The organism is Amycolatopsis sp. NPDC102389 (assembly GCF_044765885.1).
Taxonomy (GTDB): domain Bacteria; phylum Actinomycetota; class Actinomycetes; order Mycobacteriales; family Pseudonocardiaceae; genus Amycolatopsis.
The window spans coordinates 111,507-169,177 of sequence record NZ_JBIWKX010000008.1; the positions used below are offsets into that span (position 1 = coordinate 111,507).

A 57,671-nucleotide genomic window follows, 5' to 3' on the forward strand; every position below is an offset into this window, starting at 1 on the left:
CAGCGCGGACATCTCCGACGCCGTCGTGCGTTATCTCAACGCCACCGGCGACGACGAGTTCATGCGGACCTGCGGCGCGGAGCTGCTCCTCGAAACGGCGCGGTTGTGGTTGTCGCTCGGGCATTTCGACCGGCGGGGCCGGTTCCGGATCGACGGTGTCACCGGCCCGGACGAGTACTCCGCGGTGGCGGACAACAACGTCTACACGAACCTGATGGCCCGCCGGAACCTGTTCTACGCCGCCGAGATCGTCGGCCAGCACGACGACATCGCCCGGCGGTTCGAGGTCGGCGAGGACGAGGTCGCGTTGTGGCGCAAGGCGGCCGACTCGATGCTGGTGCCCTACGACGAGGATCTCGGCGTCCACCCGCAGTCCGAAGGGTTCCTGGAGCACGACGAGTGGGATTTCGAGACCACGGACCAGGATTTCTACCCGCTGCTGCTGAACTTCCCGTACTTCGACCTGTACCGCAAACAGGTGGTCAAACAGGCCGATCTGGTGCTCGCGCTGCACCTGTGCGGAGATTCCTTCACACCTGAGGAGAAGGCACGCGACTTCGCCTACTACGAGGCGATCACCGTGCGGGATTCCTCGCTGTCCGCGGGAACGCAGGCCGTGGTGGCGGCCGAGGTCGGGCATCTCGACCTGGCTTACGACTATCTCGCCGAGGCGGCGCTCACCGACCTGCACGACGTGCACAACAACGTCCGCAACGGACTGCACCTGGCCTCGCTGGCGGGTGCGTGGCAAGGCACCGTCGCCGGGTTCGGCGGGCTGCGGGATTACGGCGGGCGGCTGACCTTCGCGCCCAGGCTGCCGCCGCAACTGCGGAGGATCGCGTTCCGGCTGACCTTCCGCGGCACCCGGTTCCAGGTCGAGATCGACGGCGAGGGCGCGACCTACCACGTGATCACCGGGGAACCGCTGGAGCTGGCTCATCACGGCGAGACGTTCACGGTGACCACCGAGCCGGTGCGGCTGCCGATCCCGGCGCTCGATCCGGGCCCGGCGCCGACGCAGCCCGCGGGACGCGCTCCCGTGCGGAGGCAGCCGAAGGACGATTGATCGCTCAGTCCGGGGGCTCGACGGGTACCTCGCCGCCGCCCGGCACACCGTCGACCTCCTTGGTCCCGTGCGGCCCGACGTCACGGTTGGGCGCGCTCGGCACGTCGGTCTTCGGCTGGATCCCGCGGAGGTCGTCGAGGTCTTCTTCGTCGTCCTGCCCGAAGCTCTTCTTGCTTTCCCTCATGTGTCCGGGGTACCCGCTCGCGGCCGGATGCGCCAGTCCTCAGGCGGCTTTCGCCGGTTTGCCGTCCAGCGTGACCAGCCCGTCGAGCATGCCGAGCAGCAAACCGTCCCTGGTGGACCACGGGCAGATGGCGACCTGGCCACCCGCGAGCGTCAGCAACGCCTCGGCGACGATCGCGCCCGCGAGCGCCTGATGCGAGCGCTGCCGCGAGATGCCCGGCAGCTCGGCACGGCGTTTCGCGGGCAGTTTCGCCAGCCGCGGGATCCACGCGCGGAGGTCGTCGAGGTGCAGTTCCCTGGCACGGGACGGCCGGTCGCCGGCGAGCCGGGCGAGTTGCCGCAGCACCTTGGAGCAGCCGACGGCGTGATGGTCGCGGATCCGCGGCAGGACGTCCTGCATCGCGTCGCGGACCTCGTCGAGCACGTGATCCCGCATCGCCCGCACGACCTTGGGTGACGGGCACTCGGTGGCGAACCAGTCCCGGGTCAGCGAGCGCGCGCCGAGTGGCAGAGAGTGCGCGAACCCGGCCTCCTCGGCGTCCCCGGCGGCGAGCTCGACGGTCCCGCCGCCGATGTCGAGCACGAGCAGCCGTCCGGCGGAAGCGCCGTACCACCGGCGCGCGCCGACGTAGGCCAGTTCAGCCTCGCGGCGGCCGGTGAGGAACCGCAGCTCGACCCCGGTGGCCTTCGCGACGTCGCGGACGACCTGCTTCACGTTGGCCGCGTCACGGATCGAAGAGGTGGCGAGCGGGAAGACGTCCTCGACGCCGTGCTTGGCGGCCATGGTCATCCCCGCCTCGACCGCCGACGAGACCGCGTCGATGCCACGCCGGGTCAGGTTCCCGTCATCGTCGAGTTCCCTGTCCAGCCGCAGCCGCGTCTGGTGGCTCAGCACGGGGTCGAGTGGCGAACCACCCTTGGCCAGGACCACCAGCCGTGCACTGAACGACCCGACGTCCAGGACCGCGGCGGACGGCTCGCCGATCTGCTTGCGCACGCGAGGCACCTCACCTTCGTCGCGAACGGATTCCCCCGAGATCTCGCTTTCACTCCTGATAATGGCGGATTTCCCCGCCGTTCAGGCGTAATTCACGTTCTCTTTCCACCGGGAGGCCGTTTTTTGACCACGAAAGGGATATACCGGCGCTGGTCAAGTATACCGTATCGATACAGGTGAGAGGTTCGTCGCCCCTCTGCGTGCCTAGACGTGCTAGTCGATGAGTTCGCGCAGCTTCGAAACCTGCGCCACGCGGGCCTCACGACCAGGCAAAAGCGGGTTGACCACCAACGTGGTCGCACCGGCCTCGCGGAAGGCGGCCAGCCGCTCCTTGACGTAGCCCTCCGGCCCGATCAGCGAGATCGCCCTGATCAGCTCCTTCGGCACCGCCGCGGCGGCCTCTTCCTTCTTGCCGTCCAGGTAGAGGTCCTGGATGAGCTTCGCTTCGGCCTCGTAGCCGTACCGCTGGGCGAGACTGTTGTAGAAGTTCTTACCGCGCGCGCCCATGCCGCCGATGTAGAGCGCCAGCATGCCGCGAAGGTGGTCCAGCATCCCTTCGACGTCGTCGCCGATCGCCAGCGCGGTGCCGACGAAGGTGTCCAGTTCGCCCAGCGACGGGTCGCGCTTCGCCTTGCCCTCGGCCAGCGACGCGCCCCAGACGTCGGCCGCCTTCTCGGGGTGGAAGAAGATCGGCTCCCAGCCCTCGGCGAGTTCGGCGGTGAGCGCGACGTTCTTCGGGCCGATCGACGCCAGCAGGATCGGGATCCGTTCGCGCACCGGGTGGTTGATCAGCTTCAGCGGCTTGCCCAGGCCCGTGCCCTGCTCGGGTGGCAGCGGGATCGAGTAGTGCGTACCGGAGTGCACCACCTTCTCCCGCCGCCACACCTGACGGCAGATGTCGATGATCTCGCGGGTGCGCCCGAGCGGCGCGTCGTACTTGACGCCGTGGAAACCCTCGATGACCTGCGGACCGGAGGCGCCGATGCCGAGCGTGAAGCGGCCGTCGGAGACGAAGTCGAGCCCGGCGGCGGTCATCGCGGTCAGCGTCGGCGTCCGCGTGTAGATCTGGAAGATGCCCGAGGCGATCTGGACGCGTTCGGTCTTCGCCGCGACGTAGCCGAGCTGGCTGACCGCGTCGAACGAATAGGCCTCGGGGACGAAGACGATGTCCAGTCCGGCCTTCTCCAGCTCGACGATGTCGGCCACGCTCTCGGCGAACCCGCCGGCGTAGCTGATCGCGGTCCCGATCCTCATCGACATCTCCTCACAAGTTACTGAGCGTTCGCTTAGCTTAGACGGCGAGGTCCTGGGCGGCCACCCAGTCCTTCACCACGGCGTCCAGCACCCGCAAGGGCAGGATCCCGTTGCTCAGCACGACCTCGTGGAAACCCTTGATGTCGAACCGGTCGCCGAGCGCGGCCTCGGCCTCGGCACGGATCCGCTCGATCTCCAGCCGTCCCACCATGTACGACAGCGCCTGCCCGGGAACGGCGGCGTAGCGGTCGATCTCGGCCTCGATCTCGACCCTGGCCATCGGCGTGTTCTCGGCCAGGTAGTCGACGGCCTGCTGACGGCTCCAGCCGAGCGCGTGCATCCCGGTGTCGACGACCAGCCGTCCGGCACGCATCGAATCCTGGGTGAGCATGCCGAACCTGGTCAGATCGCTCGAGTACAGGCCCATCTCGTCGGCGAGGCGCTCCGAGTAGAGCCCCCAGCCTTCGACGTAGGCGTTGACGTCGGCGTGCCCGCGCAACATCGGCAGGCCCTTGAGCTTGTGCGCGATGCAGATCTGGAAGTGGTGCCCCGGAACGGCTTCGTGGAAGGCGATCGCCTCGCTCGTGTGCTTCGGGCGCTGCTCGGCCTCGTGGGTGTTCGCGTAGTAGGTGCCCGGCCGCGAACCGTCGAGCGCCGCCTCGATGTAGTACGCCAGCGTGCCGCCGGGTGCCTCCGCGGGCGGCACCGGCTCGACCTGGCATCGCTCCTCGGGCACGGTCGAGAACCACTGCGGGGCGACGGCCTCGGCGCGGGTGATGGCGTCACGCGCGGCGTCGAGCAGTTCGTCGCCGTCCCGCCAGCGCAGGGCCGGGTCGGTGCGCAGCCGCTCGAAGATCTCCTCGAGATCCTTGGTGCCGAAGATCTTCCCGCCCAGCTCGCGGTACTGGTCGGCCAGTTTCGCGATCATGTCGAGTCCGGTGTCATGCAGCTCCCGCGCGGTGCGCTCGGTGGAGGTGTGCGCCCGGATCAGCGCGGCGTACTTCTCCTGCCCGCCGGGGAGCGCGCAGAGACCAGGCTCGGTTTCGGGCTTCGCCACGGGACGCAGCTCGTCGGCGAGGAAGTCGCGGTACCGCGTGTACGCGGGCCGGACGACCTCGGCCAGCAGCCGGTCGCGTTCGGTTTCGTAGCCCTCCACCGAAACGGACGCGGTGAGCGCCAGCGGGTCCCCCGCCTCGTCGCCGAGATAGCGCTCCACATAAGCGATCCCGCCTTCGACGAGGAAGCCGGGCGGGACCAGCCCGTCGGCCGCCGCCGCGCGCTGGCGCACGATCAGCGCGTCCAGGTAACCGCCGAGTCCTTCGAGCCGCTTCAGGTAACCGCGGACCTTTTCCTCGTCGTTCAGCGACAGCACCGAAAGCTCGTTGAGCATGAAGAGCGCGGGCGAAGCCAGCCCGTCACTGACCGAGAACTCCGCGGCCCGCGAATCGATGACGTCGACGATCGCCTTCGCCTGCTGGATCACGACCTCGCGGGTGACCGCTTCGGCCGGGGAAAGTCCTTCGGTGGCAAGGGCTTCGGCCCGCTCGGCGATGGCGACCGCGGCCGCGCGCTGTGCGGCCGAGGCTTCCGCGCTCGGGTCGGGCAGCGCGCCGTGGTCCCCGGGGAGCCCGAGCAGGGAGCGCCACAGCGGGAGCTCTTCGAACTTGAGCTCCATCAGCTCTTCGGCGAGGCCGTTCGGGGTGTCGCCGTGCGCGGCGACCCAGTCGCGGACCACGCCGTCGAGTACCGAAAGCGGCAGCGAACCGCCGCCGAGCACGACGTCGTGGAAGGCCTTGATGTCGAACCGGCTGCCCAGCGTCAGCTCGGCCTCGGCGCGGATGCGCTGGATCTCCAGCCGTCCCACCATGTACGACAGTGCCTGACCGGGGAAGGCGATGTACCGGTCCACTTCGGACTCGATCTCCACCGGCGCCATCGGCGTGTTCTCGGTGAGGAAGTCGATGGCCTGGCGGCGGCTCCAGCCCAGCGCGTGCAGCCCGGTGTCGACGACCAGCCGTCCGGCGCGCATCGAATCCATGGTCAGCATGCCGAGCTTCGCGACGTCGTCGGAGTACAGGCCCATCTCGTCGGCGAGGCGCTCGGTGTACAGGCCCCAGCCCTCGGCGTACGCGGTGAAGTCGCCGATGCGGCGCAGCACCGGGAGCTCGGTGAGCCCCTGCGCGAGGCTCAGCTGGAAGTGGTGGCCGGGGATGGCCTCGTGGAACGCCGTCGCCTCGGCCGCGTGCCGGAACCGCTCCTCCGCCTTGTGGGTGTTGGCGAAGTAGATGCCGGGGCGAGAGCCGTCGACCGCGGCCCACATGTAGTACGCGGCGGGCGCGCCGGGCGCGGATTCGGCGGGGACCGCCTCGACCGTCCACGGCTGCGGCGGGATCCGGCCGAACCAGGTCGGCGCCTCGGCCTCGGCCCTGGTGATGGCCGCGCGGGCGGAGTCGAGCATCTCTTCGGCGCCGGACCAGCGCAGGGCCGGGTCGGTGCGGAGCTTGGTGAAGATCTCCTGGAGGTCGCTGGTGCCGAAGACCCGGGAGCCGTACTCGCGGTATTCGTCGGCGAGGCCGGCGATCACGTCGAGACCGGTCTGGTGCAGCTCACGCGGGGTGCGGACGGTCGTGGTGTGCATCTCGGCGAGCAGGGCGTAGAGGCGCTCACCGTCGGGCAGCCAGCAGACGCCGGGCTTGTCCTCGGGACGGCCGTGCGGCGCGATCTCCTTCGCGAGCACCTCGCGGTATTCGGCGATCGCGGGCCGGACGGTGTCGCGCAGCAGGTCGGCGCGGCGGGTCTCGAAATCCTCGTCGGGCGCGGGCTGGCGCAGCAGCGGATCGGCCGAGGGCTCGGCGAGGTGGCGGTCGAGGTACGCGACGGCGGCGTCGACCAGGTAGGCGACCGGGACCAGGCCGCGGGCGACGCCGTCCCGGTGCCGCTGCGCGGCCTGCCGCAGGTACTCCGGGATCGCGGCGATCCGCCCGAGGTGCGCCTCCGCCTGCGCACCCGTCCCGATCGACATCATCGGCAGGACGGTGAGCACCTCGGCGGCGGGCGAGATGAACAGGTCACTGATGGTGAACTCGACGAACCGCGAGTCCAGCAGGGCGATCCTCGCCCGCGCCATCGCGATCAGGACGTCACGGGTGGTCTTCTCCTCCGCGCTCAAACCGTCGGTGGCGAGTGCCTCGGCCCGCTCGGCGAGCCCGGCCAGCCGCGCGCGGAAAGCGTCTCCCGCGGCCTCGCTGAGATCGGTGAGCCCGGTCGATTCCGGACGGAAGCCCTGCAAAGCGGGCATGACCGGCTCGGCGTCGAAGAGGGCTTCGACGAACTCGTCGGCGAGGGCGGAGACTTCGCTCATGTTTTCTTTCCCCAGGGGTCGGCGGAAGCGGTATCCCCGACCCTAATGGAGAGCGCGTACTACCGAAGCCGGGTTTTGCCGCGCTCGGGCGGCCTCTCCCCGCGGCGCCGGAGGCGAGACGGTAGCGTTCCCGGACGTGGCCGTGACCGATCCCGTGGACATCCGCCTGCTCGCCGCCCTCGCGGACCTGGGCAAGGCGGCCGTACACGAACTCGCGGCGAAGGTCGGGATGGATCCGCGCGAGGTCGCGTACCGCCTGGTCGCCCTCTCGGGAAGCGGGTTGCCCCTGCTCGTGGGCGTGGAGAGCGACCCGAACGGGCTACGATCCGCCATCGCCGGCTCGCCGCCTTCGTGGGCTCAACAGCCTCAGCAGCCCCAACAACCTCCGCAGCCCCAACAGCCCCAGCGTCCGCCGGGGCATTCCGGGCCGCACAACGTCCAGGGCACCCCCTCGGGTCCGTACAACGTCCAGGGGACACCTTCGGGCGCGTACAACGTGCACGGCACGCCTTCGGGCCGCTACCCCGGCCCGCCGTCGGCTCCGGTGCGCCAGCCGATGGCCCCGCCCCAGCCGCCGCCGCGTCCGCCCGGCCCGCCGCAGCAGCAGTTCGCCCCGCCGCCGATGGCGCCCGCCGACCCGGTGATGAGCACCTGGGGCGTCCCTCAGACCGCGTCCTGGGCGCGCGGCGACGAACAGCAGGTCACGCCGCAGGCGGTCCCGGAGGGCAAGAAGGGCCGGACGGGGGACGTGATGGAGACCCAGGGCCTGGAGGGCGAGCAGCTCACCGTCCAGTTGCTCGAGGTCCAGGACCCGGCGGACTACCTGTTCAGCGCGGCGGGCTACTCGCTGGAGGCCGGGGAACGGTCGGTCGTGGTGCACACCGAGATCACGAACCGCGGGAACATCCCGTTCGTGTCGCTCCCGGACAACTACCTCGAACTGCTCACCGCGGACGGCAAGCCGATCGCGAAGGCGCCGGTCTCGCTGACCTCGCGGCCGCCGCACAAGATCGGCGTCCGGCCCGGGGAGACCTTGGGCGGGCACACCGTCTACGTGCTGCCGGACGCCACCCGCGTGGTCGCCGTGCGCTGGTCACCGCGGCCGGAGCCCGACGAGCGCACGCTGACCTGGTCGATCGACGACTAGCGCCTAGTTCTCGTCCTGCAGGATCCGCAGCGCGTTCGCCAGGTCGTCCGGGTACTCCGACTCGAACTCGACCCAGCGCCCGTCGGACGGGTGGGCGAACCCGAGCGTCTTCGCGTGCAGCCACTGCCGGGAAAGCCCGAGCTTGCGCGCCAGCACCGGGTCGGCGCCGTAGGTCAGGTCACCGACGCACGGGTGCTTGAGCGCCGAGAAGTGCACGCGGATCTGGTGCGTGCGCCCGGTCTCCAGCTTGATCTGGGCCAGCGACGCGGCGCGGAAGGCCTCGACGACCTCGTAGTGCGTGACGCTGGGCCGTCCGCCCTGGACGACGGCGAACTTGTAGTCGTGCCGGGGGTGCCGGTCGATCGGCGCGTCGATGGTGCCGCGCGTCGGGTCCGGGTGGCCCTGGACGATGGCGTGGTAGCCCTTGTCGACGGTGCGCTCCTTGAACGCCCGCTTCAGCACGGTGTACGCGTGCTCGCTCTTCGCCACGACCATCACGCCGGTGGTGCCGGCGTCCAGCCGGTGCACGACACCCTGGCGTTCGGCCGCGCCCGAGGTCGCGATGCGCAGCCCGGCGGCGGCGAGCCCGCCGACGACGGTCGGCCCGGTCCAGCCGGGGCTCGGGTGCACGGCGACGCCGACCGGCTTCGAGATCACCACGATGTCGTCGTCGTCGTGCAGGATCTTCATACCCTCGACGGGCTCCGCGACGATCTCGATGGCCGAGGCCGGGTCGGGCAGCGTCACTTCGAGCAGTCCGCCGGCGGTCAGCCGGTCCGACTTCCCGGCCGGCCTGCCGTCGAGGAAGATCTCGCCGGATTCGGCCAGTTCCGCCACGACGGTGCGGGAAAGCCCCAGCAGTTTCGCCAGCCCCGCGTCGACGCGCATTCCGTCGAGCCCGTCGGGGACGGGCAGCATGCGCGCGCTCATTCGGTCGCCGCCTTCTTCTTGTCCTTTGTGGATGTTCCGTCGTAGTCCTTGCCCAGCAAGGAAAGGATCACGATGAGTACACCGCCGACGCAGATCGCGGCGTCGGCGACGTTGAAGATCGCCCAGCCCTGCCCGTTCGGCGCGAAGGCGGAGATCATGTCGACCACGTGCCCCTGCAGCGGGCCGGGGGCCCGGAAGATCCGGTCGGTCAGGTTGCCGAGCGCGCCGGCCAGTACCAGGCCGAGGCCGATCGCCCAGCCGACCGAGCGCAGGCGCCGGGACAGCCAGACGATGGCGACCACGACGGCGATCGCGACCAGCGCGAGCACCCAGGTCAGCCCGGTCGCCATCGAGAAGGCGGCACCGGGATTGCGCACCAGCTGGAAGTACACGAGTCCGCCGAGGAACTCGACCGGCTGCTCGCCCTCGAGCGTGGACACGGCGATCTGCTTGGTGAGGAGGTCGATCCCCCACAGCACCGCGGCGACGACGAACACCACGGCGACGCGCTTCTTGGGCAGCGGCGGCGACGGTGGCGCGGTTTCGGGCTCTGTACTCACTCCCCCATTGTCCACTGAGCGTGTTCAGGACTCCTCGGCGGCCGTCTTCGGCCTGCTCAGCAGGGCCGCGAACGCCCCGGCGAGCGCGACCAGTGACGACAGCACCAGCGCGAGCTGTCCTTGCGCGGGCACGACCGCGCAGAGCCCGAACGCCGCCGCCACGACCAGCACCAGCACGCTGCGTTCCAGCCAGGCGAGCAGAACCAGGCCCAGCGTCAGCAGGATCGCGCTGCGGGTGTCGCCGTCGATTTCGAATTCCCAGTACCCGACCAGATCGGCCAGCGCGATGGCGATCAACCCGCCGAGCGCGATCCCGGCGACCTTCCACCAGCTCATGGTCTTCGTTCGAAGGGCATAGAAGAGCACCGTGCCGAGGTAGACCACGAAGACGGCGAACAGCCAGTTGTCCATCCTGCTCATGCCGACGACCGAAACCGCTGTCAGGGGTTCCCCCGCATTCTGGACGGAGCCGAACATGCCGCCGTTCCCGTAAGGCACGTAGGCGAACCATCCCTCGGGCCGGCGCGTGCCGACGGACAGGGCCACCACCGCCAGCTGGGCGAATCCCAGCAGCGCCAGCGGAAACCAGTAACGCGGTCGCTCATTCCCCATGCGGGGTGAGGGTAGTGGCTCAGGCGCAGAACGGGGGCAGTTCGCGCGGATCGTTCTCCGGCACCCAACGGCCTTCCGGCTTCTCGTACTGCCAGCGCGCGCCGCGGGCGACGATCTGGCGCAGCGCCAGGACGATCCGGTCCACGTGTTCGGTGGTGCTGCCGAGGCCGACGCTGACGCGCACGGCCTGCTGGCCCGTCGATCCGGCGACGGCGATCAGCCGCTTCGTCGCCACGTGCGCGCAGAACGCGCCGTCCCGCACGCCGATGCCGTACTCCGCGGAAAGGACCGCGGCGAGCCAGCCGGGGTCGAAGCCCTCGACGATGAAGCTGAGCGTGCCGACGCGGTCGACAGGCGCGTCGAACAACCGCAGTTCGGCGAATCCGGGGATGGCGGCGAGGCCGCGGCGCAGTCGCGCCAGCAGTTCTTCTTCATGGGCGACGATGCCGTCCCAATTCGCGGCCAGCGTCTCGCAGGCGACACCGAGCGCGTAGACGCCGACGGTGTTGGGGGAACCGGCTTCGTGCCGCTCGGCACCGGAATTCCAGACCACACCGAGGTTTTCGGAATCACGGGTGACGAGCTTCGTCGCACCGCCACCGGCGAGGTACGGCTGAGCCGCGCGCAGCCAGTCGGCGCGGCCGATCAGCGCGCCGGCACCGAACGGCGCGTACAGCTTGTGCCCCGACAGCGCGACGTAATCGACGTCGAGATCCCGGATCGAGATCTTGCGGTGCGGCGCGAGCTGCGCCGCGTCGAGCGCGATCCGGGCACCGTGCCGCCGCGCGACGGCCGCGATCTCCTTGACCGGCAACAGTTCACCGGTCACGTTGGACGCACCGGTGACGACGACCAGCCGCGGGCCCTGCGGGCAGTCCGCGAGCGCTTCGTCCACAGCGGACACCGCGGCGAGGCGGGTGCGCGGCGTCTGCACCCGGCGGACGTTCGGCCCCTTCCACGGCAGCAGCGCGGCGTGGTGCTCGGTGTCGAACACGACGACCGACGTGTGCTTCGGCAGGCTGCGCGCGAGGAGATTGAAGGAATCGGTGGTGTTGCGGGTGAACACGACGGTGTCGGTCGATCGCGCGTCGACGAAGTCCCGCAGGATTCCGCGCGTGCGCTCGTAAAGCTTGGTGGAGACCTGCGAGGCGAACCCGGCGCCGCGGTGGACGCTGGCGTACCAGGGCAGGAACTCGTCGACGGCCGCGCGGACCTTGTCCAGACAGGGGGCGCTCGCCGCGTGGTCGAGGTTGGCGTATCCGATGTCGCCGCCGGTCACCAGCGGAACCCGCAGATCGGCGCAAGCGACCGTCGGGATTTCGTGCGTGGCAACGGTTTCAGCGGGGGTGCTGGGGCGTTCGAGAGCGAGGGTCATCGTCATCCTCCGGGCCAGGGGACCCGACGAGGATCCCGCGCTTGCCCGTCGCACCTCGCGACGAGCCAGGTCCTCACCCGGGGCACCCCACCGCGGAAGGAGGGTTGCCGGTCAGCTAGCCGGGGCTTGACGCTGACACTCGTGACCTACGGACGAAGTTAGCGGATGGGCGAGCGATCGAGCCAGCCCTCGTCCGCATCTTGAGACGCCGCTCACGTGTCCCGCGAGCGGGCAGAACCCGGCATTTAGTCCTCTGAACGCGGTAGATGCACGCGCAAGTACCGCATTCAGAGGACTAAACGCTGCAGGTCAGACCCGGAATCGGCCGGGCAGCCCGATGGTCGCGCGGGAGGAGAGCTCGGTCGCGGTACCGGAGTACTGATCGGTGCCCGCGGTGAACTGCCAGCCGCCGAAGGTCTTGCCGTCGACGGCTTCGCCGTAGGCCTCGGCGACCTCGGTCGAGACCTCGTCGTAGGACTTGCCGTTCCAGTTGCCCGCGCCGACCCCGAAGTCGCGCGAGTCGCCGCCCTGCGCGGCGGCCGTGGGCAAGGTCCACAGGGTGAAGTGCACGTGGGCGCCGGTGCTGCTGCCACCGCAGGGCAGCGCGTTGCCGGTCCGGCCGAGGGCGTCGCCGGGGACGACCTTCTGGCCGTCGGTGACCGAAATGTTCTCCATGTGGTAATACCCGGTGCGCCAGCCGCCGTCGTGGTCGACGGTCACCCAGTCGCCGCCGGAGCAGTGCTGGATCCGGACGGTGCCCGCCAGCGGCGCGCGAACGGTCTTGTCACCCGGGCTGAAGTCGATGGCGTTCTTCACGCCGGAGTTCCCGTTGTCCGAGTGGATCCCCGCCGAGTAGACCGACTGGCCCGAGTCGAAGGGCAGCCCGAACGCGGGAAAGGCCCCGGCCGCGGTCGCCGTCGGGGCCGCGAGGACCACCCCGACGAGTGCGGCGGTGACCCCCAGACCGGCGAACCGCACAGGAAGTTTCGTCACCTTGCGTACTCCTTACCCCGCGACACTCACCCATTCGATGGAGTCGATTGCCGGGAAAGTAATCCAAAAGGAGTACGAAAGGGAAGAATTTTCTGAGATCAACCGACGAACAGCTGGTGCCTGCTCGTGACCTACTGGCCGGATTCGCCCTTCCACCTGGCGAGGCGGCCCGCGCGGTCGACGGCCCGCAGGCGTCGCTCGGCGGCGTCACGGACTTCGGCGGTGGTCACGACGAGTAACTGGTCGCGTTCCTGAAGCCGGGTGTTCTTGTTCGGCGTGAAGCCGGCGCCGTCGCGGACAAGGAGGCTGATCGTCGCCCCCACCGGCAGCCGCAGTTCGGCCAGGTAGACGCCGTGCATCTTCGACCCGGTGTTGATCCGGACCTGCAGGAGTTCCGCGCCCATCTCGTCGAGCGGCGCGGAGTCGACGTCGATCTCGTGCGCCTCGGCGTGCTGGGCCAGCCCGAGCACTCGGGCGAGCGGGGTCAACGTCGCCCCCTGGAGCAGCGTCAGCACGATGACCAGCACGAACACCGCGTCGACCAGCTCCTGCGCGCCGGGAACCCCGGACGACAGCGGGATCAGCGCGAGCACGATCGGGACCGCCCCGCGCAACCCGGCCCAGGACAGGAACACCTGTTCTCGCCAGGGGATCTTGAACGGCAGCGCCGACAGCAGCACCGACAGCGGACGGGCGAGCAACAGCACGACCGCGCCCGCGACCAGGCCCTGGACCAGGCTCTCGAAGATCCTGCCCGGCGAGGCGAACAGGCCGAGCAGCACGAACAGGCCGATCTGCGCGAGCCAACCGAGGCCTTCGGCGAAGGACAGCGTGTCCGACCGGTGCGGCAGTTTCGAGTTGCCCAGCACCAGGGCCGCGACGTAGGTGGCGAGCAGTCCGGACGCGTGCGCGAGCTGGCCGCTCGAGTACGCCACGACGCACACCGCGACCGTGGCCAGCGGGTACAGACCGGTGGCGGGAAGCGCCGCCCGGCGCAGCGCGAACGCCCCGCCCCAGCCGAAAGCGAGCCCGATCAGGAGCCCGGCGGCGAGTTCGTAGACCACCAGCAGCGGCAGCGACCAGTCGATGGTCGTGCCCTCGGCGAGGACGACGACGGCGATGTACGCCGGGGCGTCGTTGATTCCCGACTCGATCTCCAGCGCGCCGACGAGCCGCTTCCCGATCCCCGCCGATCTCAGCACCGAGAAGACCGCGGCGGCGTCGGTCGAGGCGAGTACCGCGCCCCACAGCAACGCCATCCGCCAGTCCAGGCCCAGCAGCCAGTGCAAAGCCGCGCCGGTGACCGCGATACTCACCGCGACGGCCACTGTGGACAGTGCGATTCCGATGCCCAGCGAGGGTTTCACGGTGGTCCACCGAGTGGTGAGACCGCCTTCGGACAGGATCATCACCAGCGCGGCGAGGCCGAGCGACTGGGTGAGCTCGGGGTTGTCGTACTGGATGCCGAACCCGGCTTCGCCGAGCAGGACCCCCATCCCCAGGTACAACAGCAGCGAAGGAAGGCCGACCCGGATCGACACCCGGACGGCGATCACGGCGACGAGGAGCACCGCACCACCGGTGCCGAGGATGAGCGGGAGCTGCTCCATGTCGCCTCCCGTTCCGGTCGCCGTGAGGGCTCCAGAATAGTGAGGCGGTGATCGTCACACGTTCGTGTACCGGTAGAAAGCCGTCCGGATAACCTGTGTTACAGACTGTCCATTACGGACTGCGCAGGGACACCAGGTCGACACCGAGTTCCGCGAACGGCTTTTCCGCCGCGGGCAGGACTTTCACCGCGCGGTTGCCCTCACGGGACAACCAGCCGGCACTCACTCCGTGAGACAGTAACGCCGCGGCGGCCCGGCCCGCCAGATGATCACGCCGCACTGTCCAATCCAGACAGTCACGCAGCATCGGGCGGCGGCCGCCGTCGATCTCCACCCCGAGCGCGTCGAGCACCTCGCGCCCGCGACCGGTCAGCGTCAGCCCGCCGGCGTCGTCGATCAGCCCGGTGGCGAGCATCCCGTCCCGCAGCGCGACCCCGACCGTCCCGGCGAGGTGGTCGTAGCAGGTCCTGGCGAACTCGAGCCGCTTCACCCGCACCGAAGACCGCAATCCCTTCACCGGCCGGTGTTCGGCGTGCTGCGCCAAATGCTCGATCAGCTCCGCCACCCGGGGGTCGGCTATCCGAACGTAACTGTGCCTCCCCTGTTTCACCCGCACGACGAACCCGGCGTCGGTCAGCTTCGTCACGTGCTCGCTCGCCGTCGACGCGGCCACGTCGGCCGCGCCCGCCAGCTCGGTCACCGTCCAGGCGCGCCCGTCGAGCAGCGCGAGGCACATCGACGCGCGGCTCGGATCGGCGAGCACGGCCGCGACCTCGGCCAGTGCGATCGTTTCCATGCCTTCACCGTAGAAGACCGACGGTTCGGCGACCGCCGAAGCATCAGCCTGCCAGGAACTTCGCCGCCAGCTGGACCGCGGGCTTGGAGTCGTTGGAACCTTCGAGCATGACGGCGAAAGCGACGTCACCGCGATAGCCGACGAACCAGCCGTTGGCGTCCGCCCCCGAACCGAACTGCGCCGTGCCGGTTTTACCGAAGACGGCCCCGCTGCCCTTCAGCGCTTTCGCGGTCCCCGTCGTGCAGACCTCGCGCATCATCGCGCGGACCTGGTTCAGCACCCCGGCGGGCGGAGCCTGGTAACCGGCGTTGACCTTGGTCTCCAGCCCCTGCCACAGCTTCGGCACCACCGGCTTCCCCGTGGCGACCGTCGCGGCCATGAGCGCCGCGCCCAGCGGGCTGACCTGCACCCTGCCCTGCCCGATCCCGGCCTCGACCTGCTCGTCACCGCTGCTCGACGGCTCCACCTTCCCGGTCTCCGTCGACAGTCCCGGGACCTCGAAGTCGGCGTTGAGGCCGAGCTGGCTCGCGGCCTTCGCGAGCCCGTCCGCGGGCAGTTGCCCGGCGAGCCGCCCGAAGGTGGTGTTGCACGACGCGGCGAACGCCGTCTTCAGCGAAACGGTGCCCAGATCGAACCCGTTGTCGTTCTTGAGCGTGCGGGTCCCGATCTGCTCACTGCCCGGACACGCCACCTGCGAGTCGGCGGAGACTCCGCCCTGCTGCAACGCCGCGGTCGCCGTGGCGATCTTGAAGGCCGAACCCGGCGCGTAGAGGCCGCTGAGCGCCTTCGGCTGGTTCCCGGCGGCGCTGTTCTGCGCGACCGCCAGGAGTTCGCCCGAGGTCTTCATCGCGACGATGATCGCCGATCCGCCGAAGCCGTCGACTGCCTTCTGCGCGGCGTTCTGCGACGCGACGCTCAAAGTCGAAACCAGCGGTTTGTCGGTCTCGGCGGCCTCCCCGAAGAGCGTCTCGACCGGTTTGCCCGCGACGTCGACGCGCGACACGGTGACGGTCGTCCCGGTGCCGCTGTTCTGCCCGGAGGCGACCTTGGCCAACGCTCCCTGCAGGATCGGCGCGACGCCCGCCGCGTCCCCGCCGACAAGCGCCTTGCCGTCGCGGTCGGCCACGACCGGCTTGGCCGAAACGGGCGCGACGGAAAGCCGCTGCCCGGCTTCGAGCTTCGGGTGGATCACCGACATCGCCCAGCGGACCACCCATTTCCCGGCGTTGCGCACGAGGTCCAGCTTGCCTTCGTACTTCCAGACACTGTTGCCCGCGAAGGTCCACGCGACGTGGAAGGTGGCCGACGTCGAGGTCGCGTTGCCCGGCGTCGTCGGGACCTCGCCGAGCGACGTCCTGACCGACGCCCCGTTGAGCGTGTTTCGCGTGCCTGTCAGGGCGGTCGTGGCGGCCGCCGGATCGTCGACCGGGGCGGTGGTCAGGTCACCCATGTCGAACAGCCGCAGGAACCGGGCGGCCACCTGCGCCGGGCTGTCCTGCGCGCTCTCGGTCGATCCCCCCGGACCGCCTCCGGAGGCCGCGGGCGCCCGGTCCTCCTTGACCAGCAGCACCACCGCCGCCACCACGATGGCGACCACCGCCAGCGCGGCGCCGATCAGGATCCCTCTTTTCCGGGCAGGACTCATGGTTTCGCTCTCCCCCTACGGCGCGGCCCCTCGCGCGCGCCCCCGGGCGCCAGCCTGCCGATTTCGCCCGCGCAAGGCTGCCGCGCGGTGAGAAAGCGGCTGTTCCGAATCCTTTTCGTGATCCCGGTGGCCGGGACCCGCGCTCGCGAGGGTCAGGCCTTGGTGACCGCCACGGTCACCTTCGTGCCCTCGCCGACCGTCCCGGCCGAGCCATCGGCGACGGCGCCGTAGGCCACCGAAGTCGCCAGCGTCTCCGAAGCGATGAACTCCTCGTGCGTCTTCGCGGCCGTGACCACGTCTTCCGGCGCGTCGACCGTCAGCGCGATCCGGTCGGCGACGTCGAGCCCGGCGTCACGCCGGGCCTGCTGCACGACCCGGACGAGGTCACGGGCCAGGCCCTCGGCCGCCAGTTCGTCGGTCACCTCGGTGTCGAGCAGCACCAGCCCGGCACCGCCGGGCAGTTCCGCCGCCGCGCCGCCGCCCTTCGCGACCAGACGCCGCTCGTACTCGCCTTCGACGAGCTCGATCCCGGCCGCCACGACGGCACCGCTCTCGGACGTCGTCCACTCACCGGCCTTGACGGCCTTGATCACCGTCTGGACGTCCTTGCCCAGCCGCGGCCCGGCGGCGCGGGCGTTCACCGCGACCTCGAAACCGCCGTGCGCGGCGACATCCGCGGTCAGCTCGACGGATTTGACGTTGACCTCGTCGCGCAGGATGTCGGTGAAGTCGCGCAGCGAGTCGGCCTCGTGCGCGGCGACGACCAGCTTGGCCAGCGGCAGCCGCACCCGCAGCTTGTTCGACTTCCGCAGCGAAAGCGCCGAAGACGCCACCTGACGCACCCGGTCCATCGCCGTCACCAGCGCCGCGTCGGCGGGCAGATCGAGTGCGTTCGGCCAGTCGGTCAGGTGCACCGAACGGCCGCCGGTCAGCCCGCGCCAGACGACCTCCGTGGTCAGCGGCAGCAGCGGCGCCACCACCCGCGAGGTCACCTCCAGCACGGTGTGCAGGGTGTCGATCGCGTCCTGCTCGCCCGCCCAGAAGCGGTCGCGCGACCGGCGCACGTACCAGTTCGTCAGCACCTCGAGGAAGTCACGGACCGTCGAGCACGCACCGGCGACGTCGTAGGTGTCGAGCGCGTGCTCGACGTCGGTCACCAGCTCGTGTGTCTTCGCCAGGACGTACCGGTCGAGAATGTGCTTCGAATCCGTGCGCCACTGGCCTTCCACGCCCTCGGCGTTCGCGTAGAGCGCGAGGAAGTAGTACGAGTTCCACAGCGGCAGCACGGCCTGGCGGACGGCGTCGCGGATGCCCTTGTCGGTGACGACCAGGTTCCCGCCGCGCAGGATCGGGCTCGCCATCAGATACCAGCGCATCGCGTCGGAGCCGTCACGGTCGAAGACCTCGTTGACGTCCGGGTAGTTGCGCAGCGACTTGGACATCTTCTGGCCGTCCGAGCCGAGCACGATCCCGTGCGAGACGCAGGTGCGGAACGCCGGCCGGTCGAACAGCGCGGTCGCCAGCACGTGCAGCAGGTAGAACCAGCCGCGGGTCTGCCCGATGTACTCGACGATGAAGTCGCCCGGGTAGTGGTGCTCGAACCATTCGGTGTTCTCGAACGGGTAGTGCACCTGCGCGTACGGCATCGACCCCGAGTCGAACCAGACGTCGAACACGTCCTCGATCCGGCGCATGGTGGACTTCCCGGTCGGGTCGTCCGGGTTGGGCCGGGTCAGCTCGTCGATGAACGGCCGGTGCAGGTTCTCCAGCCGCACGCCGAAGTCGCGCTCGAGCTCGTCGAGCGAACCGTAGACGTCCGTGCGCGGGTACGCCGGGTCGTCCGACTGCCACACCGGGATCGGCGTGCCGAAGTACCGGTTGCGGGAGACCGACCAGTCGCGGGCGTTCTCCAGCCACTTGCCGAACTGGCCGTCCTTGACGTTCTCCGGGTACCAGGTGATCTGCTGGTTCAGCTCGATCATCCGGTCCTTGAACTCGGTCACCGCGACGAACCACGACGAGACGGCGCGGTAGATCAGCGGGTTCCGGCAGCGCCAGCAGTGCGGGTACGGGTGTTCGTAGGTCTCGTGACGCAGCAGCACCGCGCCCTGACGGCCGGCGGAACCGGTGCCGTTCTTGAGATCCTTGATGATGTTCGGGTTGGCGTCGAAGACCTGCTGGCCCTCGTAGTCGGAGACGGTCGCGTCGAACTTGCCCTGCGCGTCCACCGGGGTGACCGGGACGATGCCCGCCGCGTCGGTGACGACCTTGTCCTCTTCACCGTAGGCGGGCGCGATGTGGACGACACCGGTGCCGTCCTCGGTGGTGACGTAGTCCGCGGACAGCACGCGGTGCGCGTTCTCGTGTCCGGCGAAGTACGGGAACGGTGGGGCGTAACGGGTTCCGAGCAGCTCGGTCCCGGTGTAGTGCCCGACGACGGTCGGCTCCTCACCGAGCTCGCGGGCATACGAGGCGACGCGCGCCTCGGCGAGCAGGAACCGCTTGCCGTCGCTTTCCACGACGACGTACCGCACGTCGGGGTGGACGGCGGTCGCGAGGTTCGACGGCAGCGTCCACGGGGTCGTGGTCCAGATCAGCAGATAGGTGCCGTCGAGCTCGTTGTCGTTGCCCTCCAAGCGGAAACCGACCGTGACGGCCGGGTCCTGACGGCTGGCGTAGACGTCGTCGTCCATGCGCAGCTCGTGGTTGGACAGCGGGGTTTCGTCGCGCCAGCAGTAGGGCAGGACGCGGTAGCCCTCGTAGACCAGGCCCTTGTCCCACAGCTGCTTGAACGCCCAGATGACCGACTCCATGTAGGACAGGTCGAGCGTCTTGTAGTCGTTCTCGAAGTCGACCCAGCGGGCCTGGCGGGTGACGTAGTCCTGCCATTCGCCGGTGTAGCGCAGCACGGACTCGCGGCAGGCCTCGTTGAAGACGTCGATGCCCATCGCGTCGATCTCGGACTTCTCGGTGATCCCGAGCTGGCGCATGGCCTCGAGTTCGGCCGGCAGACCGTGGGTGTCCCAGCCGAAGCGGCGCTCGACGCGCTTGCCCTTCATGGTCTGGTAACGCGGCACCAGATCCTTCACGTACCCGGTGAGCAGGTGACCGTAGTGCGGAAGACCGTTGGCGAACGGCGGGCCGTCGTAGAAGACGTACTCGTTCGATCCGTTGACGCCGGGGTCACGGGCGTCGATCGAAGCCTGGAAGGTCCGATCGGATTCCCAGTACGCGAGGACGCGCTTTTCCGACTCGGGGAACGAAGGCTGGGACGGGACGCCGGTCTCGCCGTCCACTTGTGCCTTGGGATACATCTTCGGTGCTCCTCAGATCCGACACTGCTCGTCTCTCGTGTACGGGCTCGCGCCCACACGGGGACGAGACGGCCGTCTCCGGCGCGTTCCGCGGTACCACCCCGCTTGCCCGGCCGGTGGTGTTCCGGCTGGGCCGCTCATTCGACGGCTGTGACGGGCCGTACCCGTCCGGTTCTACTGAGGGCCCGTTCTGCTGAGACGCGGACCCTGTTCTTCCGGAGGCTCCCCGGTGATGGCCGGATCGGTGCCAGTTGATTCAAGGGTAGCGCGCGGGGGCAACCGGGTTGTCCGGGGTGGGCTTATCGTTCGTGGGCCTGCTCCGGCACCTCCGCCGTGGGGATAGTCGCGGAGCTCCGAGAGATGGCGCGTGGCGGAGGGCTCATCGACGAGCCCGTCGTCCCGCCGAGGGATTCGGCCCAGGCTTGCGTCCTCGGAACCGGCGGCAATGTGCTGTGAGGGGTCGACGGTTTTGGCGATACTGCGGACATGACGCGAGACGACTGGCTGGCCGGACAGACACGGACCTTCACCGCGCTGCACGGCAAGCGGGTCGACAGGTGGACCGGCGTGGAGATGGCCCTGCGGGAAGACGTGGCGGGAACCGGCCCGCAATTCGCCGACCCGACGTTCCCTGCCTCCAGCTGCACTGGTTTCAGGCTTGGCTGGACAACGGCAGCGCGCTGGAGATCGGCACCTATCAGGACGACGACGGCTTCGGCCTCCACGGCCGATCGTCGGACATAGCGTCCGACGGCCATTGGAACGGGATCTATCGCTGGAGATCCTTTCCCGAGTTGCCCACCGGTCCGGTCGAGCACGTCGCCGTCTTCCACGAGCGGCATTTCCTGGCCGAGGTTCATTTCCGGATCGGAGCACGACCGCTGGCACTGGTCGCGGGTGAACTGGAGGAGACGCACGAAGGCGGGCTGATCTTCCAACGGCTCGACGAATCGGTCCTCGCCTTCACTGATCTTGTCGCGCTCGAGTGCGTCCCATGGAACACGGCGCGACAAGTCCACCCCGCAGCTTTCTGAGAGCGAGGGCGTGTAGGTCGTTATACGGGCGTGGGTCGGCCTATGTCCTGAGGTGCATGGTGTTGCGCCTCGGTGTCCCGGTCGGGTCGAGGTAGGCGGGCGGGGTGAATTCCGGTAGCCCGTCTTGGGCGATCCGGACTTTCCATTCACTGCGGTGGATGAGCCTGTGGTGCCGGGTGCACAGCAGCACGAGGTTGTCGATCTTCGTTTCACCGTGGTGCCGCCAAAAAACAATGTGATGGGCGGTGCAACGAGGCACCGGCATGTCACAGCCCGGGAACGCGCAACCACCGTCGCGGATGGTCAACGCGTACTTCTGTGCCAGCGACACGGTCCGTTTGGATCGGCCGATGTCCAACGGTTCGCCCGCGGTGCCGAGGACCCCGGGCCGCACGCGGGCGTCGCAGGCGAGGATCCTCGCATCGGTGGCACTGATCGGCCCCACCAGGTCCAGGTGGGCTTCGCCGATGTCGTTGACGAGGTCGTCGTAGGACATGGTGATGAGGATGTGCGTCGCCTCACCCGCCTGGCCGGGAAGATTACGGCTGGTGGTCTTCAACCGCACATAGTCGGTGAAAGCATCCCCGAAGCGCTCATCCTGAGTACGGGAGTCCCGCACCCCGTCGATGGCCTTGTGGGGTTTGGCCATCGGATCCAGGTCGGACTTCAACCGAGCGTAGGTTTCCAGATCGAGCCTCGCTTTGAGACCCAAGGTGCCGTCGCGGTGCTTCACGAACCGCAGCTCCGGCCGGGTCTCTTTCGGATCCTCGTTGCGGGGTTCTTTCCCGTCGGGGTCGAGTTTGTCCAGCAGGCGGCGTCCGGCACGGGCGATCTGCTTCGGCCCCGCACGACGAGCCAGCTCGACCAGGATTTTCTCCCCGCCCCGCACCTTCTCGTCCGGCACGGTCGACGGAATCCGCGCGAGCGTCGTGATGATCGCGTCGATCTGGCCACCGCCGATCGCACCCTCCGCCGCAGCCACAGCCGTCAACGGCGCCAAGGGTGGTTCGGGATCCCCACCGAGGGACGGACCAGGATGCAGGGCCAGCACCCGGTCGGCGCGGGCACTGGCTTCCTTGTCCGACACCAGGAAGTCCTCAAGAATCAGCCCCGTCAACGTCGCATGCCCCGAACAGCCGCGCACGCCGCGGGAATTGATTTCCGCGAGGATCGCGTTCTGCTCCGCATCCAGTTGACGTTTCAGGACTTCCAGTTCCTGTTTACGGGCATGCAGCGTGGCCGTGTCGACACGCCACCACTCGGTGCGTGTCGTCGGGGAGGTGTTGTCGCTGGCCACGGGATCAACGCTACGCCGCGTCGAACACCTGTACTATAGCATATTCAGACTACATCTCCCGAAATGCACATGCAGAGAAAGCATCGAAGCGGCTGAAGAACGCGAAGCAGGTTAGTAGCAATCGACTTCTTGTAACCCATGCCTTCATGCACTCGGCCGCAAACGCTCCTGATCCAACCCGGACCGCAGCCACCGGACACGCCCCCGAGTTGCCGTCCCTGCCACCGCCTCTAGGTTGACGGGTATGTCGATCTACGGGGCCCCATGAAAGGGCCCGGACTCCTCATCGTCCTGCTGGTGGTCCTCGGCGGCGTCAGCGGGCTCGGGTTCCTCGTGGGGCTGGGCAACGCGGCCGTCCTGGCAGCCCTCACCGCACTGTTCTGTCTCATGGCGGTGGTGGGCGGGCCGCTTTGGGCGGATCTGCGGTTGCTGGCGTGGTTCGCGCCCGCGCTGATCCTCGCGGTCGGGGTGCCGCGGTTGCTGGGCGCGGTGTCGCAGTGGGCGGCGATCGGGCTGCTGGTGGCGATCGTGGTCGTCGCCGGGCTGTTGCCCGTGCTCGGGGCGCGATTCGTGACGGTCGGGCTGGGGCTCGGGATGGCATCGCTGTTCGGGTACGGCTTCCAGCTGACGGGGACGGCGTCGGCCGGGCAGATCCTGGGCGCGCCCGCGCTCGCGGTGGGGGTCGTGATCCTGTTGCGGGTGTCGATGGGCGCGAAGGATCCCGCCAAACCGACCCGTGAGGCGCTGGCCGACGCGCTCGCGGCGGGTTCGTCCGAAACGCAGGAGCGCGCGGCGAGGCTTTGGCTCGCCGACCGGCCCCGTCGTTGGACCGGCGGCGTCCTCGGCGGCATGTTCCGGTATCGGGCGGCCACCGGGTTGCTGGAGATTCGCCGAAAGCGGCTCAACAGCGAAGAAATCGGCGAAACGCTCGCCGCCGCCAAGGAAGAAGCCGCCAGGCTGGCTGAAGCCGTCCGAAGCCCCACAGCGCCGAGCGAGGTGGAACCGGTGCGAAGCAAGGAACCCGGCGGCCTGCCCGGCGCCACGGCGAGGCTCGTCACCGCGGCCTGGGAAGCTCTCGAAACCATCCGAGCTGCCGCGACCGAACGCGACGAGTCGCTTGTGGACGTTCCGAAAGGACTCCGCAGGGAACTTCGCCGGATCGAGCTGAGCGGCGCGTTTTCCTGGCAGTCGGCGCAGTTCCGGCACGCGCTCCGCTGCGGGCTCGGCGTCGGGCTGGCGCTGGTGGTGGCCAGTTTCCGGCCCGGTGACCCGCTCACCGTTTCGTTCCTGCTCGGCACTTTCGCCATCATGCAGCCGGAATGGCGGGACAGCCTCGGCAAGGCCTGGCAGCGGATCGGCGGCTCACTCGGCGGCGCCGTCGTGCTCACTCTGGTTCTTTGGCTTCTGCCGCAAGGGTTTCTGCTGCCGATCGGGCTCGTCGCGCTACTCGGCGGGTTCTCGTTCATGCAGACGCGACCAGCGATCTTCAACGGCTGCATGGTCTTGATGTCGGTCGGCATGAACGCGACCACCAGACATCTCGACCCGCGTTACGTACTCGTCGAGTACCTGCTTCTGATGGTCCTCGCCGGCGCCATCGCCCTGCTGTTCGGTTTCGCCGCGATCCCCGGCGTGCCGAAACCCGGCCCGGCGGAACGGTTCGAGAGCGCCGTCATCGCCACCCGCACGCTACTCGGCTCGGTGGCACGGAAACTGCGCGGCGAGGACGTCGACCCGCGAACGCTCGGCCGCGAGTTCCGTGCGGCCGCCGTCGCGCACCACGGTCTGCGAGCCGCGGAGCCGGGCACCAAGGAACCCGCGCCCGGCCAGCGGGACGCGCTGGAGAACGCGGCCGAAGCCTTGCGCGGTCTGTCCGTCACGGCGTCGTCGCTCTTACTGCGGCCGGGATCGGCCGGAGCGGCGGACGCCGTCGACGAGGCGGCGCGCACGCTCGGCACGGAAGAAGCCGCGGAGATCCCCGTGCCACGCGACGCGGACGAGGAACAGCGCCTGGTTCTCGACACGATCGCCGCCGACGTGGTGACCGTCGGCGAAGCGGCCCAGAAGCTCTAAGCGTTCTCGCGGTGCTTCGCGGCGATCTCGGCGTCAGGCGCGCACAGCGCGCACGGGGTGAACCCGAGCTGCCGCGCCTCGCCGATGCCGAGCGGGATCGTGTCCCGGGCTTCGAGCCACTCGCACGAAGTCACGTGATAGCGCGGGTACTCGTCGACGACGACGACCTCGATCTCGAGTTCGGAGACGACCGCCACATCCTCGGGATCGCTTTCCTCCTCGCCGGGGTCGCCGCTTTGCTGAGGCTCAGGAGTGTCCTCGGCGTCGCTCAGCTCACCTGCGGCGGGCATCAAGACGGTCTGCTCGGCGTCCTCGGGTTTCTTTTCCTCATCCGCGGCGGGTTCGTCGTCGTCGGCCGAGTCGTCCGCCGCTTCCTCAGCGGGGGCCTCGGCCTCGCGCTTCTTCCGGCGGCGCAACAGGTCGAAGAGGAGCAGCAACCCCGCGACGACGGAGAGGCCGATGGAGATCCAGGCCCACAGGGAGTTCGCGGTGATGAGCGCCGCGACGAGCAGCCCCAGAGCCGCCAGTACCAGTACCAGGACGATGAAGAGCACGGTGAATTACAACACGAGCGCACAGCGGAACGGCCCCGACCCTCCGGAGAGTGCCGAGGCCGTTCCACTGTGTAGAAACAAACCGGGTGGAAACAAACGGGGCAGAGATCAGCCCGCTTCGGCCCGGGGACCGAACGAGTAACCCTGTCCGCTACCGGAGGACGACGACTGCCCCGAGTTCGACGAGGACGCCGAGGCGGGAGCGGCCGAACCACGGTCGTCGAGCTCACGCAGCTGGGACTCGAGGAATCCGCGCAGCCTCGTGCGGTACTCCCGCTCGATCGTGCGCAGCTCTTCGATCTTCTTGCCCAGCGAGCCCTTCTCCGCGTTCATGTTGTTCATGGTCTCGGTGTACTTGCGCTGAGCTTCGCGCTCCATGGTCGTCGCCTTGTCGCGCGCCTGGCGCTCCAAGGTTTCGGCACGGGTTCGCGCGTCGTTCAGCATGGTCTCGGCACGCGTACGCGCCTCGTTCACCATCGAGTCCGACTTGGACCGCGCGTCCGACAGCAGCTGCTCGGACTTGGTCCGGGCTTCGGCGAGCATGCCGTCCGACTCGGTCTTGGCCTCGGCGGTGAGCCGGTCGGCCATCTCCTGCGCCAGCCCGAGCACCTTCGCGGCCTGGACGTTGGGCTCCCCGTTGTCCGGCACCATCGAGTGGGCCTGGGTCTGCTCCATCGCCGACTGCGGCGGTGGCACCGGCGCCAGGCGGCGCGACGGCTCGTCGCGTACCTGCGGCGGCGGGCCGACGGCGCCGGCCTTGGCGTTCTCGAGCTCACCACGGGTGGTCTCGAGCTCGTTGTCGAGCTGCTCGACCTGCTGCCGCAGCTCGTTGTTGTCCTCGATCAACCGGGCAAGCTCGGTCTCCACCAGGTCGAGGAACGCGTCCACCTCGTCCTCGTTGTAGCCCCTTTTGCCAATGGGCGGCTTGCTGAACGCGACGTTATGCACGTCAGCGGGGGTCAACGACATCAGATCACCTCACGCACTCCATGGCCTGCAGGTCCACCGGGGCTTCCCCGAAAATCACCCTGGCGTTGCCAGCTGCATCGCGAAGAACACAACCAACAGCAGCACCATAATCGATAAGTCCAGTCCGACGCCGCCGATTCGTACGGTCGGGATGATTCGTCTGAACAGACGAACCGGTGGGTCGGTCACTGTGTAGATGGTCTCGAGCGTTACCGCAACCCCTCCGGCAGGACGCCACTCGCGAGCGAAAGCACGCACGAGCTCGACGACGATCCGTGCCGTCAGCAGGAGCCAGAAGGCGAACAGCACGTACCAGACGACCAGCAACACAGCATTCACGTAACCACTCTGCCATGCCTCGCGTCAAAAGACGCAGTTGACGGGCCAGAGATGCCGATGAGTCGACAAAATCACATCCGGCTGCGCTCAGCGGTCACCGGGTGATCAGCCGCGCAGGAATAATCCGCCTTCGGCAATCCGCCGACGGTCCTCCGCGGTGACATCCACATCGGGCGGTGAGAGAAGGAACACCTTGTTGGTGACCTTGTCCATCGATCCGCGCAACGCGAAAGCGAGCCCCGCGGCGAAGTCGACAAGACGCTTCGCGTCCGCGTTCTCCATCTCCGTGAGGTTCATGATCACCGGGATGCCCTCGCGGTAGTGCTCCCCGATCGCCCGCGCTTCCGCGTAGCTCGTCGGGTGCAGCGTCGTGATCCGGCTCAACGGGTCACGTACCGCGGCACGGACCGGTTCGGTGACCGGCCGCAGCCGCGCGACCGGCTCCGGCTGTCGATCGATCGCCAGTGCCCCGTGGACCGCCGGCTCCGGGCTGGCCACGGAGCGTGACCGAGGCCGCGGCGCAGGCTCGTCATAAGTGTCATCGGCGTCCCGGTAACGTCCACCCCGTGACCGGGCCGGCGGCTCATCGTCGTAGTCGTACTCGTCGTCGGCGTACTCCTTTGGGGCGTAGCCTCGCCGGTAGTCGTCCTCGACGTCATAGCCGTCTTCGTCCGCGGGCACCATCCCGAAGTAGGCCTTCAGCTTCTGCAGCGCGCTCATGCCTCTCCCTAGCCTTAGCCGCGTCCCGCACCGTACTCCCCCGCCCTCGCCGCCACTCCCCGTAACGACGAGACGGTATTCCCTAGGGCGAGGCTAAACCGCGTCCACCGAGCAACGCGGTTCCGACACGCACACAGGTCGAGCCGTGCGTGATCGCCTGCTCGAGATCATTGCTCATTCCGGCGGAGATCTCACGGGCTTTTGGGTGTTCTTCCCGTAGACGCTCCGACGCACGAGCGAGTTTCCCGAACGCCTCCGCGGGCTCTGTACCCAGCGGCGCGACCGCCATAAGCCCTCGGAGGCGAATATCACCCACATGGGCTATCCGCTCCGCCAAATGGCTCACTTCGCTCAACCGAATGCCCCCGCGCTTCGGATCGTCATCGAGACTTACTTGAATGAGGACGTCCAACGGGTGCTCGCGTTGCCCGGAATCGAGCGCCGACCTGGTCGCCTTCGCGAGCGCGTCGGCGAGCCGCTCGGAGTCGACGGACTGGACCTCGTCCGCCCACCGCACGACCGATTTGGCCTTGTTCCGTTGCAGGCTGCCGACCATATGCCAGCGGACGCGGGCGTCCGGACGGAGACCGGCGACCTCTTCGGCCTTCGCGCCCGCTTCCTGATCACGGTTCTCGGCGAGGTCGAGCGCACCGAGGTCGGCGAGCAGCGCGGCGTCGAGCGCCGGGAAGGTCTTGGTGACCGCGAGCAGCTTGACCTCGTCGCGTGCGCGGCCCGCGGCCCGGCACGCCGCGGCGATCCGCTCTTCCACTTCGGCGAGGGACGCGGCGAGTTCCGCCTTTCGTGCGTCACTCACGACGCGTCCAGCCACGTGATCCCCGCGATCCGGCCGGTGGTCCCGTCGCGGCGGAAGCTGAAGAGGGTCTTGTCTTCGTTGGTACAGCGTGGATCCACGCCGATCTTGCCGACGCCGAGGTCGGCCAGTTGCCGCCAGAGACCGGCCCGCAGGTCGAGCCCCGGCGTACCTTTGCGGGTTTTGCAGGCGCTGCCCGGCACGTGCTTTTCGACGTCGGCGGCCATGTCGGCGGGGACTTCGTAGCAGTCGCCGCAGATCGCGGGGCCGAGCAGCGCTTCGGTCCGGGCCGGTTCGGCGCCGAGCGAACGCATCGCCTCGACCGCGGCGGGGACGACGCCGACCCTCGCGCCGACGCGGCCCGCGTGGACGGCGGCGACGACACCGGCTTCGGCCTCGGCCAGCAGAAGAGGTACGCAATCGGCGACGAGCACCACGAGCGCGAGGCCGGGCTCGGCCGTCACGAGCGCGTCGGTCGCTTCGGCGGCGGAGGTCTCCGAACCGTCGACGACGGTGGCGGTACGGCCGTGGACCTGCTCCATCCAAGCCAGCCTGTCCTCGGCGAGGCCGAGTTCGGTGGCGAGACGCTTGCGGTTGGCGTAGACGTCGCCCGCGTCGTCACCGACGTGATCACCGAGGTTGAAGGTGTCGTAAGGCGGCCGGGAGGCTCCGCCCGCCCTGGTCGTGACAATCCGCCGTACCCGCACGCGTTTCCTCCTAGACCTGAGTGAAGGCCCCCTCGACAGTAGTCAAGGAGGCCTTCACGGAACGTACTGGCGAGAATTACCGCCGCATGAACGGGGGAACGTCGACCTCGTCGTCCGACGGGTCGTCGTGCACCGGGGTGGCGCGGCCGGGCAGGCTGCCATGGTTCGAGTTCGACCCGATCGGCGAGTAGCCGCGCGAACCGCCGCCGGGCTGCGGGAGCCCGCCGCTCAGCGAGCCGTTGCCCTCGTTGCGGGAGGACGGCATCGGCGTGTGCGTGCGCGGCGGCGCGACCGGGTAGCCGTTCGACCCGGTCGACGGCACCGGCGTGGCACCCGAAGGCGGGCTCTGCACCGGGGTCGCCCCGCCGCCGTTGACCTGGCCTGCCTGAGCGGACGCGGTCGAGTTCGTGCGGGAGCCGAACGCCGGGGGGTCGAGCTTCTTGTGGGTCGGGGTGCCGGCGTCGAAACCGGCCGCGATCACGGTGACCCGGACCTCGTCGCCGAGCGAGTCGTCGATGATCGTCCCGAAGATGATGTTGGCGTCGGGGTGCGCGGACTCCTGCACCAGCGACGCGGCTTCGTTGATCTCGAACAGGCCGAGGTCGGACCCGCCCGCGATCGACAGCAGCGCGCCGTGCGCCCCGTCCATCGACGCTTCCAGCAGAGGCGAGTTGATCGCCTTCTCCGCGGCCTGGATCGCCCGGCCCTCGCCGCGCGCCGAGCCGATGCCCATCAGCGCGGAGCCCGCGCCGGACATGACACTCTTGACGTCGGCGAAGTCCAGATTGATCAGACCCGGCGTGGTGATCAGGTCGGTGATGCCCTGGACACCCGAAAGCAGCACCTCGTCGGCCGAACGGAAGGCGTCCATCAGCGAGACACCGATGTCGCCCAGCTGCAGCAGCCGGTCGTTCGGGATGACGATGAGCGTGTCGCATTCGTTGCGCAGCTGCTGGATGCCGTCTTCGGCCTGCTTGCTGCGGCGCTTGCCCTCGAAGGTGAACGGGCGGGTGACGACGCCGATGGTCAGCGCGCCGAGCTTGCGGGCGATCTGGGCGACGACGGGCGCGCCACCGGTGCCGGTGCCACCGCCCTCACCCGCGGTCACGAACACCATGTCGGCGCCCTTGATGACCTCTTCGATCTCTTCGCGGTGGTCCTCGGCGGCCTTCTGCCCCACCTCGGGGGCGGCGCCGGCACCGAGGCCGCGGGTCAGTTCCCGGCCGATGTCGAGCTTGACGTCGGCATCGGACATGAGCAGTGCCTGCGCGTCGGTGTTCACCGCGATGAACTCGACACCCTTGAGGCCGACCTCGATCATGCGGTTCACGGCGTTCACTCCGCCGCCGCCGATACCGACGACCTTGATCACCGCAAGGTAGTTGTGCGGGGGCGTCATCGGAGCCGCCTTCCTGATCGTGTGTGCTCGTGCTGCCCGCCGGTCGCTGAGCCTGTGCCGAACCCTCGAGCTGAAGTTCAGATTGAGAGTTATGTCAACTGCCGACGTTGAAGCAGGACGGTATGCACCAGGCAGGCTCGAATCCAGTAGCCACGCCGTGTGTCGCAAAGGTGTTTTGCCACAACATGTTCGCGGGCGCAAGAGCGAGACCCGGTCGCGGCGGCGAACGGCGGCCTGGTACAAGCGAAGATCAGGTGGGCATCAGGTGGGCATGGACATGACCATGACGACGTCCTTCGACGGCGATCCGGTCGGTGATCCGCCCGCCTGTTCGACGCTGAGCGCGAACTTCTCGGCACCGCCGAGCCCTTCGGCGACCAGCAGCGCACCGTCCTGACCACCGGAAATGAGCCCGGCGGGCTTGGGCGCGGCGCCCGGGTACATGAGCCAGGCCTGGTACGTCCGGCCCGGCTCGTTCTTCGGCAGCTGTGCCGCCATGAACACCAGCCGGTCCTTCGCGCGCGACATCATCACGGTGCCACCGCCACCCGCCGAGGTCTCGGCGTGCCCGGTCCGGAGGTCGACGGCCGAAAGGACGTCGGCGACGGGCGCGTACCGCGCCGCGTACTCCGCCGACCGCTCCCGCGCGGCGGTCAGCTGCGAATGGTTGTCGTAGGCGATCCCGCCGAACACGGCGGTGCCCGCCAGTCCGACGACCGCCGCCGCGACCGCGGCGATCGCCCAGCGCGGGGCGCGACGGCGGTCCTTGACGCGCTCCCCCGTCTCGAACCGCGTCTTCGGCGGCTGCTGCCTGGTCGCCATCGCCTCGGCGAGCACGCGGCGCTTGAGTTCGGGCGGCGGGTCTTCGGCCAGCGCGGCACCGAGCCGGGTCGCGGTCATCTGCAGTTCGAGGACCTCTTGCGCGCACGAAGCGCACTCGGCGAGGTGCCGCTGGAACTGCGCACGCTCCACTTCGGACAGCGCGTCGACGGCGTAGGCCCCGGTGAGCGTGTGCATTTCGGGCATGGTCATGCCGTCACCCCCAAACAGTCCCGGAGCCTGATCAGGCCGTCCCGGAGACGGGTCTTGATGGTCCCGTGCGGGGTCTGCAGCACCTCGGAGACCTCGCGATAGGTATAGCCCTGGTAGTAGGCGAGCAGGACGGATTCCCGTTGCAGCTCGGTGAGGGTGGTCAGGCAGCGGCGTACCTGCGAACGCTCCCAGCGGGCCGCGACGGCCTCGGCCACCTCGTCGAAGGGCCGGGCACGGGCGGCCTCGAAGGTCGCCTTGACCTCGCGATCCGAACTGGCCCGCGCCGAGCGGACGCGGTCGACGGCACGGCGGTGCGCGAGCGTCATGGCCCAGTTCAGCGCGCTCCCGCGCTCCGGGGAGTAGCGCGTGGCCGTGCGCCACAGCTCCACCATGACCTCCTGCGTGACCTCTTCGGACTGCGCGGCGTCACGGAGGATCCGCCGCACGAGGCCGAGTACCGGACCGGCGAGCCGGTCGTACAAGGCGTCGAAGGCCCGTTCGTCGCCCTTCGCGACCCGGACGAGCAGATCCTCGGCCGTCGGACCGGCCGGTTCGCCGTCGCCGGGAACGGGCGCCATCCGGCGCGGGCGTGCCGATTCATCCATCAAGCCTGCCTCCGGCCGTCTGCGCCGTCCGAGGGGTGATCGGCGCCTTCTTCAACCACAGTCTGACCCCGTGCCGCCGGATCAGCGCGGAGACCCGGTGCGGCATGAGCGGGCGGGTGATCAGCATATGCGCCAGCCACTTGGCGGTGGCCGGACGTCGCACGCCGCGCAGCGACGCGGTGAGCGGCGTCTTCCCGTCCTGGTGGAGGGCGATCTTGACCGAGAGCAGCGACTCCGGCCATGGCACCTCCATCCGGTACTCGCCATCCATCGACTGGAACGGCGAGACGTAGAACTCCTTGTCCGCGAAGGCCTTCCCGTCCTCATCTGGCCGCAGGAGGTACGCGTGCCTTCCGCCGTAGGTGTTGTGGACCTCGGCGACGACGCATTCGAGCTCGCCGTCCGGCCGGTGGCACCAGTACAAGGTGATCGGGTTGAAGTTGTGGCCGAGCAGCCGCGCGCCGGCCAGCATCAGCACCCGACCGCCGCGGAGGTCCACATCGCGCGCCGCGAGCCAGCGGTCCAATTTGGACCGGATGCCGGAGGTGTCCTCGGGCGCGAAGTGGTCCCGCGAGTCGAAGCGCGCGAAGGGGCGCAGCCACCACGGCAGCTTCGGCGGCACATCGAGGTCGACGAACCACAGGTAGATCCGGTGGGCGAACGAGATCGGCGGCTCCTTGCGCCGGACATGCGCCACCGTGGCGTCGTAGAGCACGGCCATGACGGTCACCAGCGCACCCCGAAGTTCTCGGCCGCGCGGACCCCGGACGCGCAGCCGTCCTCGTGGAATCCCCAGCCGTGGTACGCGCCGGCGAAGGCGACCGCGTCGTCGTTCAGCTCGGGCAGACGGCGCTGGGCGGCGACGGATTCCGGTGTGTAGACGGGGTGTTCGTAGGTCATCTTCGCCAGCACCGTGCCGTCGTCGGGGCCGGCGCCCGGGTTGAGCGTGACGACGTAGCCGGTCGGCTCGTCGAGCCGCATCAGGCGGTTCATGTCGTAGGACACCTGGACCGCGCCGTGGTGGGCACCGCAGAACGGGGTCGCGTAGTTCCAGCCGGCCCGCGCCGATTCCGCCGCCGGGAGCACGCCGGTGTCGGTGTGCAGCCATGCCTCGTTGCTGGAGTACCGGAACGCGCCGAGGACCTCGCGTTCGGCCGCGGTCGGCGACGCGAGCAGCTTCAGCGCCTGGTCCGCGTGCGTGGCCAGGACGACCTTGTCGAGCCGATGCCGCGTGTCGGCGTCGTCGCGGACCTCGATCCCCCGCGCGGTGCGCTCGACCGAGCGGACCGGCGTCGACAGATGCACGGCGGTCAGCTGCTTGGCGGCCAGCTCGACGTACTCGCGCGAGCCCCCGGCGACGGTGCGCCACCTCGGGGACCCGCCGACCGACAGCATCCCGTGGTTGCGCAGGAACTCGAACAGGTACCGCGCGGGGTACTTCAGCGTGTCCGTGCGGTCGGCGGACCAGACGGTCGAGACGACCGGGAGCATGAAGTGGTCGACGAAGTACTTCGTGTACCCGCCGATCGCGAGGAAAGCGCCGAGGGTGACGTCTCCGGCCTCAGGCGCTTCGAGGACGCGCTTCGCGTGCCGGTGGAACCGTTTGATGTCGGCGAGCATCCGCAGGTAGCGCCCTCGCGCCGCGTTCCGGGGCTGCGCGAACAGGCCCTTCAGTCCCTTCGCCCCGGCGTACTCGAGACCGCAGCCGTCGCAGCGGATGCTCATCGACATCTCGGTGTCGCGGGTCTCGACGCCCAGTTCGGCGAACAGGCGGAGCAGGTTCGGGTAGGTACGCTCGTTGTGCACGATGAACCCGGAGTCGACGCCGACGGTGCCGCCGTGCGCGCTGGGGACGTCGTGGGTGTGCGCGTGCCCGCCCAGCCTGTCGTGGGCTTCGAACAGCAGTACCTCGTAGCGGCGTTGCAGCAGATACGCGGCCGTGAGGCCGGCCACGCCGCTGCCGATGACTCCGATGCGTTGACCCTTGGTGTGCACGTGAGGCATTCGGAGCCGGATCGGGCGAGGATTGGATCTCGTGAACCGGCTCGGCATCCGACCCATCCCTTTCCGGTCCGGGAGCGAATGACGACTATGCCGAACAGTCCCGCGTCTCGCCTGGTCCCGTTCGCCGAGCGGCTCCTCGGTGGCTCCCTTCCGGTCGGTCTGCGTACCTGGGATGGCGTACGCGCCGGTCCACCGGATGCCCCGACCGTGGTACTCCGCCACCGGCGGGCCCTGCGCCGTCTCCTCTACGCCCCCGGCGAATTGGGCCTCGCCAGGGCCTACGTCTCCGGTGATCTCGATGTCGAAGGCGACCTCGCCGACGGATTCCGCCGGATCTGGGCGCTGACCCGTTCCGGTGCCGTGCGCGGTGCGAAGCTCGGCCCGCGCGAATGGGCCGAGGCGCTGCGGCTCGCGGTGGGTCTCGGCGTCGTCGGGCCGCCGCCCAAACCGCCCGCCGAGGAGGCCCGGCTGTCGGGGAAGCTGCACACCCTGCTCCGCGACAAGTCGGCGATCGCGCACCACTACGACCTCGGCAACGCCTTCTACCAGCTGTTGATGGACGAATCGATGGCCTACTCGTCGGCGTACTGGACGTCCGAGGACGAGGGCTACGACCTCGCACAGGCCCAGTGGGACAAACTCGAACTGATCTGCCGCAAGCTCGGTCTGCGGCCCGGGATGCGGCTGCTCGACGTCGGCTGCGGCTGGGGTTCGCTGCTGGTGCACGCCGCGAAGCACCACGGCGTCCAGGCCGTCGGGATCACGCTGTCGGCGGAACAGCTGCAGCACGTCCGCGGCCGCCTCGCCCAGCACGATCTGGAGGATCGTGTCGAGGTCCGGCGGCAGGACTATCGCGAACTGCGTGATGAACCGTTCGACGCGGTCGCCACCATCGAGATGGGTGAGCACGTCGGCGAGGAGAACTACCCCGAGTACACGCGGACGCTGTACCGGATGCTCAAACCCACCGGACGGCTGGTCCTGCAGCAGATGTCCCGCGGCGCGGTGGCGCCCGGCGGCGGCGCGTTCATCGAGCGCTACATCGCCCCCGACATGACGATGCGGCCGCTGAGCCGCACGCTCGGGCATCTGGAGACCGCCGGGTTCGAGATCCGGGACGTCCACGCGCTGCGCGAGCACTACGTGCGTACGGTCCGGGCATGGGAGAAGACGCTCGAAGACAACTGGGACGACGTCGTGGCGCTGATCGGTGAATCCGGCGCGCGGGTCTGGCGGCTCTATCTCGTCGGCGGGGCGCTCGCGTTCGAGGAGAACCGGATGGGGGTGGACCAGATCCTCGCGGTCCGCCCGTCCGACGGGGGCCTGAGCGCGCTGCCCGCGACCCGGGAGTGGTCCTGATGCCTCTCGGCGGAACCCTCGCGGTGACGGCGGGCGTGACTCTCGTGGCCTTCGTCGTCACCTTCGGCATCGCGCGGTGGCGCGAGCGCTACGACACCGTCGACACGCTGTGGGGGCCGGGCTTCGCGCTCGTCGCGCTGGTCGCGGCCCCGCTCGGGGACGGGTCGATCGCCCTGCGCGTGGTCACCGCGCTGCTGACCGCGGTCTGGGGTGTGCGCCTCGGCGTCCACCTCCACCTGCGCAACCACAAGCTGCCCGAAGACCCGCGCTACACGCGGATGGCCGAGGACGCCGGGGAGAATCCGGCGCTCAAGCTCTTCGTCCGCGTGTACCTCGTGCAGGCCGTGGTGCTCTGGTTCGTCTCGCTGCCCGTCCAGTTCGCGATGTACGGCGACACGTTCGGGGTGACGGCGTGGCTCGGTGTCGCGGTATGGCTCGTCGGCTTCGGGTTCGAGACGATCGGCGACGACCAGCTGCGCCGTTTCAAGGCCGACCCGGGCAACAAGGGGAAGGTCCTCGACAGCGGGCTGTGGCGCTACACCCGGCATCCCAACTACTTCGGCGACGCGTGCGTGTGGTGGGGCCTGTACCTGCTGGCGTGTTCGAGCTGGGCGGGGGCGGCGACGATCCTGTCGCCGGTCGCGATGACGTACACGCTGGCCAAGGGGACCGGAAAACCTTTGCTGGAGAAGGGTTTGCGGCGCTCCCGGCCGGGATACGCGGCCTACGTCGAGCGGACCAGCGGCTTCTTCCCGCTGCCCCCGCGCCGAGTCACTCCCCGGTGAGACCGTCGGTCAGTTCGCGCAGCAGGTCGAGGTGGCCGGCGTGCCTGCCGGTCTCCTCGATCATATGCGTGACCACGAACCGGACGTTGACCTTGCGGTCGCCGCGGAAGGGGACCTCGTCGTCCAGCCCCATCGACTCGACGACCTTGCGGCTCCGCTCGCACTCGGCCTCGTAGGCGGCGATCAGCTGCTCGATCGGGGTCTGCATGGCGACCCGGAACTCGGCGTCCGGATCGGCTTCCAGTGCTTCCTTCCAGACATCCTCCTGGCCGTTGAGCACCACGTTGAACCAGTACTGCTCGACGAGGGTCAGATGCCCGAGCAGACCGGCGACGGTGGTCAGTTCGCTGGGGACATGGGTCCGCCGGGCCTGCTCGTCGGTGAGGCCGGAGCACTTCCACACGACGGTGGCGCGGAGGAAGTCGAGGAAGCCGTTCAGCTGGGTGCGCTCGTCGCCGGTGAGCGGCGGTTCGGGGCGCTTCGGTTCGTCGGTCATGGTCGTGCAGTCTGCCGGTTTCCTCCGATGATCCGCTAACGAGTTACCCGGGGAGGCACTGTCCACCATCTGCCGCAGAGCCGTGGTCCATGTCCGAACGTGAGCCCATCGTTCGAGTGAAACCGGCGGTAGTTAGCGCCCAGGAAACATGACGACCACCCGCCCGTCATGTCAGGCTGGTGCAGTTGTGCCCATCGCCCGCCGGTTCCGAGAAAGGTCACTGATGTCAGGCCCCCAGCTGAGCGCACTCGATGTCGCTTTCCTTTGCCTGGAAAGCGAAACGACGCCCATGCACATGGGTGCGGTGGTCACCTTCCGTCCGCACGGGCAGGTGCACGCGCGTAAGCTGACCGCGTTGCTGGCCGAGCGGGCGGCGCGGCTCCCGAAGCTGCGTCAGCGCCCCCGTACCGCACTGTTCCCGCCCGGCGCCGCCATCTGGGCCGAAGACCCGGATTTCGTTGCCAGTGAACATATTTCACATCACCACCTGAGCTCCCTGTACGAACCGGACCCGCTCTCCGCCTACGCGTCGCGCTGGATGGGACGGCCGCTCGACACCGGAAAACCGTTGTGGGACTTGCATCTCGTCACCGGCCTGCCGGACGACGAGTTCGCGCTGCTGCTGAAACTGCACCACGCGCTGACCGATGGGGCGGGCGCGTACGCCGTCGCCGTGGGCCTGCTCGACGACCTCCCGCGCGCGCCGAGGCGTCCGCACGGCGGGTCCGGGCCACCCGCGCCTCGCTCCCCTGTGGACGCTGTCAAGGAAGCCTTCGGCTCGACGCTGGCCCAGGCCGGGATCGCCTCGTCGGTCGTGCGCGCGACGCGTTCGCCGCTGTCCCCGATCAGCGCGCCGCCGTCGACCGAACGACGGCTCGGCCTCGTCCGGCTGGACACCGCCGAGATCCGGCGGATCCGCCGGGCGCACGGCGGGACCGCCAACGACGTCGTGCTGGCGATCCTCAGCGGCGCGCTGCGCGAATGGATGATCAACCGCGGCCAGCGCGCCGACGACCGGACGCTGCGGGCGCTCATCCCGGTCAGCGTGCGCGGACGGTCCGCCGAGCAGCTCGGCGGGAACAAGCTGTCCGGTTACCTCTGCGATCTGCCGGTCGGCCTCGACGATCCGGTCGAGCGGCTGCTGGCCGTCCAGCGCGAGATGAGCCGGAACAAGGCCGCGGGCCCGGCCCGGGGCGCGGGCGCGTTCCCGCTGCTCGCCGACCGGATGCCGCCCATGCTGCACCGCCTCGGTTCGAAGGCGGCCGGGCTGGCCGCGCCGCTGCTGTTCGACCTCGTGGTGACCACGGTGCCGGTGCCGCCCCACCGGCTCACCCTGGACGGGACGCGGGTCTCGGGCGTGTACCCGTTCGTCCCGCTGGCACCGCGGCAGGCGGTCGGGATCGCGGTGGCGACCTATCGCGACTCGGTCCACATCGGACTGCAGGCGAACGGGGCGGCGGTCTCGGACGTGGGTTCGCTGCGGGACGGCGTGCTCAAGTCCGCTTCGCGCCTGCTGGACACCGCCTAGCGCGCGTCGGGAATCAGCCGCGCAGCATCTCCGCGACCAGGAACGCCAGCTCCAGCGACTGCTGCGTGTTCAGCCGCGGGTCGCAGGCGGTCTCGTACCGGCCCGAAAGGTCCAGATCCGAGATCTCCTGCGCGCCGCCGAGGCATTCGGTGACGTCCTCGCCGGTCAGCTCGACGTGGATGCCGCCCGGGTACGTGCCGAGCTTGCGGTGCACCTCGAAGAAGCCCTGCACCTCGTCCACGATCCGGTCGAAGTGCCGGGTCTTGTAGCCCGTCGAGGACTCGTGCGTGTTGCCGTGCATCGGGTCGCACTGCCAGATGACCTTGTGCCCGGACGCCTCGACCTTCTCGACGATCGCGGGCAGCACCTCGCGGACCTTGGCGTTGCCCATCCGGGCGATCAGGGTCAGGCGGCCGGGCTCGTTGCGCGGGTCGAGGCGGCGGACGTACTCGACGGCCTGCTCGGGCGTGGTCGTCGGGCCGATCTTGAGGCCGATCGGGTTGGCCAGCAGTTCGGCGAAGGCGATGTGCGCGCCGTCGAGCTGCCTTGTCCGCTCGCCCACCCACAGGAAGTGCGAGGACAGGTTGTACAGCTTGGGGTTCGCCGCGTCCGCGCGGTCCATCCGCAGCATGGAGCGCTCGTAGTCCAGCAACAGCGCCTCGTGGCTGGCGAAGATCTCGGTGGACTGGAGCGAGGAGTCGGTGACGCCGCAGGCCGACATGAACCGCAGGCCGCGGTCGATCTCCGAGGCCAGCGCCTCGTAGCGCTCGCTGGCGGGCGAGGACTTCACGAAGTCCTTGTTCCAGTCGTGCACCTGGTGCAGGTCCGCCATGCCGGCGCCGGTGAGCGCGCGGACGAGGTTCATCGCGGCGCCCGCGTTCGCGTAGGCGCGGATCATCCGGCCCGGGTCGGGCACGCGGAGTTCGGGCTTGGCGACGAGCGAGTTGATGATGTCGCCGCGGTACACCGGCAGGCCCAGCGCGTCGGTGGACGCCGAACGCGGCTTCGCGTACTGGCCGGCGATCCGGCCGACCTTCACCACCGGCAGGCTCGCGCCGTAGGTGAGGACGACGGCCATCTGCAGCAGGGTGCGCAGGTTGGCGCGGATGTGCGGCTCGGTGTTCGACTCGAACGTCTCCGCGCAGTCGCCGCCCTGCAGCAGGAACGCCTCGCCGCGGGCGACCATGGCGAGCCGGTCGGAGAGGCGGTCGATCTCGGCGGGGACGGTGATCGGCGGCACGCTCTCCAGCACGCCGCGGACGCGTTTCGTCAGCTCGGCGTCCGGCCACTCGGGCTGCTGCGCGGCGGGCCGGGAAAGCGCGTCGTCGAGCCTGTCACGCAGCTCGGGCGGCAGAGGAGGCAGTTCGGGGAGCGTGTCGACGGGAACGTCCACTGTCCAGTTCACCGGCCCAGGATATGCCGCGCCGAAAGCCGCCCGCCCACCGGGACGAAAGTCCCAGAACGTGGACGGGCGGCGAAGGAGATCAGGCGGCCTGCGCCTTGTTGTAGAGGTTCTGCGCGTCAGTGCCGAAGTACGGGCCGAACATGTAGCCCGGCAGGAAGTTGTAGCCGAAGCTGTTCACCGAGGCCTGGACGCCCGCGCCGGTCGCCTCGCTGAAGTTGAGGAACCACGGGCCGCCACTCGAACCACCGGTCATGTCGCAGTTCATCCCGTGGTCCTTGGTGAGCAGGAAGTCGGTGAACGTGCTCCCGCTGCAGTAGACCAGCTTCGTGCCGTCGTACGGCGCCGCCGCCGGGTACCCGAACGTGTACATCGACTGGTTGCGCGCCTGGTTGAACGCGATCCCCTGCGCGCCGACGACGTCGGTCAGCTTCTGCCCGTTGAGCGGGTTGACCACGGCCGCGCCGACGTCGTAGTTCATGTCCTCGCTCGCTTCCCACTGCGGTGTGGTCAGCGTGCTCTTCGCGGCCCAGGTGCCGTAGGGCGTGTTGCCGTTGTTGTAACCGGGCGCGAACGTCCAGTTGGTGTGCCAGGCACCTTGATACTTCACGCAGTGCCCGGCGGTGATCACGACACTGCCGTTCGTACTGGTGACCGCGTCACCCGAGCACGAGGCGTTCCGCCCGCCCATGGTGAAGAACACGCGCCCGGCGGTCTGCACGACCTTGCCCGCCCCGGTCCACGCGCCCCCGCCGTTGGGGATGCTCTGGATGATGGTGCTCGTGCCCTTCGCGACATCCTTCGGTGTGAAGGCGGGCGCCTGGACCAGCTGGTCGATCGGCACCGCCGACCGCATCCGCTCCGGGGTCCAGTAGGCCGCGACCGCTCGCGCGTCGGTCGCCGTCTGATGCTGGACCGGTCCGGCTTGCGCGGGACCCGCGACGGCTGTCAGTCCCGTCACCGCCAGTCCCACGAGCGCCGCCAGTATCCCCGTCCGGGAAGCCGTCCTCTTCATGGCGTACCACCTTTCGCCACCGGTGAATTGCCGTATGACTTGCACGACATTTCGAAAGTATTTGTCCTGCTACCGGGCGTACAAGCGGCCGTTCGGCCGCATCCGGGGTGGCGTATGGGCCGTTCGGCCTAGCGGCAGTGCGCGTCGGCGGCGGGGAGGACGCCGTCCCGCAGATAGCGGACGACGAAGTCGTTGCCGCAGGCGTTCTCCTTGGTGAAGACGCCGTGCCCGCCGGCGTCCACGGTGACGAACTTCGCCCGCGCTCCCAGCGCCGACCGCATTTCGCGGGCGCCGACGAGCGGTGTCGACGGGTCGCGGAGGTTCTGCACCAGCAGGATGTTCGACGGCCCGCGGTCGTGGATCCGCACCGGAGGTTCGCGGCGCTCGACCGGCCAGAACGCGCAAGGGGTGATGTTCGCGGCCGCGGGGCCGAACATCGGATGCGTAACGCGGGCCCGTTCGACCGCTTTTTGGTAGTAGCGCACGCTTTCCGGCCAGTCGGAGTCGTTGCACAGCACCTGGAGCTGGAGCGCGGCGTGGTTGTCCGAGTCGAGCGGGCCGCCCTGTGCCTTCGCCGCCGGAGCGGACCATTGCTCGGCGAGGCCGGGGAAGTTCGCGTCGTCGTAGAGCGCTCCCCAAGTGTCGGTCCGGATACCTGGGCGCTTTTCGGCCAGCTCGAAGAACTTCGCCGTCACCTCGGCCTGTGTCCGCCCGAGGTGGTAGACGTCGTCCCGCGCCGCCGCCCAGGCCGCGAAATCTCCGAAGCGGTCATCGAAGCCGTCCGCGAGGCGTTGGTGTGCCCGGACGTCCAGTCCGTCGGGACCGAGAAGGCTGTCCAGCACGATCCGATCCGTGCGTCCGGGAAACATCGAGGCGTAGGCGGCACCGAGATAGCTCCCGTACGAAACGCCGTAGTACGAGATCTTTCGCTCCCCCAGCGCCTCGCGGATCCGGTCCATATCGCGCGCGGTATTGGCGGTGGTCATGTGCGGCAGGAGATCAGCCGTCTTCGACTCGGCGCACTGCTTCGCCACCACACGGGACTTCGCCGCCTTCTCGGCGACGTCGCGCGGTCCGTCCGCGTACGGGCCGGTGAGGATGAACCGCTGTTCCTCGGTGAGGTCGCAGGTCACCGGCGTGCTGTAGGTGGTCCCGCGCGGGTCGAAACCGATGACGTCGTAGCTGTCGAGCAGGCCGGACTGCCCCTGTCGCTGCACGAGTTGCGCGGGCATCGCCAGCCCTGGGCTCCCCGGGCCACCGGGGTTCATCAGCAGCACGCCGCGCCGCTTCGGAGATTCGCTCGCCTTACGGGAGACGGTGAGTTCGATGGTCCGGCCGCCAGGGTCGGCGTAGTCCAGCGGCACCTTGAGTTTCGCGCATTCGAGGCCCTCGGTCGGTGAGGGCGTCATGCCGTAGTCCGGGCAGGGAGACGTCCATTTCAGTGCCGGAGCCGCCTCGGCCGTCATCGGGACGGCCATGGTCAGGGGCAGGAAAGCCAGTATCGCCAACGTTTTCCTCATGCGGAGAGCGTGGCGCGGCCGGCCGCCCTACCGCGTCGGCCCGGAGGCTGATCCCCACCCTCCACCTTGGGCAGGAAGGAACGCGCCGACCACGCTGTCGGCGCGCACCTGCCTCAGACCACCGCGAGGGGCAACGCCGTCGGGTGCACCGGAGCGGGCAGATCCGAAGCGCCGGTGAGGTAGGCGTCCACCGCGCTCGCCACCGAACGGCCCTCCGCGATCGCCCACACCACCAGGGAGGCACCGCGGTGCGCGTCGCCGCAGACGAACACGCCGGGCGAGGAGGTCTGCCAGTCCGCGCCGCACGAGAGCGTGCCGCGCTGGGTCAGCGAGAGCCCGAGGCCGTCCAGCAGCGGCATGTGCTCGACACCCTCGAACCCGATCGCTAGCAGCACGAGATCGGCGGGCAGTTCCTCGACCTCGTCGTTGACCGGCGTCACCATGCGCTTGCCGGTCTCCGGGTCCTTGACCACGCGGACCTGCCGGAGTTCGACGGCGCGCACGTTGCCCTCGTCGTCACCGATGAACCGGGTGACCGCGACGGCGAACTTGCGCTCGCCCGCCTCTTCGTGCGCCGGGTAGGTGCGCAGGATGTACGGCCAGGTGGGCCACGGCGAACGGTCGTCGTCCCTTGTGGACGGTGGCGTCGGGTACTGGTCCAGCTGGGTCACCGAAAGCGCGCCCTGCCGGGTCGCGGTGCCGTAGGAGTCGGCGCCGGTGTCGCCGCCGCCGATGATGACCACGTGCTTGCCCGCCGCGTCCACCGCCGACGGGCCGTCGCCCTCGACGTACTTGTTGGCCGGGACCAGATGTTCCATCGCCAGGTGGATCCCGGCCAGCTCACGGCCGGGCGTGGTCGTGTCGTCACGGCCGCGCAGCGCGCCCACGGCGAGGACCACCGCGTCGTACTCCGCCCGCAGTTCCTCGACGGTCAGGTCGACGCCGACCTCGCAGCCGGTGACGAACTTCGTGCCCTCCTTGCGGAGCTGCGCGAGCCGCCGGTCGAGGACCTTCTTCTCCATCTTGAACTCGGGGATGCCGTACCGCAGCAGGCCGCCGAGCCGGTCGTCCCGCTCGAAGACGGTCACCTCGTGGCCGGCGCGGGTCAGCTGCTGCGCGGCGGCGAGACCGGCCGGACCGGAGCCGACGACCGCGACCCGCTGGCCCGACGACACCGCCGAGACCTGCGGCTGCACGTAACCGGCTTCCCAGGACTGGTCGGCGATCGTCTGCTCGACCCGCTTGATCGCCACCGGGCCGCCGGACAGCGGCGAGACCGACAGGACACAGCCCGCCTCACACGGTGCGGGGCACAGCTTCCCGGTGAACTCGGGGAAGTTGTTGGTCGCGTGGAGCCGGTCGCTCGCCGCGGCCCAGTCGCCGCGGCGCACCAGGTCGTTCCACTCCGGGATCAGGTTGCCCAACGGACAGCCGGAACCACTGGAGTGACAGAACGGGATACCGCAGTCCATGCACCGCGTCGCCTGCTTGCGCACCTGTTCGTTGCGCTCGCCGGGTTCCACATCTGCGTAGACCTCGCCCCAGGTGGCGAGACGGTCCTCTTTGGACTTCTTCTTCGGCTCTTCGCGTTCGTACTTCAGGAAACCCGTCGGATCAGCCACGAGCGGCCTCCATGATCGCTTCGTCGACGTCGCGGCCCGCGGCACGCGCCGCCTTCGCCGCGTCAAGGACACGCTGGTAGTCGCGGGGCATCACCTTGGTGAACGCCGCCGAGCGACGCGGCCAGTCGCCGAGCAGCGACGCGGCCACGGCCGAACGTGTGAGGTCGTAGTGCTTCTGCACGGTCTTCTTGAGCCAGGCGAGGTCCTCCGAGGACGGGGTCAGCAGGTTGACCATCTCCTCGTTGACCTTGCTGCGGTCGAGGTCGAGCACGTAGGCCTCACCGCCGGACATCCCCGCCGCGAGGTTGCGCCCGGTCGGGCCGAGCACCACGGCCTGCCCGCCGGTCATGTACTCGAAGGCGTGGTCGCCGACGCCCTCGGCGACGACCACCGCGCCGGAGTTGCGCACGCAGAACCGTTCGCCGACCTGGCCGCGCAGGAACATCTCGCCGCCGGTGGCGCCGTACGCGAGGGTGTTCCCGGCGATGGTCTGGCCTTCCGCGGCGAACTTCGCGTCCGGATGCGGGCGCACGATGATCCGCCCGCCGGAAAGCCCCTTGCCGACGTAGTCGTTCGCGTCGCCGACCATGTCCAGCGTGATGCCGCGCGGCAGGAACGCCCCGAGCGACTGCCCGGCGGAACCGGTCAGCAGCACGTGGATCGTGTCCTCGGGCAGGCCCTCGCCACCGTAGCGGCGGGTGATCTCGGAGCCGAGCAGCGTGCCGACGGTCCGGTTCACGTTCCGCACCGGCAGTTCGAGCCGCACCGGGTGCGCGTCCTCCAGCGCCGCCTCGGCGAGCTGGATCAGCGTCCGGTCGAGCGCGTGCTCCAAGCCGTGATCCTGCGTCCGCGTGCGCCGCTTCGCCCCGCCGTACGGGGTTTCCGTGGGCATCTCGAAGATCGGCGCGAGGTCGAGACCGGAGGCCTTCCAGTGCTCGACCGCCTCGTCCGTGTTCAGCACCTCGGCGTGCCCGATGGCCTCGTCGAGGGTGCGGAAACCGAGCGCCGCCAACGTTTCCCGGACCTCTTCGGCGACGAACCGGAAGTAGTTCACGACGTGGTCGGCCTGGCCGGTGTACCGCTTGCGCAGGTCCGGGCTCTGCGTCGCGACGCCGACCGGGCAGGTGTCGAGGTGGCAGACGCGCATCATGACGCAGCCCTCGACGATCAGCGGCGCCGTCGCGAAGCCGTACTCCTCCGCGCCGAGCAGCGCGGCGATGACGACGTCCTTGCCGGTCTTCATCGCGCCGTCGACCTGCACGGTGATCCGGTCGCGCAAACCGTTGAGCAGCAACGTCTGCTGGGTTTCGGCGAGGCCGATCTCCCACGGCGTGCCCGCGTGCTTGAGCGAGTTCATCGGGGAGGCGCCGGTGCCGCCGTCGTGGCCGGAGATGAGCACGACGTCCGCGTGCGCCTTGGACACGCCCGCCGCGACCGTCCCGACGCCGAGCGAGGACACCAGCTTCACGTGGATGCGGGCGTTCTCGTTGGCGTTCTTGAGGTCGTGGATCAGCTGGGCCAGATCCTCGATCGAGTAGATGTCGTGGTGCGGCGGCGGCGAGATGAGCCCGACGCCCGGCGTCGAGTGCCGCGTGCGCGCGATCCACGGGTACACCTTGTTCGGCGGCAACTGCCCGCCCTCACCCGGTTTCGCGCCCTGCGCCATCTTGATCTGGATGTCGTCGGCGTTGACCAGGTACTCGCTCGTGACTCCGAACCGCCCGCTCGCGACCTGCTTGATCGCGCTGCGCCGCTCCGGGTCGTAGAGCCGCTCGGGGTCTTCCCCGCCCTCACCGGTGTTCGACCGGCCACCGATGCGGTTCATCGCGATGGCGAGCGTTTCGTGTGCCTCGGCCGAAATCGAGCCGTAGGACATCGCGCCGGTGTTGAAGCGCTTGAAGATCGCCTCGACGGGCTCGACCTCGTCCAGCGGGACGGGCTCGCGGGTGCCTTCGCGGAAGGAGAACAGCCCGCGCAGGGCGCCGCCCTCGCGGTAGAGGCGGTGCACCTCGTCGGAGTACTTCTTGTACACCTCTTCGCGGCCGGTCTTCGTCGCGTGCTGCAACAGGAAGACGGTCTCCGGGGTGAACAGGTGCAGTTCGCCCTCGCGGCGGTACGCGTACTCGCCGCCGGTCTCGAGTCCACGATGGACACGATCGGTCGGGTTGTCCGGGTACGCCCGGCGGTGGCGCGTGGCGACCTCTTCGGCGAGCACGGTCAGCCCGACACCGCCGAGCTTCGACGACGTCCCGGTGAAGTACTCGTCGAGCAGATCCTGGGCCAGGCCGAAGGATTCGAAGACCTGCGCCGCGGTGTACGCGCCGACGGTCGAGATGCCCATCTTCGACATGATCTTCAGGACGCCCTTCACGAGCGCCTTGACGTAGTTGCGGATCGCCTTGGCGGGCTCGATACCGGTGACGGCACCGGTCGAGATCATGTCTTCGATGGTCTCGAAGGCCAGGTACGGGTTCACCGCCGCGGCGCCGTAACCGAGCAGCAGCGCGATGTGGTGGACCTCGCGGGCGTCACCGGTTTCGACGACCAGCGCGACGCGGAGCCGCTCCTTGGTGCGCACCAGATGGTGGTGCACCGCGGACACCAGCAGCAACGACGGGATCGGCGCCATGCGGTGGTCGGAATCGCGGTCGGACAGCACGAGCGTGCGCGCGCCGGCCGCGATCGCCTCGGAGGCCTCGCGCCGGACCCGCTCGATCGCGGACGCCAGCGCGTCGGCACCACCGTCCACTTCGTACAGTCCGGAAAGGACACTGCACGCGAAGCCGGGAAGGTCGCCGTCGTCGTTGATGTGGATCAGCTTGGCGAGTTCGTCGTTGTCGATCACCGGATACGGCAGCTGCACGTGGCGGCAGGAGGCCGGGCCGGGGGCGAGCAGGTTGCGCTCGGGCCCCATGATGCGGCTCATCGAGGTGACGAGCTCTTCGCGGATCGCGTCCAGCGGCGGGTTGGTGACCTGGGCGAAGTTCTGCTTGAAGTAGTCGTAGAGCAGCCGGGAACGCTTGGACAGCACGGCGGGCGGGGTGTCGGAGCCCATCGAGCCGATCGGCTCGGCCGCCTTGACCGCCATCGGCGCGAGGAGGATCTTCAGCTCTTCTTCGGTGTAGCCGAAGGAAAGCTGGCGCCGCAGCACGGAGTCGTGGCTCTGCACGATGTGGTCGCGGTCCGGGAGGTCGGCGATCTGCAGGAGACCGGCGTGCAGCCAGCCCTCGTACGGGAGTTCCTTGGCCAGCTCCGACTTGACCTCTTCGTCGTCGACGATCCGGCCGGCCTCGGTGTCCACCAGGAACATGCGGCCGGGCTTGAGGCGGCCCTTGGCCACGACGTCCGCGGGGGCGACGTCGAGGACACCGGCCTCACTGGCCAGCACGACGCGGTCGTCCGCGGTGCGCCACCATCGGGCTGGCCGCAGCCCGTTGCGGTCCAGCACCGCGCCGACGAGCGTGCCGTCGGTGAAGGTGACACAGGCCGGGCCGTCCCACGGTTCCATCAGGCTGGCGTGGAACTGGTAGAACGCACGACGCTGTGCGTTCATCCCGGCGTGGTTCTCCCACGCTTCGGGGATCATCATCAGCACCGCGTGCGGCAGCGACCGCCCGCCGAGATGCAGCAGCTCCAGCACCTCGTCGAACGAGGCGGAGTCCGACGCGTCGGCCGAGCAGATCGGGTACAGGCGGGTGAGGTCGCCGGGGATGAGGTCCGATTCGAGCAGCGCCTCACGGGCGCGCATGCGGTTGCGGTTGCCCCGGATGGTGTTGATCTCGCCGTTGTGCGCGACGAACCGGAACGGATGCGCCAGCGGCCACGACGGGAAGGTGTTCGTGGAGAACCGCGAGTGCACGAGCGCGATGGCGCTGGTGAGCCGGGTGTCGGTCAGGTCGGCGAAGAACAGCGGGAGCTGCTCGGGGGTCAGCATTCCCTTGTAGACGATGGTCCGCGAGGACAGCGACGGGAAGTAGGTGCCGCAACCCGCGGTCACGCTCTCGTTCTCGACGCGCTTGCGGAGGCAGAAGGCGAGGCGGTCCAGCTCGATCCCGCTGGGACATCGGCCGCCGGTCTCGGCGCCGGCGACGAACAGCATCGCGAAATGCGGCATCACCGAACGCGCCGTCGGGCCGATGTCGGCGCGGTCAGCGTCGACCGGGACCTCGCGCCAGCCGAGGACGCGAAGGCCCTCTTCGGTGGCGATCCGCTCGATCAGGGCGACGGCCTTGTTCCGCTCCTCGATGTCCGAGGGCAGGAAACCGATCCCGGTCGCGTAGGTCTGGTGACCGTCGGCGTCCGCCTCGGGCAGGGTGAAGTCCGCTTCGGCCCGCAGCAGCTCGTCCGGGAGCTGCACCAGGATGCCCGCACCGTCGCCACTGGTCGGCTCCGCGCCGGCGGCGCCGCGGTGGTCGAGGTTCGTCAGCGCGGACAGGCCGTCGGTGACGATGCCGTGCGAGCGCCGCCCGCGGATGTCGGCCACCATGGCCACACCGCAGGAGTCCTGTTCGGATTCGGGATCGTAGAGACCCTGTTTGCCTGGAATGGCGGAGAAGATCATGAAGGGACCTCCTTCGTCGTCTGTGCTCAGCGGCCGGACGGGCCGGCCGGGGGATGCGCACGGGACGACGATGGCCCGTTCGTTAGCGCGACTTTAACACCTGTGAAACACGTCGGCATCAGTTCGGCGGGCGCGAAAGCCCGCTGATGGGTAACGATCTGGACGCCCGGAACGACACAGTTCCTGATGAGGTCACAGTAGTTCGTTCCGCTAAGTATATGTCCTGTTCCGGGATGTCACGAGACGCGGTGAGGCGACCCTAGTCACTCCCGGCGCCCGGCGCGAGCCCAAGACGCCGGAAGTAGAACGTGTTACAGTTCCGTCCATGATCCTGGACCGTTTCCGGCTCACCGACCAGGTCGCCGTGGTCACCGGCGCCGGACGCGGGATCGGCGCGGCGACGGCCGTGGCGCTCGCCGAGGCCGGTGCCGACGTGGTGATCTCCTCCCGCACCGAGACCCAGCTCAAGGACGTCGCGGCCCTGGTCGAGGCCACCGGCCGACGCGCCCACGCGGTGCCCGCCGATCTGAGCGACCCGGCCGCCGCGGGCGAGCTGGCGCGGATCGCGAAGGCGGAGTTCGGACGGCTGGACCTGGTGGTCAACAACGTCGGCGGCACGTATCCACGGCCGCTGCTGGAAACCACCGCGGACTTCCTCGAAGAAGCCTTTCGCTTCAACGTCTCCACCGCGCACGCGCTGACCGTCGCGGCGGCACCGTCCTTACTGGAGTCGGGTGGTTCGGTCGTCAACATCTCGTCGGTCATGGGCCGCGTCACCGGCCGTGGCTTCGCCGCGTACGGGACGGCGAAGGCCGCGCTCGCGCACTACACCCGGCTCGCCGCCGCCGACCTCGCGCCGAAGGTGCGCGTGAACGCGATCTCGGTCGGCTCGGTGGCGACGTCCGCGCTCGAAGTGGTGGTGGGCAACGACGAACTGCGCGGCCGGATGGAGGCCGCCACTCCCCTGCGCCGGATCGGCGAGGCCGAGGACATCGCGGCCACCGTCGTGTTCCTGGCGTCGCGAGCGGGCCGGTACGTCACCGGCAAGATCATCGAAGTCGACGGTGGACTGCAGGCCCCGAATCTGGAGCTGGGTCTGCCCGATCTGTAGAAAGGTGAACGCTGTGCGCGTGGTCCAGTGGAGTACCGGGAACGTCGGCCGCCACGCGCTGGCGGGGATAGCCGCGCGGCCCGATCTCGAACTCGCCGGGGTCTGGGTTTCGAGCGAGGCCAAGGCGGGCGTGGACGCCGGGGAGCTGGCCGGGCTCGGGCGCCCGCTCGGTATCGCGGCCACCACCGACGCGGACGCGCTCATCGCGCTGAAGCCGGATTGCGTGCTCTACACGGCGATGGCGGACGACAGGCTCGTCGAGGCCGTCGAGGACCTGAAACGCTTCCTGCGCGCGGGGATCAACGTGGTGTCCAGCAGCCCGGTGTTCCTTCAGTACCCCGAAGGTGTCGTCCCGCCGGAGATGATCGAGCCGATCCGCGAGGCCGCCTGTGAAGGCGGTGCTTCGCTGTGGGTCAACGGTGTCGACCCCGGCTTCGCCAACGACTGGCTGCCGCTGGTGCTCACCGGTGTGTGCGAACGGATCGACGAGGTGCGCTGCCTGGAAATCCTCGATTACTCCACGTACGACAACGGCAAGGTTTTGTTCGACATCATGGGCTTCGGCCGGGAGATGGACGACCTGCCGCTGTTGCTGCAGCCCGGCGTGCTGTCGCTGGCCTGGGGCAGCGTCGTGCGGCAGCTCGCGGCCGGGCTGGACGTCGAACTCGATGCCGTCGAGGAGGTCTACGAACGGCTTCCGGCGCCTGAGACGTTCGAGATCGCGTCCGGCACGATCAAAGAGGGCACGGCGGCGGCGCTGCGGTTCGAGGTGCGCGGGATGCGCGGCGGGCGGGCGGTGTGCGTGCTGGAGCACATCACGCGCCTGCGCGGCGACCTCGGGCCGGACTGGCCGCAGCCGACCGGGCAGGGCTGCTACCGCGTCGAGGTGACCGGCGAGCCCAACTACGTGCTGGACCTGCGGCTGGTCGGTACCGACGGCGACCACAACACCGCCGGGCTGAAGGCGACCGCGATGCGGCTGGTGAACGCGATCCCGGCGGTGGTGGCGGCTCCGCCAGGGCTGCTGACGGCGCTGGACCTGCCTTTGGTGACGGGGCGGGGCCTGGTCTCGCCCTAATGCCGTGAAGGCCTCCTTGCCTACCTTGAGGGTAGGCAAGGAGGCCTTCACGGACTTACGAGCGCTACTTCTCGGAGTCCGGCTTCGGGTCCTCGGTCGCCTTGTCGGCGGCCGAGTCCCGGACAGTGTCCGGAGCCGCCGCGACCTCCGCGTGCGTCTCTTCGGCGGAAGGCTCAGCGGGAGAGGCGTCGTCCTCTCGCGGCATGTCCTTGCTCCACAGCGTTTCCGGCGCTTCCCGTGGCCCACGCTTGGCGGCCAGGACGAAGTACGCGATCGCCGCGGCGAACAGCAGAATCGAGGTCCACACGTTGACCCGCAGGCCGAGGATGTGGTTCGCGGTGTCGGTCCGCATCATCTCGATCCAGAACCGGCCGGCGGTGTACCCGGCGACGTACAGCGCGAACGCGCGGCCGTGGCCGAGACGGAACTTCTTGTCCGCCCAGATCACCAGCAGCGCGACCCCGAGGTTCCAGACGAGCTCGTAGAGGAACGTCGGGTGCACCGGGCTGTCCGGCAGCGGGACGTGCCCGATCGCGATGCCGTTCAGGAAGTCGTCCGGGTCGGTCGGGTTGTAGCGCTGGTAGATCTCCAGTCCCCACGGCAGATCGGTGTGCGCGCCGTAGAGCTCCTGGTTGAAGTAGTTGCCGAGCCGCCCGATCGCCTGCGCGATCACGATCCCCGGCGCGAGCGCGTCCGCCATCGCGGGCAGCGGGATGCCCCGGCGGCGGCAGGCGATCAGCGCGCCGACGGCGCCGAGCGCGATGGCGCCCCAGATGCCGAGGCCGCCGTCCCAGATCTTCAGCGCGTTGAGCGGGTTCTTGCCCTCGCCGAAGTACAGCTGGTTGTCGGTGATGACGTGGTACAGCCGGCCGCCGACCAGGCCGAACGGCACCGCGAAGACCGCGATGTCGATGACCGTGCCCTTCGTGCCACCGCGGTTCACCCAGCGCCGCTCGCCCAGCCAGATCGCCACGATGATGCCGGCGATGATGCAGAGCGCGTAGGCCCGGATCGGGACCGGCCCGATATGCCAGACGCCCTGGTCGGGGCTGGGGATGGTCGCGAGGAACGCTGCCGAGGCGGTATTCACGTCGGCCACCGTAGCGCTTCATCCACTTCTTGGGGGCGTCAGCCCTCGACCGCGGCCAAATAGCCCGCGATCAGCGCGGACGCGACGTGCCCGACGGCCGTGTCGGGCGGCAGGAACAGCTCGTCGTGCAGGCTGGGCGCGCCCGCGGTGTCGCCGAGGCCGACGAACATCATCAGCCCGCGCGTCATCCCGCAGTAGTGCGCGAAGTCGTCGGCGCCGAACGACCGGAAATCGGTGTCCACGCCCGCCCCGGTCCGGATGAGCCGCCGGTGCGCGCGCTGGGTGAGCCCGGCGTCGTTGTGCAGCACCGGTTCGCACGGGCTGATCTCCAGTTCCGCCCGGCAGCCGTGCGCCTTCGCGGTGCCGTGGACGATTTCGGCGAGCCCCTCCAGCGCGAGGTCGCGGTCCTCTGCGCGCATCAGCCGCAGGGAGCCCGAAAGGTGCGCCTCGTTCGGCACCACGTTCGCCGTCGTGCCCGCTTCGATCCGGCCGACCGAGCAGACCGCGCCGAACACCGGGTCGACCCGGCGGCTCGCGAGCTGTTGCAGGCTCACCACGATCTGGCTGAGCGCGAGGATCGGGTCCCGCAGCAGATGCGGGTACCCGGCGTGCCCGCCCTGGCCGCGGACCACGATGTCGAACTCGTCGGTCGAGGCGTTGACCGGTCCCGGCACCGCCGACACCACCCCCGCGGCGAGCCGGGGCTGGACGTGCGCGCCGATGACCGACTCGACGCCGTACTCGGTGAGCACGCCGGACTCGACGATGTCCAGCGCGCCGGACGGTGAAGTCTCTTCACGCGGCTGGAGAAGCGCGACGAGCGGCCGGGGCACCCCGACGACGGCGGCCGCGCGGCAGGTGGCGACGAGCGCGGCCATGTGGACGTCGTGTCCGCACGCGTGCATCAGCGGCGTCTCCGAGGCCCACGGAACACCCGTGCGCTCGGTGACCGGCAGCGCGTCGAGTTCGGTGCGCAGCGCCACCGCCGGTCCCGGCGCGGTCCCGGGGAGCAGCACGGCGCGCCCGGTCTTGGCGACCCGGACGCCTTCGTCGATGCCCAGCGCCTCGACGACGACCCGCGCGGTGTCCTCCTCGTCCCCCGACGCGCGCGGATCGGCGTGCACGCGGTGCCGCAGTTCGATCGCGGACGGCAGTTCCGCCTCGAGGGCGGCCTCCCATCGGTCCTGCAGTTCGTCCAGTTCCGTCATGTCCCCTCCAGCCCGTACACCCGTTCGGCGTTGCGGTGCCCCACCAGCGCCGCTATCCGATGCGCGTCCACTTCGGACAGTACGTCCGAAGTGAGTCCCGCGTACAGGAAGTCGGACAGTCCTTGCCGGAACAGCGCGGTGCCGAGGTGGTACAGCTCGGCCAGCCCGAACGCGTCGGTGGAGAAGAGCAGCTTCCCGAACGGCACGATCTCCATTGTCTCCGTGATGATCGCGGTCGCACGATGACCGGCGTTGTGCGTCGCGAGTCCCACGTCGATGAACACGTGCTCGAACACCTGCGCCAGATACGCGGCGTTCCGGTGGAAGGGATAGTTGTGCAGCAGCATGATCGGCACCCCGCGGGACCGGGTGGCCCGCAGCAGCCCGGTGAGCAGCAGCGGATCGCAGCGGTGCAGGTCGACGTCGGAGTCGCCGAACCCGACGTGGAACTGGATCGGCAGCGCCAGGTCGATCCCGGTCCAGATCAGGAACCGGTGCAGCACCTCGTCCGCGAGCCGGACCGGTTCGCCCGCTTCGATCCGCGCGAGCCAGCGGCCCGCCGCCGCGGTGACTTCGGCGTCCGACGGCCGCTCCCCCGCCAGGTCGAGGCCGACCCGGTAGGCGGCGATGGATTTGAACCCGACGGCCGTCGTGGCGCGTTTCGCCAACTCTGCCGCGAAGGCCGAAGCGAATCCGGCCGCCGTGGTGGATCCGATCACCGTTTCGGCGACCTGTTCGAGGCGGACGATGTCCCGCGCGCGGGCGCCGGACAGAGCCGCGAACTGCTCGGTCGTGGTCAGCGTGTCCGGCAGGAAACCGCCGTCGAGCAGGAATTCGGCCGTACCGGTGGCGCGCAGGAACCGCGCGTTGACCTCGGCGGCGCCCAGTTCGGCGCGGCGGGCCAGATAGACCTCGGCCGGGACGTGCGGCGGCAGGTCGAGCACGGGTGCGCAGCGGGCCCGGACCGCGAGCCCGATCAGGGAGTCGAACAACGTCGTGCCCAGTGACGAGACGGTGTCGGCCTCGGTGAGCAGTTGTTCGAACTCGATCCGCCCGAGATCACCGGTGACGACGCCGTGGCAGTGGTGGTCCACGAGCCTCGTCCGGGCGACGAACGGCAGGATCGGGGTTCCCGGCATGAGCGCGTCCCTTCTCGTGATCGGCTAGGCCGGCCTCACCCTATGACCGGATCCGGGCGTGGCAAGGGACTCCGATCGAGGCCAGGATGAGGAACCATGGTGAACCGGGAAGCACTGACCGCCCGCGCGACCGCCCTCACCGGGGAGCTCCGGGCCCGGGGTGTCGAGCTCGTGGCGCTGACCTTCGTGGACAACGCCGGGATCGCGCGGGTCAAGGCGGTGCCGCTGCGGAAGCTGCCGTCGGCGGCCGCGTGGGGTGTCGGCGCTTCGAATTCCTTCGACTTCTTCGGTTTCGACGACGTCATCACCGGCGGTGAGCATTCCCTCGGGCCGGTCGGCGATCTGCGGCTGCATCCGGACCTCGACGCGCTGACCGTGCTCGCCGGTCAGCCCGGCTGGGCCTGGGCGCCGGTGACGAAACTCGACCAGGAGGGCGAACCGCATCGACAGGATCCGCGCGCCCTGCTGGCGAGGGCGGTGGACCGGCTCGCCGCACGCGGTCACCGGGCTCGGATGAGCTTCGAAATCGAATGGGTGATCACCGCCGCCGACGCCCTCGACGATCCGACGTCGGCCACCGCGGGCCCCGCGTACGGCTACGCGAGGCTTTCCGAGCACGCGGACTATCTCCGCGCCCTGGTGTCCACTTTGGACAAACAAGGGGTCGAGGTGGAGCAGATCCATCCCGAGTACGCCGACGGCCAGTTCGAACTGTCCGTCGCCGCGGCCGATCCGGTGCGGGCGGCCGACGTCGCCGTGCTGACGAAGGAGACGATCCGCGCGCTCAGCCACCGGCACGGGCTCAAGGCGTCCTTCACCCCGAAGTTCGCGCCGTCCGGCGTCGGCAACGGCGGGCACGTGCATCTGAGCGTCTGGGACGGCGCGCGGAACCTTTTCTCGGGCGGGGACAGGGTTTTCGGGCTGACGCCGGTCGCCGAGTCGTTCAGCGCGGGCATCCTGAAGCGGCTGCCCGCGTTGCTCGCGATCGGGGCGCCGTCGGTCGTCAGCTATCTGCGCCTGGAGCCGCACCATTGGGCGGGGGTGTTCGGCGCGTGGGGCCTGGAGAACCGGGAGACGCCGCTGCGGCTGGTGCGCGGCGTCGCCGGGAACCGTGACTCGGCAGCGAATCTTGAAGTCAAGTGTTTCGACCTGACCGCGAATCCGTATCTGCTGGCGGCATCCCTGCTGTTCGCGGGGATGGCCGGTGCCGACGAGAAGGCATCGCTGCCGGAACCGCTCGACGTCGACCCGGGGAGCTTGACCGAGGAGGAACGCGCCACGCGCGGGATCGAGCGGCTTCCCCTGCGGCTGGAGGACGCTGTCGCGGCCTTCGAGGCGGACAAGGATCTGACGGCCGCGTTCGGCCCGCCGCTGGCGACGACGTTCGTGGACGTGCGGCGGGCGGAGATCGAGCGCTTCGCGCTCGCGAGCCCGGAGGAGATCACCGAAGCGCAGCGGTGGCGGCACTGAGGCCACCGCCGCGCCCGCGGATCAAGCAGGAGCGACGGTCTTCCGCACGCCCGCGGCCAGCTCGGCCGAAAGCTCCCGAACCGCGTCGAGACCGCTCGCGGCGGCCGTCACCAGCGCCGAACCGACGATCACGCCGTCCGCGAACCCGGCGACCTGCGCCGCCTGCTCGCCGGAACGGACGCCGAGCCCGACACCGATCGGAAGATCCGTGTGCGCACGGGTACGCGCGACCAGGTCTTCGGCGTGTACGCCGACCTGGTCACGAGCGCCTGTCACGCCCATCACCGCGGTGGCGTACACGAAGCCCGAAGAGGCCGCGACGGTCTTCGCGATCCGCTCCTCCGAGGAGGACGGCGCGACCAGGAAAATCCGGTCCAGACCATGCTGCTCGGAGGCGGCCATCCACTCGTCGGCCTCGTCCGGGATCAGGTCCGGGGTGATCATCCCGAGCCCGCCCGCGGCGGCGAGATCCCGCGCGAAACGGTCGACGCCGTAACGGTGCACCGGGTTCCAGTACGTCATCACGACGGCCTTGCCGCCGCGCGACGACACCGACTCGACGACCTCGAACAGGTGCTTGAGCTTGAAGCCGCCGGAAAGCGCGCTCACCGACGCGGCCTGGATGGTCGGGCCGTCCATCACCGGGTCCGAGTAGGGCACGCCCACCTCGACCAGGTCGGCGCCGCCGTCGACAACCGCGGCCAGCAGGTCCTTGGACCCGTCGACCGTCGGGAAACCCGCCGGGAGATACCCGATCAGAGCGCCGCGGCCCTCCGCCCGGGTCTTCGCGAAGACCTCGTCCAACCCGCTCATGCGTTCTCCACCAGGCCGAAGTACTTCGCGGCCGTGTCCATGTCCTTGTCGCCACGACCGGACAGGTTCACGATGATCAGCCCCTCGGGGCCGAGTTCGCGGCCGAGCACCAGCGCGCCGGCCAGCGCGTGCGCCGACTCGATCGCCGGGATGATGCCCTCGGTACGCGAAAGCAGCTTGAACGCGTCCATCGCCTCGGCGTCGGTCACCGGCCGGTACTCGGCGCGGCCGCTGTCCTTGAGCCACGAGTGTTCCGGGCCGACGCCCGGGTAGTCGAGGCCCGCGGAGATCGAGTGCGACTCGACGGTCTGGCCGTCCTCGTCCTGCAGCAGGTACGTCATCGCGCCGTGCAGGTTGCCCGGGGTGCCCTTGGTCAGCGTGGCGCCGTGACGGTTGCCCTCGATGCCTTCGCCGCCCGGTTCGAGCCCGACGAGACGGACTTCCGGGTCGTCGATGAAGCCGTGGAAGATGCCGATCGCGTTGGATCCGCCGCCGACGCAGGCCGCGACGGCGTCGGGCAGGCGTCCGGCCTGCTCCAGGATCTGGACGCGGGCCTCCTCGCCGATGATCTTGTGGAAGTTCCGCACCATCATCGGGAACGGGTACGGGCCCGCCGCCGTGCCGAACAGGTAATGCGTGTCCTCTGCGTTGGTGACCCAGTCGCGCAGCGCCTCGTTGATCGCGTCCTTGAGCGTGCGCGAACCGGTCTTCACCGGGATGACCTCGGCGCCGAGCAGCTTCATGCGGGCGACGTTCAGCGCCTGCCGCTCGGTGTCGACCTCGCCCATGTAGACGATGCATTCCAGGTCCAGCAGCGCGCAGGCGGTGGCGGTGGCCACGCCGTGCTGCCCGGCCCCGGTCTCGGCGATGACCCGCTTCTTGCCCATCCGCTTGGTGAGCAAAGCCTGGCCCAGCACATTGTTGATCTTGTGCGAACCGGTGTGGTTCAGATCCTCGCGCTTGAGGAAGATCCGGGCGCCGCCGGCGTGCTCACCGAAGCGCTTGGCCTCGGTGAGCAGCGACGGACGACCGGCGTAGTCACGCAGAAGACGCCGGAACTCGTTGACGAAGTCCGGGTCGTTCCGCGCCTTGTCGTACTCGGCCGCGACCTCGTCGACGACGCCGATCAGGGCCTCCGGCATGAACCGGCCGCCGTACGGGCCGTAGTAGCCCCGGTCGTCCGGATCGTGCTTGCCGTGGGGTTCTTCGTGGTACTCAGTGGTCATCGAGAAGGCCTCGGGCAGGCGGGGTGCGAACCGGCGGTGACGAGCTTGACCAGCGCGCCCTTCGGGTCGCCCGAAGCGACGAGCCCTTCGCCCACGAGGACGGCGTCGGCACCGTGACCCGCGTAGGACATCAGGTCACCGGGGCCGCGGACACCGGACTCGGCGATCTTGAAGACGTCCATCGGCAAGCCGGGGGCCAGCCGCGAGAACACGTCACGATCGACCTCGAGGGTGTGCAGGTTGCGGGCGTTGACGCCGATCACCTTCGCACCGGCTTCGAGCGCCTTGTCGGCCTCTTCGGCGTTGTGGATCTCGACCAGCGCGGTCATCCCGAGGGATTCGACGCGATCCAGCAACGCGATCAGGGCGTTCTGCTCCAGCGCGGCCACGATCAGCAGGACCATGTCCGCGCCGTGCAGCCGCGCCTCGTGGACCTGGTACGGGCTGACGATGAAGTCCTTGCGCAGCACCGGGATGTCGACCGCCGCGCGGACCGCGTCGAGGTCGGCGAGCGAACCGCCGAACCGCCGCTGCTCGGTCAGCACGCTGATCACCCGGGCGCCGCCGTCGGCGTAGTCCTTCGCCAGCGCGGCCGGATCCGGGATCTCGGCCAGATCGCCCTTGGAGGGGCTGCGCCGCTTCACCTCGGCGATGACGCCGATACCGGACTCGCGCAGGGCCGCGAGCACGTCACGTGGGGGCGCGACCTGGGTCGCGCGCTTCTTCAGTTCGTCGAACGGCAGTGCCGCCTCGCGCTCGGCGAGATCGGCGCGGACGCCGGCGACGATGTCTTCGAGCACGCTCACCGGAGTACCTCACCGGCTGTCGTACTCACGGATTCCTTCGCAAGGTCGCTCACAA

General features: G+C 69.4%; 47 protein-coding genes and 1 riboswitch (1 of these 48 only partly in view). Of the genes, 10 read left to right on the forward strand and 37 right to left on the reverse strand.

The genetic code is table 11. The features are described from left to right. Positions 1-1,066, forward strand: the final stretch of a protein-coding gene (locus ACIRGA_RS10130; RefSeq protein ID WP_400938904.1) for a glycoside hydrolase family 65 protein. It extends 1,295 nt beyond the left edge of the window; only the last 1,066 of its 2,361 coding nucleotides appear in the window; the start codon falls outside the window, past its left edge; the stop codon is at positions 1,064-1,066. A gap of 4 nt (positions 1,067-1,070) precedes the next feature. On the opposite strand, the gene ACIRGA_RS10135 is transcribed toward ACIRGA_RS10130, so the two are convergent. The 4 genes from ACIRGA_RS10135 to ACIRGA_RS10150 all read right to left on the reverse strand — a co-directional run bounded on the left by ACIRGA_RS10135 (position 1,071) and on the right by ACIRGA_RS10150 (position 6,861). Further along, on the reverse strand, positions 1,071-1,250 hold the full coding sequence (locus tag ACIRGA_RS10135; protein WP_400938906.1) for a hypothetical protein: 180 nt from the start codon (positions 1,248-1,250) through the stop codon (positions 1,071-1,073). 39 nt (positions 1,251-1,289) lie between these two features. Continuing rightward, positions 1,290-2,246, reverse strand: coding sequence for a Ppx/GppA phosphatase family protein (locus tag ACIRGA_RS10140; RefSeq protein ID WP_400938909.1), 957 nt, complete (start codon positions 2,244-2,246; stop codon positions 1,290-1,292). 213 nt (positions 2,247-2,459) lie between these two features. Next, complete coding sequence (locus ACIRGA_RS10145; RefSeq protein WP_016335913.1) at positions 2,460-3,500, reverse strand: LLM class F420-dependent oxidoreductase; 1,041 nt, start codon at positions 3,498-3,500, stop codon at positions 2,460-2,462. Between the two features lie 37 nt (positions 3,501-3,537). Continuing rightward, positions 3,538-6,861 (reverse strand): DUF885 domain-containing protein, encoded by a 3,324-nt coding sequence (locus tag ACIRGA_RS10150; protein ID WP_400938912.1) that lies wholly within the window; start codon positions 6,859-6,861, stop codon positions 3,538-3,540. A gap of 136 nt (positions 6,862-6,997) precedes the next feature. Between ACIRGA_RS10150 and ACIRGA_RS10155 the strand changes: the two genes are divergently transcribed. Beyond that, entirely contained in the window at positions 6,998-8,008 is a 1,011-nt protein-coding gene (locus tag ACIRGA_RS10155; RefSeq protein WP_400938915.1) for an AsnC family protein, read from the forward strand. Between the two features lie 3 nt (positions 8,009-8,011). Here ACIRGA_RS10155 and ACIRGA_RS10160 read toward each other — a convergent pair whose 3' ends face one another. From ACIRGA_RS10160 to ileS, 9 genes are all read right to left on the reverse strand, one after another. After that, a complete protein-coding gene (locus ACIRGA_RS10160; protein ID WP_400938917.1) occupies positions 8,012-8,938 on the reverse strand; it encodes an RluA family pseudouridine synthase in 927 nt (308 codons plus the stop codon). Further along, the gene (lspA, locus tag ACIRGA_RS10165) at positions 8,935-9,498 is read right to left on the reverse strand and encodes a signal peptidase II (protein WP_400938920.1); all 564 of its coding nucleotides are present in this window, start codon (positions 9,496-9,498) and stop codon (positions 8,935-8,937) included. Before lspA ends, ACIRGA_RS10160 begins: the two co-directional genes overlap by 4 nt. 24 nt (positions 9,499-9,522) lie before the next feature. After that, the gene (locus ACIRGA_RS10170) at positions 9,523-10,110 is read right to left on the reverse strand and encodes a hypothetical protein (RefSeq protein ID WP_400938922.1); all 588 of its coding nucleotides are present in this window, start codon (positions 10,108-10,110) and stop codon (positions 9,523-9,525) included. A gap of 19 nt (positions 10,111-10,129) precedes the next feature. Beyond that, the gene (locus tag ACIRGA_RS10175) at positions 10,130-11,485 is read right to left on the reverse strand and encodes an aminotransferase class V-fold PLP-dependent enzyme (RefSeq protein ID WP_400938925.1); all 1,356 of its coding nucleotides are present in this window, start codon (positions 11,483-11,485) and stop codon (positions 10,130-10,132) included. Positions 11,486-11,517: 32 nt separating this feature from the next. Next, positions 11,518-11,632, reverse strand: a riboswitch (SAM riboswitch). 162 nt (positions 11,633-11,794) lie between these two features. Continuing rightward, a complete protein-coding gene (locus ACIRGA_RS10180) occupies positions 11,795-12,478 on the reverse strand; it encodes a M23 family metallopeptidase (protein ID WP_400938927.1) in 684 nt (227 codons plus the stop codon). A 131-nt stretch (positions 12,479-12,609) separates the two neighbouring features. Beyond that, positions 12,610-14,088, reverse strand: coding sequence for a potassium/proton antiporter (locus ACIRGA_RS10185; RefSeq protein WP_400938929.1), 1,479 nt, complete (start codon positions 14,086-14,088; stop codon positions 12,610-12,612). Between the two features lie 112 nt (positions 14,089-14,200). Then, on the reverse strand, positions 14,201-14,884 hold the full coding sequence (locus ACIRGA_RS10190; RefSeq protein ID WP_400938931.1) for an ArsR/SmtB family transcription factor: 684 nt from the start codon (positions 14,882-14,884) through the stop codon (positions 14,201-14,203). A 43-nt stretch (positions 14,885-14,927) separates the two neighbouring features. Beyond that, positions 14,928-16,529: a penicillin-binding transpeptidase domain-containing protein gene (locus tag ACIRGA_RS10195; RefSeq protein ID WP_400938933.1), complete on the reverse strand. Its 1,602-nt coding sequence runs from the start codon at positions 16,527-16,529 to the stop codon at positions 14,928-14,930. Between the two features lie 152 nt (positions 16,530-16,681). Further along, positions 16,682-19,843 (reverse strand): isoleucine--tRNA ligase, encoded by a 3,162-nt coding sequence (ileS, locus tag ACIRGA_RS10200; protein ID WP_400938935.1) that lies wholly within the window; start codon positions 19,841-19,843, stop codon positions 16,682-16,684. A gap of 557 nt (positions 19,844-20,400) precedes the next feature. Between ileS and ACIRGA_RS10205 the strand changes: the two genes are divergently transcribed. Then, positions 20,401-20,877, forward strand: a complete 477-nt coding sequence (locus tag ACIRGA_RS10205; RefSeq protein ID WP_400938937.1) for a hypothetical protein — start codon at positions 20,401-20,403, stop codon at positions 20,875-20,877. Positions 20,878-20,917: 40 nt separating this feature from the next. Here the strand turns inward: ACIRGA_RS10205 and ACIRGA_RS10210 are convergent, their stop codons facing one another. After that, entirely contained in the window at positions 20,918-22,174 is a 1,257-nt protein-coding gene (locus tag ACIRGA_RS10210; protein WP_400938940.1) for a DUF222 domain-containing protein, read from the reverse strand. 264 nt (positions 22,175-22,438) lie between these two features. Between ACIRGA_RS10210 and ACIRGA_RS10215 the strand changes: the two genes are divergently transcribed. Further along, the gene (locus tag ACIRGA_RS10215) at positions 22,439-24,247 is read left to right on the forward strand and encodes an FUSC family protein (protein WP_400938943.1); all 1,809 of its coding nucleotides are present in this window, start codon (positions 22,439-22,441) and stop codon (positions 24,245-24,247) included. Here ACIRGA_RS10215 and ACIRGA_RS10220 read toward each other — a convergent pair. From ACIRGA_RS10220 to ACIRGA_RS10270, 11 genes are all read right to left on the reverse strand, one after another. After that, positions 24,244-24,801 (reverse strand): hypothetical protein, encoded by a 558-nt coding sequence (locus ACIRGA_RS10220; protein WP_400938946.1) that lies wholly within the window; start codon positions 24,799-24,801, stop codon positions 24,244-24,246. The genes ACIRGA_RS10215 and ACIRGA_RS10220 overlap by 4 nt on opposite strands. Positions 24,802-24,909: 108 nt before the next feature. Next, positions 24,910-25,770, reverse strand: coding sequence for a DivIVA domain-containing protein (locus ACIRGA_RS10225; protein ID WP_037344910.1), 861 nt, complete (start codon positions 25,768-25,770; stop codon positions 24,910-24,912). Positions 25,771-25,824: 54 nt separating this feature from the next. Continuing rightward, positions 25,825-26,100, reverse strand: coding sequence for a YggT family protein (locus tag ACIRGA_RS10230; RefSeq protein ID WP_005155180.1), 276 nt, complete (start codon positions 26,098-26,100; stop codon positions 25,825-25,827). Between the two features lie 114 nt (positions 26,101-26,214). After that, positions 26,215-26,829 carry a cell division protein SepF gene (locus ACIRGA_RS10235; RefSeq protein ID WP_400938949.1) on the reverse strand — a complete coding sequence of 205 codons (615 nt, stop codon included), beginning with the start codon at positions 26,827-26,829 and terminating at the stop codon, positions 26,215-26,217. 82 nt (positions 26,830-26,911) lie between these two features. Next, entirely contained in the window at positions 26,912-27,643 is a 732-nt protein-coding gene (locus tag ACIRGA_RS10240; RefSeq protein WP_400938951.1) for a YggS family pyridoxal phosphate-dependent enzyme, read from the reverse strand. Beyond that, positions 27,640-28,347 (reverse strand): peptidoglycan editing factor PgeF, encoded by a 708-nt coding sequence (gene pgeF, locus ACIRGA_RS10245; RefSeq protein WP_400938953.1) that lies wholly within the window; start codon positions 28,345-28,347, stop codon positions 27,640-27,642. The genes ACIRGA_RS10240 and pgeF overlap by 4 nt, the downstream gene beginning before the upstream one ends. A gap of 76 nt (positions 28,348-28,423) precedes the next feature. Then, positions 28,424-29,746 carry a cell division protein FtsZ gene (ftsZ, locus tag ACIRGA_RS10250; RefSeq protein WP_400938956.1) on the reverse strand — a complete coding sequence of 441 codons (1,323 nt, stop codon included), beginning with the start codon at positions 29,744-29,746 and terminating at the stop codon, positions 28,424-28,426. Between the two features lie 261 nt (positions 29,747-30,007). Then, positions 30,008-30,778 carry an anti-sigma factor domain-containing protein gene (locus ACIRGA_RS10255; protein ID WP_400938958.1) on the reverse strand — a complete coding sequence of 257 codons (771 nt, stop codon included), beginning with the start codon at positions 30,776-30,778 and terminating at the stop codon, positions 30,008-30,010. Next, positions 30,775-31,383 carry an ECF RNA polymerase sigma factor SigK gene (sigK, locus tag ACIRGA_RS10260; RefSeq protein WP_125689216.1) on the reverse strand — a complete coding sequence of 203 codons (609 nt, stop codon included), beginning with the start codon at positions 31,381-31,383 and terminating at the stop codon, positions 30,775-30,777. Before sigK ends, ACIRGA_RS10255 begins: the two co-directional genes overlap by 4 nt. Next, on the reverse strand, positions 31,376-32,104 hold the full coding sequence (locus tag ACIRGA_RS10265) for a DUF1365 domain-containing protein (RefSeq protein ID WP_400939065.1): 729 nt from the start codon (positions 32,102-32,104) through the stop codon (positions 31,376-31,378). The genes sigK and ACIRGA_RS10265 overlap by 8 nt, the downstream gene beginning before the upstream one ends. Before the next feature lie 5 nt (positions 32,105-32,109). Continuing rightward, the gene (locus ACIRGA_RS10270; protein WP_400938961.1) at positions 32,110-33,387 is read right to left on the reverse strand and encodes an NAD(P)/FAD-dependent oxidoreductase; all 1,278 of its coding nucleotides are present in this window, start codon (positions 33,385-33,387) and stop codon (positions 32,110-32,112) included. A gap of 87 nt (positions 33,388-33,474) precedes the next feature. Between ACIRGA_RS10270 and ACIRGA_RS10275 the strand changes: the two genes are divergently transcribed. Both ACIRGA_RS10275 and ACIRGA_RS10280 read left to right on the forward strand, forming a co-directional pair. Beyond that, the gene (locus ACIRGA_RS10275; RefSeq protein WP_400939068.1) at positions 33,475-34,746 is read left to right on the forward strand and encodes a class I SAM-dependent methyltransferase; all 1,272 of its coding nucleotides are present in this window, start codon (positions 33,475-33,477) and stop codon (positions 34,744-34,746) included. Next, entirely contained in the window at positions 34,746-35,531 is a 786-nt protein-coding gene (locus ACIRGA_RS10280; RefSeq protein WP_400938964.1) for a DUF1295 domain-containing protein, read from the forward strand. Before ACIRGA_RS10275 ends, ACIRGA_RS10280 begins: the two co-directional genes overlap by 1 nt. Here ACIRGA_RS10280 and ACIRGA_RS10285 read toward each other — a convergent pair. Further along, positions 35,518-36,027, reverse strand: coding sequence for a DinB family protein (locus ACIRGA_RS10285; protein WP_400938966.1), 510 nt, complete (start codon positions 36,025-36,027; stop codon positions 35,518-35,520). The genes ACIRGA_RS10280 and ACIRGA_RS10285 overlap by 14 nt on opposite strands. 223 nt (positions 36,028-36,250) lie before the next feature. On the opposite strand from ACIRGA_RS10285, the gene ACIRGA_RS10290 reads away from it, so the two are divergent. Continuing rightward, positions 36,251-37,555 (forward strand): wax ester/triacylglycerol synthase family O-acyltransferase, encoded by a 1,305-nt coding sequence (locus tag ACIRGA_RS10290; protein WP_400938967.1) that lies wholly within the window; start codon positions 36,251-36,253, stop codon positions 37,553-37,555. A gap of 13 nt (positions 37,556-37,568) precedes the next feature. On the opposite strand, the gene ACIRGA_RS10295 is transcribed toward ACIRGA_RS10290, so the two are convergent. The 5 genes from ACIRGA_RS10295 to gltB form a co-directional block, all read right to left on the reverse strand. Further along, on the reverse strand, positions 37,569-38,960 hold the full coding sequence (locus ACIRGA_RS10295; RefSeq protein WP_400938969.1) for a class II 3-deoxy-7-phosphoheptulonate synthase: 1,392 nt from the start codon (positions 38,958-38,960) through the stop codon (positions 37,569-37,571). A gap of 79 nt (positions 38,961-39,039) precedes the next feature. Further along, positions 39,040-39,972: a trypsin-like serine peptidase gene (locus ACIRGA_RS10300; protein WP_400938971.1), complete on the reverse strand. Its 933-nt coding sequence runs from the start codon at positions 39,970-39,972 to the stop codon at positions 39,040-39,042. 128 nt (positions 39,973-40,100) lie between these two features. Beyond that, a complete protein-coding gene (locus ACIRGA_RS10305) occupies positions 40,101-41,492 on the reverse strand; it encodes an alpha/beta hydrolase (protein ID WP_400938973.1) in 1,392 nt (463 codons plus the stop codon). Positions 41,493-41,605: 113 nt separating this feature from the next. Continuing rightward, complete coding sequence (locus tag ACIRGA_RS10310) at positions 41,606-43,114, reverse strand: glutamate synthase subunit beta (protein ID WP_400938975.1); 1,509 nt, start codon at positions 43,112-43,114, stop codon at positions 41,606-41,608. Further along, positions 43,107-47,675: a glutamate synthase large subunit gene (gene gltB, locus ACIRGA_RS10315; protein ID WP_400938978.1), complete on the reverse strand. Its 4,569-nt coding sequence runs from the start codon at positions 47,673-47,675 to the stop codon at positions 43,107-43,109. The genes ACIRGA_RS10310 and gltB overlap by 8 nt, the downstream gene beginning before the upstream one ends. A gap of 325 nt (positions 47,676-48,000) precedes the next feature. Here gltB and ACIRGA_RS10320 point away from each other — a divergent pair, with 325 nt between their 5' ends. Beyond that, positions 48,001-48,786, forward strand: a complete 786-nt coding sequence (locus tag ACIRGA_RS10320; RefSeq protein WP_400938981.1) for an SDR family oxidoreductase — start codon at positions 48,001-48,003, stop codon at positions 48,784-48,786. A 13-nt stretch (positions 48,787-48,799) separates the two neighbouring features. Next, positions 48,800-49,864, forward strand: coding sequence for a diacylglycerol kinase (locus tag ACIRGA_RS10325; RefSeq protein WP_400938984.1), 1,065 nt, complete (start codon positions 48,800-48,802; stop codon positions 49,862-49,864). Positions 49,865-49,928: 64 nt separating this feature from the next. Here ACIRGA_RS10325 and lgt read toward each other — a convergent pair whose 3' ends face one another. Genes lgt through ACIRGA_RS10340 form a run of 3 tightly spaced genes read right to left on the reverse strand, consistent with a single transcriptional unit; the run spans position 49,929 to position 53,301 of the window. Further along, positions 49,929-50,963, reverse strand: a complete 1,035-nt coding sequence (gene lgt, locus ACIRGA_RS10330; RefSeq protein WP_400938985.1) for a prolipoprotein diacylglyceryl transferase — start codon at positions 50,961-50,963, stop codon at positions 49,929-49,931. A gap of 29 nt (positions 50,964-50,992) precedes the next feature. Beyond that, on the reverse strand, positions 50,993-52,162 hold the full coding sequence (locus ACIRGA_RS10335; protein ID WP_400938988.1) for a M20 family metallopeptidase: 1,170 nt from the start codon (positions 52,160-52,162) through the stop codon (positions 50,993-50,995). Beyond that, complete coding sequence (locus ACIRGA_RS10340; protein ID WP_400938990.1) at positions 52,159-53,301, reverse strand: amidohydrolase family protein; 1,143 nt, start codon at positions 53,299-53,301, stop codon at positions 52,159-52,161. Before ACIRGA_RS10340 ends, ACIRGA_RS10335 begins: the two co-directional genes overlap by 4 nt. Before the next feature lie 96 nt (positions 53,302-53,397). On the opposite strand from ACIRGA_RS10340, the gene ACIRGA_RS10345 reads away from it, so the two are divergent. Beyond that, positions 53,398-54,771, forward strand: a complete 1,374-nt coding sequence (locus tag ACIRGA_RS10345; protein WP_400938992.1) for a glutamine synthetase family protein — start codon at positions 53,398-53,400, stop codon at positions 54,769-54,771. 21 nt (positions 54,772-54,792) lie between these two features. Here ACIRGA_RS10345 and trpA read toward each other — a convergent pair whose 3' ends face one another. Genes trpA through trpC form a run of 3 tightly spaced genes read right to left on the reverse strand, consistent with a single transcriptional unit; the run spans position 54,793 to position 57,616 of the window. Beyond that, on the reverse strand, positions 54,793-55,584 hold the full coding sequence (gene trpA, locus ACIRGA_RS10350; protein WP_400938995.1) for a tryptophan synthase subunit alpha: 792 nt from the start codon (positions 55,582-55,584) through the stop codon (positions 54,793-54,795). Further along, the gene (trpB, locus tag ACIRGA_RS10355) at positions 55,581-56,810 is read right to left on the reverse strand and encodes a tryptophan synthase subunit beta (protein ID WP_400938997.1); all 1,230 of its coding nucleotides are present in this window, start codon (positions 56,808-56,810) and stop codon (positions 55,581-55,583) included. The genes trpA and trpB overlap by 4 nt, the downstream gene beginning before the upstream one ends. Next, positions 56,807-57,616 carry an indole-3-glycerol phosphate synthase TrpC gene (gene trpC, locus ACIRGA_RS10360; RefSeq protein WP_005155232.1) on the reverse strand — a complete coding sequence of 270 codons (810 nt, stop codon included), beginning with the start codon at positions 57,614-57,616 and terminating at the stop codon, positions 56,807-56,809. Before trpC ends, trpB begins: the two co-directional genes overlap by 4 nt. Between the last annotated feature and the right edge of the window lie 55 nt (positions 57,617-57,671).

Coding starts and splice junctions, on each gene's coding strand:
- ACIRGA_RS10275 (WP_400939068.1), top strand. CDS start 33,475: ATGCCGAACAGTCCCGCGTCTCGCCTGGTCCCGTTCGCCGAGCGGCTC.
- ACIRGA_RS10215 (WP_400938943.1), top strand. CDS start 22,439: ATGAAAGGGCCCGGACTCCTCATCGTCCTGCTGGTGGTCCTCGGCGGC.
- gltB (WP_400938978.1), bottom strand. CDS start 47,675: ATGATCTTCTCCGCCATTCCAGGCAAACAGGGTCTCTACGATCCCGAA.
- ACIRGA_RS10185 (WP_400938929.1), bottom strand. CDS start 14,088: ATGGAGCAGCTCCCGCTCATCCTCGGCACCGGTGGTGCGGTGCTCCTC.
- ACIRGA_RS10305 (WP_400938973.1), bottom strand. CDS start 41,492: ATGAGGAAAACGTTGGCGATACTGGCTTTCCTGCCCCTGACCATGGCC.
- ACIRGA_RS10255 (WP_400938958.1), bottom strand. CDS start 30,778: ATGACCATGCCCGAAATGCACACGCTCACCGGGGCCTACGCCGTCGAC.
- ileS (WP_400938935.1), bottom strand. CDS start 19,843: ATGTATCCCAAGGCACAAGTGGACGGCGAGACCGGCGTCCCGTCCCAG.
- ACIRGA_RS10340 (WP_400938990.1), bottom strand. CDS start 53,301: ATGCCGGGAACCCCGATCCTGCCGTTCGTCGCCCGGACGAGGCTCGTG.
- ACIRGA_RS10225 (WP_037344910.1), bottom strand. CDS start 25,770: ATGTCGTTGACCCCCGCTGACGTGCATAACGTCGCGTTCAGCAAGCCG.
- ACIRGA_RS10335 (WP_400938988.1), bottom strand. CDS start 52,162: ATGACGGAACTGGACGAACTGCAGGACCGATGGGAGGCCGCCCTCGAG.
- ACIRGA_RS10285 (WP_400938966.1), bottom strand. CDS start 36,027: ATGACCGACGAACCGAAGCGCCCCGAACCGCCGCTCACCGGCGACGAG.
- ACIRGA_RS10170 (WP_400938922.1), bottom strand. CDS start 10,110: ATGGGGAATGAGCGACCGCGTTACTGGTTTCCGCTGGCGCTGCTGGGA.
- ACIRGA_RS10320 (WP_400938981.1), top strand. CDS start 48,001: ATGATCCTGGACCGTTTCCGGCTCACCGACCAGGTCGCCGTGGTCACC.
- ACIRGA_RS10290 (WP_400938967.1), top strand. CDS start 36,251: ATGTCAGGCCCCCAGCTGAGCGCACTCGATGTCGCTTTCCTTTGCCTG.
- ACIRGA_RS10300 (WP_400938971.1), bottom strand. CDS start 39,972: ATGAAGAGGACGGCTTCCCGGACGGGGATACTGGCGGCGCTCGTGGGA.
- ACIRGA_RS10160 (WP_400938917.1), bottom strand. CDS start 8,938: ATGAGCGCGCGCATGCTGCCCGTCCCCGACGGGCTCGACGGAATGCGC.
- ACIRGA_RS10345 (WP_400938992.1), top strand. CDS start 53,398: ATGGTGAACCGGGAAGCACTGACCGCCCGCGCGACCGCCCTCACCGGG.
- ftsZ (WP_400938956.1), bottom strand. CDS start 29,746: ATGACGCCCCCGCACAACTACCTTGCGGTGATCAAGGTCGTCGGTATC.
- ACIRGA_RS10150 (WP_400938912.1), bottom strand. CDS start 6,861: ATGAGCGAAGTCTCCGCCCTCGCCGACGAGTTCGTCGAAGCCCTCTTC.
- ACIRGA_RS10235 (WP_400938949.1), bottom strand. CDS start 26,829: ATGAGCGCGCTGCAGAAGCTGAAGGCCTACTTCGGGATGGTGCCCGCG.
- ACIRGA_RS10280 (WP_400938964.1), top strand. CDS start 34,746: ATGCCTCTCGGCGGAACCCTCGCGGTGACGGCGGGCGTGACTCTCGTG.
- trpB (WP_400938997.1), bottom strand. CDS start 56,810: ATGACCACTGAGTACCACGAAGAACCCCACGGCAAGCACGATCCGGAC.
- ACIRGA_RS10145 (WP_016335913.1), bottom strand. CDS start 3,500: ATGAGGATCGGGACCGCGATCAGCTACGCCGGCGGGTTCGCCGAGAGC.
- ACIRGA_RS10270 (WP_400938961.1), bottom strand. CDS start 33,387: ATGCCTCACGTGCACACCAAGGGTCAACGCATCGGAGTCATCGGCAGC.
- sigK (WP_125689216.1), bottom strand. CDS start 31,383: ATGGATGAATCGGCACGCCCGCGCCGGATGGCGCCCGTTCCCGGCGAC.
- ACIRGA_RS10195 (WP_400938933.1), bottom strand. CDS start 16,529: ATGAGTCCTGCCCGGAAAAGAGGGATCCTGATCGGCGCCGCGCTGGCG.
- ACIRGA_RS10190 (WP_400938931.1), bottom strand. CDS start 14,884: ATGGAAACGATCGCACTGGCCGAGGTCGCGGCCGTGCTCGCCGATCCG.
- ACIRGA_RS10175 (WP_400938925.1), bottom strand. CDS start 11,485: ATGACCCTCGCTCTCGAACGCCCCAGCACCCCCGCTGAAACCGTTGCC.
- ACIRGA_RS10265 (WP_400939065.1), bottom strand. CDS start 32,104: ATGGCCGTGCTCTACGACGCCACGGTGGCGCATGTCCGGCGCAAGGAG.
- trpA (WP_400938995.1), bottom strand. CDS start 55,584: ATGAGCGGGTTGGACGAGGTCTTCGCGAAGACCCGGGCGGAGGGCCGC.
- ACIRGA_RS10135 (WP_400938906.1), bottom strand. CDS start 1,250: ATGAGGGAAAGCAAGAAGAGCTTCGGGCAGGACGACGAAGAAGACCTC.